Source organism: Aeromonas finlandensis (assembly GCF_000764645.1).
Taxonomy (GTDB): Bacteria; Pseudomonadota; Gammaproteobacteria; order Enterobacterales; family Aeromonadaceae; genus Aeromonas; species Aeromonas finlandensis.
In genome coordinates, this window is the sequence record NZ_JRGK01000023.1 from 1 (window position 1) to 44,810 (window position 44,810).

The 44,810-nt window shown below is 60.0% G+C and carries 42 protein-coding genes; 18 read left to right on the forward strand and 24 right to left on the reverse strand.

Features of this window, described 5'->3' with window-relative positions; all coding sequences use genetic code 11:
• Positions 1-295 precede the first annotated feature (295 nt).
• From trmB to LD28_RS0101870, 6 genes are all read left to right on the forward strand, one after another.
• The gene (trmB, locus tag LD28_RS0101845; RefSeq protein ID WP_033135329.1) at positions 296-1,009 is read left to right on the forward strand and encodes a tRNA (guanosine(46)-N7)-methyltransferase TrmB; all 714 of its coding nucleotides are present in this window, start codon (positions 296-298) and stop codon (positions 1,007-1,009) included.
• Positions 1,010-1,052: 43 nt separating this feature from the next.
• Positions 1,053-1,385, forward strand: coding sequence for a YggL family protein (locus tag LD28_RS0101850; protein ID WP_033135330.1), 333 nt, complete (start codon positions 1,053-1,055; stop codon positions 1,383-1,385).
• A 123-nt stretch (positions 1,386-1,508) separates the two neighbouring features.
• Positions 1,509-2,429 (forward strand): glutaminase B, encoded by a 921-nt coding sequence (glsB, locus tag LD28_RS0101855; protein ID WP_033135331.1) that lies wholly within the window; start codon positions 1,509-1,511, stop codon positions 2,427-2,429.
• A 29-nt stretch (positions 2,430-2,458) separates the two neighbouring features.
• On the forward strand, positions 2,459-3,754 hold the full coding sequence (locus LD28_RS0101860) for a sulfurtransferase (protein WP_033135332.1): 1,296 nt from the start codon (positions 2,459-2,461) through the stop codon (positions 3,752-3,754).
• 203 nt (positions 3,755-3,957) lie between these two features.
• A complete protein-coding gene (locus LD28_RS0101865; protein ID WP_005335219.1) occupies positions 3,958-4,167 on the forward strand; it encodes a YgdI/YgdR family lipoprotein in 210 nt (69 codons plus the stop codon).
• A 168-nt stretch (positions 4,168-4,335) separates the two neighbouring features.
• Positions 4,336-4,737 (forward strand): DUF2541 family protein, encoded by a 402-nt coding sequence (locus LD28_RS0101870; protein ID WP_033135333.1) that lies wholly within the window; start codon positions 4,336-4,338, stop codon positions 4,735-4,737.
• Between the two features lie 84 nt (positions 4,738-4,821).
• Here the strand turns inward: LD28_RS0101870 and mog are convergent, their stop codons facing one another.
• On the reverse strand, positions 4,822-5,352 hold the full coding sequence (gene mog, locus LD28_RS0101875; protein WP_005348144.1) for a molybdopterin adenylyltransferase: 531 nt from the start codon (positions 5,350-5,352) through the stop codon (positions 4,822-4,824).
• A 393-nt stretch (positions 5,353-5,745) separates the two neighbouring features.
• Here mog and LD28_RS0101880 point away from each other — a divergent pair, with 393 nt between their 5' ends.
• From LD28_RS0101880 to proX, 7 genes are all read left to right on the forward strand, one after another.
• Complete coding sequence (locus LD28_RS0101880; RefSeq protein WP_033135334.1) at positions 5,746-6,081, forward strand: DUF3135 domain-containing protein; 336 nt, start codon at positions 5,746-5,748, stop codon at positions 6,079-6,081.
• A 235-nt stretch (positions 6,082-6,316) separates the two neighbouring features.
• Positions 6,317-7,114, forward strand: coding sequence for a threonine/serine exporter family protein (locus tag LD28_RS0101885; protein WP_050514237.1), 798 nt, complete (start codon positions 6,317-6,319; stop codon positions 7,112-7,114).
• On the forward strand, positions 7,111-7,578 hold the full coding sequence (locus LD28_RS0101890) for a threonine/serine exporter family protein (RefSeq protein ID WP_033135336.1): 468 nt from the start codon (positions 7,111-7,113) through the stop codon (positions 7,576-7,578). The genes LD28_RS0101885 and LD28_RS0101890 overlap by 4 nt, the downstream gene beginning before the upstream one ends.
• A gap of 18 nt (positions 7,579-7,596) precedes the next feature.
• Positions 7,597-8,088 (forward strand): type 3 dihydrofolate reductase, encoded by a 492-nt coding sequence (gene folA / locus LD28_RS0101895; RefSeq protein WP_033135337.1) that lies wholly within the window; start codon positions 7,597-7,599, stop codon positions 8,086-8,088.
• Positions 8,089-8,643: 555 nt separating this feature from the next.
• Complete coding sequence (gene proV / locus LD28_RS0101900) at positions 8,644-9,840, forward strand: glycine betaine/L-proline ABC transporter ATP-binding protein ProV (protein WP_033135338.1); 1,197 nt, start codon at positions 8,644-8,646, stop codon at positions 9,838-9,840.
• Positions 9,837-10,985, forward strand: coding sequence for a glycine betaine/L-proline ABC transporter permease ProW (proW, locus tag LD28_RS0101905; RefSeq protein ID WP_033135339.1), 1,149 nt, complete (start codon positions 9,837-9,839; stop codon positions 10,983-10,985). Before proV ends, proW begins: the two co-directional genes overlap by 4 nt.
• Positions 10,982-11,998, forward strand: coding sequence for a glycine betaine/L-proline ABC transporter substrate-binding protein ProX (proX, locus tag LD28_RS0101910; RefSeq protein ID WP_033135340.1), 1,017 nt, complete (start codon positions 10,982-10,984; stop codon positions 11,996-11,998). The genes proW and proX overlap by 4 nt, the downstream gene beginning before the upstream one ends.
• Before the next feature lie 98 nt (positions 11,999-12,096).
• Here the strand turns inward: proX and LD28_RS0101915 are convergent, their stop codons facing one another.
• The 5 genes from LD28_RS0101915 to prfB form a co-directional block, all read right to left on the reverse strand.
• The gene (locus LD28_RS0101915; protein ID WP_033135341.1) at positions 12,097-12,903 is read right to left on the reverse strand and encodes a phosphoadenylyl-sulfate reductase; all 807 of its coding nucleotides are present in this window, start codon (positions 12,901-12,903) and stop codon (positions 12,097-12,099) included.
• Complete coding sequence (gene cysI / locus LD28_RS0101920; protein ID WP_033135342.1) at positions 12,893-14,617, reverse strand: assimilatory sulfite reductase (NADPH) hemoprotein subunit; 1,725 nt, start codon at positions 14,615-14,617, stop codon at positions 12,893-12,895. The genes LD28_RS0101915 and cysI overlap by 11 nt, the downstream gene beginning before the upstream one ends.
• Entirely contained in the window at positions 14,617-16,407 is a 1,791-nt protein-coding gene (locus LD28_RS0101925) for an assimilatory sulfite reductase (NADPH) flavoprotein subunit (RefSeq protein ID WP_033135343.1), read from the reverse strand. Before LD28_RS0101925 ends, cysI begins: the two co-directional genes overlap by 1 nt.
• A 197-nt stretch (positions 16,408-16,604) precedes the next feature.
• Positions 16,605-18,140 carry a lysine--tRNA ligase gene (gene lysS, locus LD28_RS0101930; RefSeq protein WP_033135344.1) on the reverse strand — a complete coding sequence of 512 codons (1,536 nt, stop codon included), beginning with the start codon at positions 18,138-18,140 and terminating at the stop codon, positions 16,605-16,607.
• A gap of 16 nt (positions 18,141-18,156) precedes the next feature.
• Positions 18,157-19,255, reverse strand: a protein-coding gene (gene prfB, locus LD28_RS0101935; protein ID WP_156120077.1) for a peptide chain release factor 2 whose coding sequence is annotated in 2 segments (ribosomal slippage) — positions 18,157-19,179 and positions 19,181-19,255 — 1,098 coding nt in all. Because the reading frame shifts where the segments join, the coding sequence is not laid out codon by codon here.
• Positions 19,256-19,510: 255 nt separating this feature from the next.
• On the opposite strand from prfB, the gene LD28_RS0101940 reads away from it, so the two are divergent.
• On the forward strand, positions 19,511-21,382 hold the full coding sequence (locus LD28_RS0101940; protein WP_033135345.1) for a methyl-accepting chemotaxis protein: 1,872 nt from the start codon (positions 19,511-19,513) through the stop codon (positions 21,380-21,382).
• 243 nt (positions 21,383-21,625) lie between these two features.
• Here LD28_RS0101940 and gltS read toward each other — a convergent pair whose 3' ends face one another.
• Positions 21,626-22,825: a sodium/glutamate symporter gene (gltS, locus tag LD28_RS0101945; protein ID WP_033135346.1), complete on the reverse strand. Its 1,200-nt coding sequence runs from the start codon at positions 22,823-22,825 to the stop codon at positions 21,626-21,628.
• A gap of 447 nt (positions 22,826-23,272) precedes the next feature.
• Between gltS and ansA the strand changes: the two genes are divergently transcribed.
• Positions 23,273-24,280, forward strand: coding sequence for an asparaginase (gene ansA, locus LD28_RS0101950; RefSeq protein WP_033135347.1), 1,008 nt, complete (start codon positions 23,273-23,275; stop codon positions 24,278-24,280).
• Between the two features lie 306 nt (positions 24,281-24,586).
• Here the strand turns inward: ansA and LD28_RS0101955 are convergent, their stop codons facing one another.
• Both LD28_RS0101955 and LD28_RS0101960 read right to left on the reverse strand, forming a co-directional pair.
• A complete protein-coding gene (locus LD28_RS0101955; RefSeq protein ID WP_033135348.1) occupies positions 24,587-24,895 on the reverse strand; it encodes a YeaC family protein in 309 nt (102 codons plus the stop codon).
• Positions 24,896-24,958: 63 nt separating this feature from the next.
• Complete coding sequence (locus LD28_RS0101960) at positions 24,959-26,392, reverse strand: glyceraldehyde-3-phosphate dehydrogenase (RefSeq protein WP_033135349.1); 1,434 nt, start codon at positions 26,390-26,392, stop codon at positions 24,959-24,961.
• A 211-nt stretch (positions 26,393-26,603) separates the two neighbouring features.
• Between LD28_RS0101960 and LD28_RS0101965 the strand changes: the two genes are divergently transcribed.
• Entirely contained in the window at positions 26,604-27,404 is an 801-nt protein-coding gene (locus LD28_RS0101965; protein WP_033135350.1) for a DUF2989 domain-containing protein, read from the forward strand.
• A 7-nt stretch (positions 27,405-27,411) separates the two neighbouring features.
• Positions 27,412-27,972: an NUDIX domain-containing protein gene (locus LD28_RS0101970; RefSeq protein ID WP_033135351.1), complete on the forward strand. Its 561-nt coding sequence runs from the start codon at positions 27,412-27,414 to the stop codon at positions 27,970-27,972.
• Positions 27,973-28,344: 372 nt separating this feature from the next.
• Here LD28_RS0101970 and lipA read toward each other — a convergent pair whose 3' ends face one another.
• The 14 genes from lipA to leuS all read right to left on the reverse strand — a co-directional run bounded on the left by lipA (position 28,345) and on the right by leuS (position 43,059).
• The gene (gene lipA, locus LD28_RS0101975; RefSeq protein ID WP_033135352.1) at positions 28,345-29,310 is read right to left on the reverse strand and encodes a lipoyl synthase; all 966 of its coding nucleotides are present in this window, start codon (positions 29,308-29,310) and stop codon (positions 28,345-28,347) included.
• Complete coding sequence (gene lipB / locus LD28_RS0101980) at positions 29,307-29,984, reverse strand: lipoyl(octanoyl) transferase LipB (RefSeq protein WP_033135353.1); 678 nt, start codon at positions 29,982-29,984, stop codon at positions 29,307-29,309. The genes lipA and lipB overlap by 4 nt, the downstream gene beginning before the upstream one ends.
• Positions 29,985-30,046: 62 nt before the next feature.
• The gene (gene ybeD, locus LD28_RS0101985; RefSeq protein ID WP_005335178.1) at positions 30,047-30,310 is read right to left on the reverse strand and encodes a DUF493 family protein YbeD; all 264 of its coding nucleotides are present in this window, start codon (positions 30,308-30,310) and stop codon (positions 30,047-30,049) included.
• A gap of 292 nt (positions 30,311-30,602) precedes the next feature.
• Positions 30,603-31,799 (reverse strand): D-alanyl-D-alanine carboxypeptidase family protein, encoded by a 1,197-nt coding sequence (locus LD28_RS0101990; protein ID WP_033135354.1) that lies wholly within the window; start codon positions 31,797-31,799, stop codon positions 30,603-30,605.
• Positions 31,800-31,984: 185 nt separating this feature from the next.
• Positions 31,985-32,980 (reverse strand): septal ring lytic transglycosylase RlpA family protein, encoded by a 996-nt coding sequence (locus LD28_RS0101995; RefSeq protein WP_033135355.1) that lies wholly within the window; start codon positions 32,978-32,980, stop codon positions 31,985-31,987.
• Positions 32,922-33,920, reverse strand: a complete 999-nt coding sequence (gene mltB / locus LD28_RS0102000) for a lytic murein transglycosylase B (RefSeq protein ID WP_033135356.1) — start codon at positions 33,918-33,920, stop codon at positions 32,922-32,924. The genes LD28_RS0101995 and mltB overlap by 59 nt, the downstream gene beginning before the upstream one ends.
• The gene (gene rodA, locus LD28_RS0102005; protein WP_033135357.1) at positions 33,920-35,023 is read right to left on the reverse strand and encodes a rod shape-determining protein RodA; all 1,104 of its coding nucleotides are present in this window, start codon (positions 35,021-35,023) and stop codon (positions 33,920-33,922) included. The genes mltB and rodA overlap by 1 nt, the downstream gene beginning before the upstream one ends.
• Positions 35,016-36,932: a penicillin-binding protein 2 gene (gene mrdA, locus LD28_RS0102010; RefSeq protein ID WP_033135358.1), complete on the reverse strand. Its 1,917-nt coding sequence runs from the start codon at positions 36,930-36,932 to the stop codon at positions 35,016-35,018. The genes rodA and mrdA overlap by 8 nt, the downstream gene beginning before the upstream one ends.
• Before the next feature lie 103 nt (positions 36,933-37,035).
• A complete protein-coding gene (gene rlmH / locus LD28_RS0102015; RefSeq protein WP_005335166.1) occupies positions 37,036-37,503 on the reverse strand; it encodes a 23S rRNA (pseudouridine(1915)-N(3))-methyltransferase RlmH in 468 nt (155 codons plus the stop codon).
• Between the two features lie 19 nt (positions 37,504-37,522).
• Complete coding sequence (gene rsfS, locus LD28_RS0102020) at positions 37,523-37,864, reverse strand: ribosome silencing factor (RefSeq protein WP_033135359.1); 342 nt, start codon at positions 37,862-37,864, stop codon at positions 37,523-37,525.
• Between the two features lie 103 nt (positions 37,865-37,967).
• Positions 37,968-38,615 (reverse strand): nicotinate-nucleotide adenylyltransferase, encoded by a 648-nt coding sequence (nadD, locus tag LD28_RS0102025; RefSeq protein ID WP_156120078.1) that lies wholly within the window; start codon positions 38,613-38,615, stop codon positions 37,968-37,970.
• Positions 38,616-38,653: 38 nt separating this feature from the next.
• Positions 38,654-39,691: a DNA polymerase III subunit delta gene (holA, locus tag LD28_RS0102030; protein WP_033135360.1), complete on the reverse strand. Its 1,038-nt coding sequence runs from the start codon at positions 39,689-39,691 to the stop codon at positions 38,654-38,656.
• A 100-nt stretch (positions 39,692-39,791) separates the two neighbouring features.
• Positions 39,792-40,274 carry an LPS-assembly lipoprotein LptE gene (locus LD28_RS0102035; protein ID WP_033135361.1) on the reverse strand — a complete coding sequence of 161 codons (483 nt, stop codon included), beginning with the start codon at positions 40,272-40,274 and terminating at the stop codon, positions 39,792-39,794.
• A gap of 205 nt (positions 40,275-40,479) precedes the next feature.
• Positions 40,480-43,059, reverse strand: a complete 2,580-nt coding sequence (leuS, locus tag LD28_RS0102040; RefSeq protein ID WP_033135362.1) for a leucine--tRNA ligase — start codon at positions 43,057-43,059, stop codon at positions 40,480-40,482.
• Positions 43,060-43,204: 145 nt separating this feature from the next.
• Here leuS and LD28_RS0102045 point away from each other — a divergent pair, with 145 nt between their 5' ends.
• Positions 43,205-43,699, forward strand: coding sequence for a zinc ribbon-containing protein (locus LD28_RS0102045; protein WP_033112708.1), 495 nt, complete (start codon positions 43,205-43,207; stop codon positions 43,697-43,699).
• A gap of 84 nt (positions 43,700-43,783) precedes the next feature.
• Here the strand turns inward: LD28_RS0102045 and LD28_RS0102050 are convergent.
• A partial coding sequence (locus LD28_RS0102050; protein ID WP_033135363.1) for a TldD/PmbA family protein occupies positions 43,784-44,810 on the reverse strand: 1,027 nt, incomplete at its 5' end.

A 44,810-nucleotide genomic window follows, 5' to 3' on the forward strand; every position in this document is an offset into this window, starting at 1 on the left:
TTTGTATCAGATTTCAGAAATGAGGCAATGATTGTCACAAAAATCGCCAAAAAAGGGCTGGATTGACTCTACTGCGGATTATATTGGACGGTTAGTCGGTGTGGTGATGCCAGTAAGGGGGCAGGGAAGCGGATGGCCGGAATATTTGTTGCGCGAAACACTTGCGCCTTGGGCCTATCTTGGGATAATTCGCTCCCCTGTTTTCGCGGGTCGATGAAATGACGAGCCGCGAGCGGTCCCGCTCGGGACCGGACACAAGATGTATTACCCGGATTGATGAAATAACGAGACCATTATGCCTGTGACCCAAGATGTATTTAACGAAGACGGCAAGTTCATGCGCAAGATCCGCAGCTTTGTCCGTCGCGAAGGCCGCCTGACCAAAGGGCAGGAGAAGGCTCTGGAAGATCTCTGGCCGGTCATGGGTATCGATTTTGCGCCAGCGCCGCTCGATCTGGTCGCCCTGTTTGGCCGCGAGGCCCCGGTGGTGCTGGAGATCGGTTTTGGCATGGGTGCCTCTCTGGTGGAGATGGCCAAGAATGCCCCCGAGAAGAACTTCATCGGTATTGAAGTACACTCCCCAGGTGTGGGTGCCTGTCTGGGCACCGCTCAGGAAGCGGGCGTTACCAACCTGAAGGTGATCTGCCACGATGCGGTCGAGGTGCTGGAGCACATGATCCCGAACGGTTCACTCTCCTGCCTGCAGCTCTTCTTCCCGGATCCCTGGCACAAGAGCCGTCACCACAAGCGCCGCATCGTACAGCCTGCGTTTGCCCAGGATATTCGCCAGAAGCTGGCCATCGGTGGTGTGTTCCACATGGCCACCGACTGGGAAAACTATGCCGAGCACATGCTGGAAGTAATGAGCGCCGCCGAGGGTTACGAGAACACCTCCGCTACCGGCAACTGGGTGCCCCGTCCGGACTGGCGTCCGCTGACCAAATTTGAACAACGCGGCCATCGTCTCGGCCACGGGGTGTGGGACCTGATTTTCAAGCGTGTCAGCTAAGCTGGCACGTCCACTCGCGTATCAACTAACTTGAGGAGCTATCATGGCCAATCGTAGCCGCCGTCTGCGTAAGAAACTGCGCGTCGATGAATTCCAGGAAATGGGTTTCGACATCAGTTTCAACTTCCCGGTCGGCACTGCCGAAGAGACCATCGATGCCGTAGTCGATGCGATGATCGATGAGGTTATTGAACCCCGCAAACTTGCTTTTGCCGGTTCCGGCCACCTGGCCTGGGAAGGGATGATCTGCACCCAGCAACTGGGCAAATGTACCGAAGAAGACCGCGCTGCGATCAAATCCTGGCTGGAAGGCAAGGGGATGGAAGCTGTGGTGGTTACCGAGCTGTTCGACCTCTGGTACGGTGAACCGGCCTGATACAAGGCTGCCGCGTCTGGCGCCTTGTTGTGGGTAACTGGAAAAATCCCGCCGCTGGCGGGATTTTTGTCAGTGGGGATGGGATCTCCACCGCTGTTTTAGTCATGGAATCGCTTATTGCTTATGGTGTTGTCATCCGAATTACTGGCCAGCATCCTTGAAGAGGTGCGCCCGTTGCTGGGACAAGGCAAGGTGGCCGACTACATTCCGGCACTGGCTCAGGTACCGGCCGATCGGCTCGGTATCGCGGTCTGTACCGTCGAGGGGGAGCTGTTCACCGCCGGTGACGCTTTTGAACCCTTCTCCATCCAGAGTATCTCCAAGGCCCTGAGCCTGACCCTGGCGCTCACCCTCTATCAGGAGGAGGAGATCTGGGCCCGGGTTGGCAAGGAGCCCTCCGGCCAGCCCTTCAACTCGCTGGTGCAGCTCGAGTTCGAGCAGGGCATTCCCCGCAACCCCTTTATCAATGCCGGGGCGCTGGTGGTGAGCGATCTGCTGGAGACCCGCCTCACTGCGCCGCGTCAACGCACCCTTGAGCTGGCGCGCCGACTCTCCGGCAATCTGGCCATCATGGCGGATCAGGTGGTGGCCCGCTCCGAATATCAGCACTCAGCCCGCAACGCCGCGATCGCTTACTTGATGAAGGCCTATGGCAACTTCGAAAACGAAGTGGACAAGGTGCTGCAGAGCTATTTCAATGCTTGTGCCATCCGCATGAGTTGCGTCGATCTGGCGCGGACATTTATCTATCTGGCCAACCGTGGTGTACCTCTGGGCGAGGTCACGCCGCTGCTGCCAGCCCGCACCACCAAACAGGTCAACGCCCTGCTCGCCACCTGCGGCCTCTATGATGAGGCGGGGGATTTTGCCTATCGGGTGGGGATGCCAGGAAAATCAGGGGTCGGTGGCGGTATCATCGCCATCATCCCGGGGGAATTGTCGGTCTGCGTCTGGTCGCCCGAGCTTAACAAGGCGGGCAACTCGCTGGCAGGCACGGCGGCACTGGAGCTGCTGGCCGAACGTCTGGGCCGTTCCATTTTTTAACCTTGTTCACTATGAATCGAGAAATCACCATGAAACGACATCTTCGCTTCCTGCAGGCCGCGCTGGCGACCTTACTGCTCTGGTGTACGCTGCCGGCCTTTGCGGCCGAACTGCCACCGCTCTCGCTGGCCGATGCCAAAGCCAAACAGGCGGTCATTCTGGATGCCCGCGCCAGCTTCTTCTATCAGGGGTGGCCGATGGAGGGCGAAACGCAGGGGGGCCACGTGGCTGGCGCAGAGAACCTCTCCGCCGAGTGGAAATACAGTGATGACGAATGGCCAGCGGCGCTCAAGACCAAGGGGCTGAAGGCCGATCGTCCGGTCGCCCTCTATGGTGCACCCCGTGAAGTGGCAGAAGTGGCCCGTCTGCTGCGCAAGCAGGGGATTAAGCAGCTGTTCGAGCTGCAAGGGTGGCAAGCCGCACCGCGTGAGCGTCTGGCTCGCTGGCAGCAGCTGGTCTACCCGCGCTGGTTGGCGGCTTTGCAAGAGGGCAAGCCGGTTGCCGCAGCACCCAAAGGTGACTGGAAGCTGTTTGAAGTGGATTGGGGCTCACCCAAGGCCTACCTCATCAGCCACATCCCGGGGGCCGGTTATATCGATACCAACAGCCTTGAAGAGGAGCCGCTGTGGAACAAGGTCTCTGACGAAGCGCTCAAGAAGCTGCTGCTGGAAAACGGCATCCGTCACGACACCACCGTCATCCTCTATGGTCGCAACACCATGGCGGCCGCCCGTGCCGCGCATCTGATGATGTATGCGGGGGTGGAAGATGTGCGTCTGCTGGACGGTGGTCTGGATGCCTGGTTTATCCAGCACCTGCGCACCGAAACCGGTCTGCCCAACAAATATGAGCCGGTGAAGGAGTTTGGTGTGGCCATTCCCGCTCACCCCGAGTACTACACCACCTTGGATCAGGCCAAGGCGCTGCTCAAGCAGCCCGATAGCGCACTGGTCAGCGTGCGCACCTGGGACGAGTTTGTCGGCAACACCTCCGGCTATAGCTACATCAAGCCGAAGGGCGATATCCCGGGGGCCAAGTGGGGTCATGGTGGCGTCGATGCCAACAGCATGAGCGATTTCCACAACCCGGACGGTACCATGAAGCCGGCCCGCGAGATCCTCGCCATGTGGGACCACTGGAACATCGAGCCGACCCAGCAGGCCGCGTTTTACTGCGGTACCGGCTGGCGTGCCTCCGAGGCCTTCTTCTATGCTTGGCTGATGGACTGGAAACGGATCAGCGTCTACGACGGCGGCTGGTACGAGTGGAGCATGGATCCCAAGAACCCGACTGTGACCGGTGAGCGTCAGCCCGCCAAGTCATGATTGCGCTCTTGCGCTGAAAAGAAGAGGCCGGACAGAGATGTCCGGCCTTTTTCATGGGGCTCGCCACCCGGTCAGATAGCGATGCTAAGTCGCTGATTATTGACGGCGATCTCGCTTTGCTCATCCCGCCATCCTGTGCCGTGCGCTTGAACTAGGCTTCAAGAAACATCCTCGTGGTGAGGATGAGCGCAGAAGAGGCCGCAATGAAAAAACTGATGATGATCCTGGTGTGCGCCCTGGGGCTGGTTGCATGCAGCTCCCAATACATCATGAGCACCAAGGATGGCAAGATGATCACCACCGAGAGCAAGCCCAAGCTGGATGAGAGCACCGGTATGTATCGCTATTACGACCACGAAGGGCGCGAGGTGATGATCAAGAAAGATGACGTCACCCAAATCATGGAGCGTTAAGCGCTGTCTGGCAGCAAGGGCCGCCGTGAGCGGCCTTTCTTATTTTTGCCGGAAATTCGCACTATTTTCCCTGTTAATCCCTGCACATTCGCAGCAAATTCAGCTGTGGTACAGCTTCCGTTATGGTTTGGCCCGTATCATCACACTCCGTTTTTTATTGGAGGTGTTATGTCCTTGATGTCTAGCTGGAATTCCCGTTTTTCTGCACGCAGCTTGCTGGGTGGTGTCTTGTTGGTGGTGGCGTCAGCCAGCCATGCCGGCGACGATCAGTTCACGCTGGGGCGGACTATTTTGCTGGGGGCCGGTGATCATGGTGCGACAATTCCTTTGGTGATTTGCCGTCAGACCAAATATATCAAGGTGAAGGCGGAGCGTGATTTGACCCTGGATCGGGTGGTGGTGACCTATGGCGGTGATCGTACCAAGACCATTCATTTCGATCGGGATATGAGCAGTGATAAAGAGACCGAGTGGAAATCACTGGGCTCGCGCCGTTGTGTGAAAAAAATCGAAGTTTACGGTAATTCAGAGCGCAGCAAAGCGGGTGTCAAAGTATTCGGCCGCAAATAATCGATGCAGTTTGTCTGCGCAAAAAGATGAGTTAAAAATAATGGCGAGCCGTGGCTCGCCATTATTTTTTTATGGTCGGGTCCGCTATTTTTTTGGTCGAAATGGTTTGATGACGGTTTCATCGCACTCGAGATAAGGCCCCTCCATCAAATCGATGCAGTAGGGGATGGCGGGGAAGACCGCATCCAGACATTCGCGGATCGATTTGGGTTTGCCCGGCAGGTTGACGATCAGAGTATCGTCGCGCAGTCCGGCAGTCTGGCGCGACAGAATGGCGGTCGGCACAAACTTGAGGGATTCGGCCCGCATCAGCTCGCCAAAGCCCGGCATCATGCGATCACACACCGCCTCGGTCGCTTCCGGTGTAACATCCCGCTTGGCCGGGCCGGTACCGCCAGTGGTGACGATGAGACAACACTGCTCCTCATCCGCCAGCCGGATCAGGGTCGCTTCAATCTGCTCCTGCTCATCGGGGATCACCTGATAGACGGGCTCCCACTCCGAGGTCAGATAGGCGTTCAGGGTGTCGATGATGGCCTTGCCGGAGAGGTCTTCATAGATGCCCGCGCTGGCGCGATCGCTGACGGTGACGATACCGATTTTTGCCTTGCTCATGGTCTGCTCTTGAATGTCCGATAAAAGTGGAAATTAAAATAACATAATCAGTGAGATATGTTAAAGCGTCAGGTGATGACGCGGGCCGGTGAGGGGATAAGAAAGTGTCGAATGAAGCAAAATAAGGCCATACTGACTTTTATTTGCAATAAAAAACATAAAATCACAGCCTAAAATGTATAAGTGTTTTATCTCGCCTAAATTAAAAATAATCGCTTGTTTCTAAACATAATTAAAATAGACAGACACCCTCGCTGTGACCATTGTCCGGTTCAGTCGTGAGTGGATGGATTGAACCCTTTTTAGCCGCGTCGTATATACAGGATTATATGGCTGGAGCGTGATGGTGTGGTACCGCAGTGTGTTGCCAGCAATAATCGCCGAGGAGGGCATATGGAGCTGCCTGATTTTGACACCCTGAAAGAGTTGGCTGCCAGTGAGCCTTCCCGGCTGGATGCGATCCTGGTGCAGCAGATCGACCAGTTGATGGCCCGTGCGAGCCCCGATCAGCAGCGCCGTCTGCGTGGATTGCAGTTCAAGATTGATGGCCAGCGTCGCCTGGCGAAAAACAATCTCGATAGCTGTATCCGGATTGCCAACATGATGCGGGAATCTTTTTATTTGATGCGCAGCGAAATGATCCAGTTCAGAGAAGAGGGTGACCCACCGCCTGAAAACGATGGCAGTGGTAAAATAATCCGTCTGGCAGACTATCGACGTCGTAAATAACCTGCAATAAACCTGTTGGCTGATATTTCAGCCAAATAGGGGAAGCCAAAATAAAGGGGATTTATGGCGAACTGATTGTTATGGTTTTTAATGTTAGTCGTAATGTATTTGTAATGTGACCTCTCTTTTCCTTCCTGTAATAACTCATCGCTCAGCTTGTGATAAGGATGGATGAATAGCGGCAAGAGTTAGGCTAATATGGCCGCAATATTTATTGCTACGACTCGAAGGGATTATGAGAAGTATCACACCAAGACGGGTGTTGTCGCGGGAGCAACAGACAGAGATCACCCGCATTATCGTCAAGGTGGGTCAGATGTTGGCCCAGTTCGGGGCGGAGAGCCGGATCATCGAGCAGACCACGGTGCGGCTGGGGATGGCGCTGGGGCTGGAGAGTGTCGAAATGGCCATCTCTTCGAGCGCTATCGTGCTCACCAGCCTCTATCAGGGGGGCTGTGTCACCACTACCCGGCGGGTGCGCGAACACGGCATCAACATGCAGGTCGTGTGCGAGATCCAGCGGATCTGCATCATGGCAGAGAAAGAGCTGATCGGTGCCCGTGAAGTGCGCCAGCGCCTCGAAGCCATCGTCCCCTTCCACTATCACCCCTGGCTGGTGGTGCCCATGGTGGGGCTCTCCTGTGGTGCCTTCAGCCTGCTGTTCGGCGGTGACTGGCCGATTTTTCTGGTGACCTGTTTCTCGTCCGCCGTGGCGATGCGAGTGCGTCAGTTGATTGCCCGTCATCACCACAGCCCGCTCATCAACTTTGCTGCCACCGGCTTTATCGCCACCCTGCTGGCCTCCAGCGCCACTTTCTTCAACTGGGGCGCGCAACCCTATCTCGCCATGGCGGCCAGCGTGCTGCTGCTGGTGCCGGGCTTCCCGCTGATCAATGCGGTCTCCGACATGGTGAAGGGTTACTTCAATATGGGGCTGGCCCGTTGGGGCACGGCGACCCTGCTCACCATCAGCGCAGCGATCGGCATTATTCTCGCCATGTCGCTGACCGGGATCTGGGGGTGGAAAGTATGATGGAACTGCTCTGGCTACTGGCCAAAGATGCCTTCTGGTCTTCCATCCCGGCGGTGGGATTTGCCATGTTGTTCAACGTGCCGCCACGGATGCTGAAGTATTGCGCCATGGGCGGGGCGCTGGCCCACAGCTTGCGAACCCTGCAGATCCATTACGGTATGCCCATCGAGTGGGCGACGCTGGCGGCAGCGACCACAGTCGGCTTTGTCTGCGTCTATTGGTCGCGCCGTCTGCTGGCGCCGCGTCCGGTGTTCAGCGTCGCCTCCATCATTCCGATGATCCCGGGTAGCTACGCGTTCAAGACCATGATTGCGGTGGTGGAGCTCAACATCAACGGCGTGACCATGGAGTTGATCCAGAGTGCGGTGGAGAACGGCCTCAAGGCGCTCTTTATCGTCGGCGCCCTCAGTTTCGGTTTGGCGATCCCCTCTCTGGTCGTGTACCGTAACCGCCCCATAATCTGACAGACGGTGAGAGGCCCCATGAAGATTTCCATGATTGCCGCGATGGCCCACGACAGGGTGATCGGCAAGGATAACCAGATGCCCTGGCATCTGCCTGCTGACCTGGCCCACTTCAAACGGGTGACCCTCGGCAAACCGGTATTGATGGGGCGCAAGACCTTCGAATCCATCGGTCGACCGCTGCCCGGACGGCGCAATCTGGTGATCAGTCGCAATCCTGACTATCAGGCCGAGGGCATCGAGGTGGTGGGCTCTGTCGAGGCTGCGCTGGCCCTGCTGGCGAGCAGCTCGGTGGAGGAGTTGATGGTGATCGGCGGAGGCCATCTCTATGCCGAGATGTTGCCGAGCGCAGATTGCCTCTACCTGACGCAAATCGATCTGGCGGTTGAAGGGGATACCCGCTTCCCCGCTTTTGATGATGGCCAGTGGCAACGCATCGACTGCGAGAGTCACCCTGCCGATGAGAAGAACCCGCACCCCTACCGCTTCGAGACCTGGCAGCGCCGCTGATTCATGGCGATGTGCTAACCGATAGCCACTAGAAAGCCCCTTGTGTTGCACAAGGGGCTTTTTTCGCACTGGCGGTTTGCCAGAAGCAAGGTGTTCAGCAGGCCGATTATTCAGAGGTGGCCGCTGGGATCTCACCGCGGCGTTTGAACGCTTCCTCAGACCCTCCTCAGCCCCTTGTCATGTCCCCCAATCTATTCCCATTTCGATCACAAAATAATTAGATGTGTAATCATTTTGTCTGCCGTGACGATCTGGATGGCGTGTCACTCTCCCATCGCCATTGAGCTGCCTTGACTTGCCACTGTTTTGATTGTTTTTAAATGGCTTTTTCCAGTGGGAGCTTGTTGGTTATGGCGGTCGTCATGGATAAAACCCGACCCTATCCGGTTTTTATTGATAAAAATAGTCACATAAAATCAATGGTTTATTGAGGTGTTTGTTTTGCGGGACTCTCGTGGTTCTTTTGTTTTGGTTGTTTATTGCTTAGTGTATAAAGTAATTGGTTCGCGTTCGGCAGGTTAATCACCAAGATGTCGACCATGAAAAAAGGGCAGTATGACAGTCAAACTCGAAGTCAAAGCACTCTATAAAATCTTCGGCGATCAGCCGGAAAAAGCATTCAAATTGCTGGCGAAAGGGCATGACCGTGCCAGCATCCTGCAAAAGAGCGGACAGACCCTGGGTGTGCAGGGGGTCGATCTGGCCATCCACGAAGGGGAGATCTTCGTGGTGATGGGCTTGTCCGGCTCAGGCAAATCGACGCTGGTGCGGCTCTTCAACCGCCTTATCGAACCGACCCGTGGTCAGGTGTTGATCGACGGTGAAGATATTGCCGCCATGTCAGATGGCGAACTGCGTCAGGTGCGGCGCAAGAAGATCAGCATGGTGTTTCAATCCTTTGCCCTGATGCCGCACCTGAGCGTGCTGGAAAACACCGCCTTCGGGTTGGCGCTGGCCGGTGTGCCACTGGCGGAGCGCCAGCAGAGTGCCCGTCAGGCGCTCCATCAGGTGGGATTGGGTCAGTGGATTGACGCCTTCCCCGATGCCCTCTCCGGTGGCATGAAACAGCGGGTCGGTCTGGCCCGGGCGCTTGCCAACGACCCGGACATCCTGCTGATGGATGAGGCCTTCTCCGCGCTGGACCCGCTGATCCGCACCGAGATGCAGGACGAGTTGCTCAAGCTGCAGGCGAGCCAGCAGCGCACCATCGTGTTTATCTCCCACGATCTGGACGAGGCGATGCGCATCGGCGATCGCATCGCCATCATGCAGGATGGTCAGGTGGTACAGGTCGGCACCCCGGACGAGATCCTGAGTCAGCCCGCCAACGACTATGTGCGCGCCTTCTTTCGCGGGGTGGATTTGGCCAACGTCTTCAGCGCCCGCGATATCGTCAGTCGCAAGCAGATGCCGCTTATCAAGAAACACACCACCGACGGGCCGGGCAACGCCCTGCGTCAGCTCAAGGAGCTGGAGCGGGAGTTTGGCTATGTGGTGGATCGCAGCCGCCGCTTCATCGGCGTCGTCTCGGTCGAGTCGCTCAGTGAGGCCGTGCGTGGCAAGGGGAATCTGGAACAGGCGTTGCTGGCGGATATCCAGCCGATCTTGGCCGACACCTCCCTCAATGAACTGATCAGCCAGGTGGCTGCCGCACCCTGTCAGGTGCCCGTGGTCGAGGAGGATGGCACCTATCTGGGGCTCATCTCCAAGGCCAATCTGCTCAACACCCTGGACAGGAGTACCCCGGTATGAAGCTGAACAATCCCCACGCGTTGCTGATCGGCCTGCTGGCATGTTTGCTGCTGGCGAGCCCCTCCCTGCGGGCTGACGATGTTGATGCTGACCCTTGGGGCGCCGCGGCCACCACCACTGCCGCCGATCCCTGGGGCAGTACCGCCACCGAGGGGGCCGACTGGCAAAACCAGATTGCTGTCGTGGATACCGAGGCTGCCGTCGACTGGCTGGATCCTTTCCAGCAGGCGCTGGTGCCGCTGGACCGCTGGGTTGAAGGGGGTATCGGCTGGCTGGTGGAGAACCTGCGCCCGCTGTTCCAGCTGATCCGCGCGCCGGTGGAGGTGACCCTCAATGCCATGACCCATCTGCTGCAGACGGTGCCGTCCATCCTGATGATCGGGCTATTGACCCTGATCGCCTGGCAACTGGTCAACGGCCGGATGGCGCTTGGTACCCTCGCCGCGCTGGTCGGGATCGGGCTGATCGGCGCCTGGTCCGATGCCATGGTGACCCTGTCGCTGGTGCTGACCTCACTCTTCTTCTGCATCCTGATTGGTTTGCCGGTGGGCATTTTGCTGGCCCGCTGTGAACGGATCTCTCGCTGGACCCGGCCGCTGCTGGATGCGATGCAGACCACTCCGGCTTTCGTCTATCTCATCCCCATCGTCATGCTGTTTGGCATCGGCAACGTGCCCGGCGTCGTGGTGACCGTGATCTTTGCCCTGCCGCCGATGATCCGTCTCACCATGCTGGGGATAAGACAGGTGCCTGCGGATCTGGTGGAGGCGGCCCACTCCTTTGGCGCCAGCCCCTCCCAGCTGCTGTTCAAGGTGCAGTTGCCGCTCGCTATGCCCACCATCATGGCGGGGGTCAACCAGACCCTGATGCTGTCGCTCTCCATGGTGGTGATCGCCTCGATGATCGCGGTCGGCGGGTTGGGTCAGATGGTGCTGCGCGGCATCGGGCGCCTCGATATGGGGCTCGCCTCCATTGGCGGCCTCGGCATCGTGCTGCTGGCCATCGTGCTCGACCGTCTGACCCAGGCGATGGGTCAACCGGATCGCAACCGGGTTGGCCGCTGGTATCAGCGTGGCCCCGTTGCCTTGCTGCTGCGCCTCACTGGCCGCAGCAAATCCATTGATTACAAAGGAGTAAAGGCATGAGCCTCATCACCACAACACGCCCCCGTCACTCCTTACTGCTGAACACCCTGTTCTTGAGCTCCTCCCTGCTGAGCCCGCTGGCCATGGCCAGCACCGAGCTGCCAGGGGAGGGGATCCGCGTTCAACCCTTGCAGAGCTCATTGCCGGAGGAGACCTTTCAGACCCTGTTGGTCAGCAAGCTGATGGGGCGCCTCGGCTACGACGTCCAGCCGGTGCAGGAGGTGGATTACAACGTGGCTTATGCCTCTGTGGCGCAGGGGGATGGTACCTTCCTTGCCTTTAACTGGATCCCGCTGCAGGACAACAAGTACCAACAGGCGGGGGGAGACAAGGTGTTCTTCCGTCAGGGCACCTATGTGGCCGGTGCAGCGCAGGGATATCTCATCGACAAGCAGACTGCGACCCGATATGGCATCACCAATCTGGGGCAGCTCAAGGATCCCAAGCTGGCGGCGCTGTTTGACGGCGATGGGGATGGCAAGGCCGATCTGGTGGGCTGCAACCCGGGCTGGGGCTGCGAAGAGTCCATCAATCATCATCTGGATGAGTTCGGCCTGACCCCCACCATTACTCACAAGCAGGGTAACTATGCGGCGCTGATCGCCGATACCCGTGCCCGCTTCCAGAGCGGCAAGCCGGTGCTCTACTACACCTGGACCCCCTACTGGCTCAGCAGCGAGCTGGTACCGGGGCGGGACGTGGTGTGGCTGGAGGTGTCTGCTGGCACCAAGGATGCCGACAACACCCGCCTGCCCAACGGCAAGAACTACGGTTTTGCCGTCAACACCATGCATATTGTGGCCAACAAAGACTTCACCAATGCCAACCCGGCGGCCGCCAAGCTGTTTTCCATCGTCAAGCTGCCGCTGAACGACATCAACATCCAGAACGGGCTGATGAACAAGGGGCAGAACACCCAGGCGGATATCGAGCGCCATGTGATGGCCTGGCTCAAGGGGCACGAAGCCCAGGTCAACGACTGGTTGACTCAGGCGCGGGCGGCTGCACAGTAAGTCTTGCCAGCGGGGAACACGCTCCGCTCTCAGCAATAAAAAACGCCCGGCATTTGTCGGGCGCTTTTTATGGTCAGGATCCGGCCTTATCTGCGGGCTCAGATGCCGGAGCCGCTCTGCTCACCACTTTCCTCGACACTCTCCTCGTGCAGGCCGCACTCGCGCTTGAGGCCGAAGAAGCGGGTCTGCTCCTCGCTCATGCCGGGCTCCCACTTGGTGGTGGTGTGGACATCGCCCACCGAGAGGTAACCCTGCTCCCACAGTGGGTGGTAGGGGAGGTCGAACTCCTTGAAGTAGTAGAAGATGTCTTTGTTGCTCCAGTCGATCACCGGCAGGAACTTGAAGCGGCCGCGCTGGATGCCCAGCACCGGCAACTTGCCACGGCTGCCGGACTGCTCCCGGCGCAGGCCGGAGAACCAGGTCTTGGCCCCCAGCTCATGCAGGGCTCTGTCCATCGGCTCCACCTTGTTGAGCTGGTTGTAGCGGGTGATCCCCTCCACTCCCTGCTCCCACAGCTTGCCATAACGCGCCTCCTGCCAGGCCGGTGACAACTCGGCCCGGTAGATCTTCAGGTTGAGCGCGAGGCGCTCGGTCAGCTCATCGATAAAGCGGTAGGTCTCCGGGAAGAGATAACCGGTATCGGTTAGCACCACCGGCACGTCAGCTCGCTCGCGGCTCACTAGATGGAGCATCAGCGCCGCCTGAATGCCGAAGCTCGATGACAGCAGATGCTCCCCCGGCAGATTGGCCAGGGCCCAGCGCACCCGCTCGGGGGCGCTCATGGTATCCAGCTCCCGGTTGAGGGGCGCCAGCGCCTCGCTCTGCTCTTCACGGCCGAGGGCCAGCAGTGCCTGCAGGTCAAGGCGGCCATCTTCGGTGACATCAAGCGGCAGATTAAGCAGCATAGAAGTCCCTCGCGGAATCGATAACGGGAGCAATCACCCCAACCCGGATCACGAAGTCGCCAAAGCACTCGCCCTGATTGCGCTCTTTTGCCCAGCGGCCGATCAGCGCGTCCAGTTCGGCCAGGATCTGCGGTTCGGTGATGTTCTCCTGATAGAGGCGCGGAATGCGGGTGCCCTCCAGGTTGCCCCCCAGATGGAGGTTATAGCGGCCGGGCGCCTTGCCCACCAGACCTACTTCCGCCAGCATGGCGCGGCCGCAGCCGTTGGGGCAGCCGGTGACCCGGAAGATGATGGCGTCATCCGCCAGTTCGTGCTTGGCCAGCAGCCCTTCAAGGTCGGTGACAAAGGCTGGCAGCATGCGCTCGGCCTCGGCCATCGCCAGCGGGCAGGTGGGCAGGGCCACGCAGGCCATCGACTGCTTGCGCTGCTCGCTGACACCGTCGTCCAGCAGGCCGTATTGGCGCGCCAGCCCTTCGATGCGGGCTTTCTCGCTGGCAGGCACCCCGGCGATGATCAGGTTCTGGTTGGCGGTCAGGCGAAAATCCCCCTGATGCACCTTGGCGATCTCCAGCATGCCGGTTTTGAGCGGCTTGCCCGGGAAGTCCAGCAGGCGTCCATTCTCGATAAACAGGGTGAGGTGATGCTTGCCGTCGATCCCCTCGACCCAACCGAAGCGATCGCCACGGCTGGTAAATTCGTAGGGACGCACCTCGCCAAACTGGATGCCGGCGCGGCTCTCCACCTCGGCCTTGAACGCCTCGACGCCCACTCGCTCGAGGGTGTACTTGGTCTTGGCGTTCTTGCGGTTGACCCGGTTGCCCCAGTCGCGCTGGGTGCTGACCACGGCGGCCGCCACCTCCAGCACGTGGGAGAGGGGAATAAAGCCAAAGTCGCTCGCCTTGCGCGGATAGGTACTGGTGTCGCCGTGGGTCATGGCGAGGCCACCTCCCACCAGCACGTTGAAGCCCACCAGCTTGCCGTGATCGCTAATCGCCACGAAGTTGAGATCATTGGCGTGGATATCCACGTCGTTGTGGGGCGGGATCACCACTGTGGTCTTGAATTTGCGCGGCAGGTAGTTGGAACCCAGGATTGGCTCTTCGTCATCCCCCAGTTTCTCGCCGTCCAGCCAGATCTCCACGTAGGCGCGGGTTTTGGGCAGCAGGTGCTCGGAGATCTTCTTGGCCCACTCGTAGGCCTCCTGATGCAGCTCTGACTCCACCGGGTTGCTGGTGCAGAGCACGTTGCGGTTCACGTCGCCAGCGGTGGCGATGGAATCGATGCCGGTGCTGTTGAGGGTTTGGTGCATCAGCTTGATGTCGCGCTTCAATACCCCGTGAAACTGGAAGGTTTGCCGGGTGGTCAGGCGGATGCTGCCATACAGACTGTGCTCCTCGGCGAACTTGTCGATGATCTGCCACTGGGCAGGGGTGATGATCCCGCCGGGCAGGCGGGCACGCAGCATGACGTTGTGCAGGGGCTCCAGCTTCTGGGCGGCGCGCTCGGGGCGGATGTCGCGGTCATCTTGCTGGTACATGCCGTGAAAGCGGATCAGCTGGAAGTTGTCGCCGTTGAAGCCGCCGGTGAGCGGGTCCTGCAGATCCTGCTCTATGGTGCCGCGCAGAAAGTTGCTTTCGCGTTTCAGACGTTCGTTGTCGGCCAGCGGTCCTTCGACCGGTCCCGCTTTTGGGTGAGAAAGAGGTTGTTTGCTCATCAATAGACATCCCTTTGATAACGTTTGGCACGACGCAATTCGCTCAAATACTCTTCTGCTTCCTCACGGCTCTTGTGGCCGTGTTCGGCAATCAGATCCAGCAGGGCTTCCTGCACATCCTTGGCCATCTTGTTGGCGTCACCACACACATAGAAGTGAGCGCCTGCTTCCAGCCACTGATAGAGTTCCTGGCCCGCTTCACGCAGGCGGTCCTGCACATAAATTTTGTTGGCCTGATCCCGGCTGAAGGCCAGGGAGATCTTCGACAGCAGCCCCGATTTCACATAACGCTGCCACTCCACCTGATAGAGGAAATCCTGGGTAAAGTGGGGGTTGCCGAAGAAGAGCCAGTTTTTGCCTTCCGCACCCTGAGCTTCCCGTTCCTGCATAAAGGCGCGGAACGGGGCGATGCCGGTGCCGGGGCCCACCATGATGACGGGGGTGTCGGGATTGGTGGGCAGGCGGAAGTTGTCGTTGTGCTCGACAAACACCCGTACCTCGGTTCCCTCTTCAAGGCGATCAGCGAGGAACGAAGAGGCACCGCCACTGCGCACCGTGCCGTCCTCTTGCGGATAGCGAACCACCCCGACGGTCAGGTGCACCTCCTCTTCCACCTCGCTTTGGCTGGAAGCGATGGAGTAGAGGCGCGGGGTGAGGGGGCGCAGCAGCTCGATCAGCTGCTCGGCCGTGAGGGCGGTCGGGAAGCGTTTCAGTACATTCACAATCTGGGCAGAGGCTACCAGTGCATTGACCTGGGCTTTATCGCCCGCCAGATCTTTCAGCGCCGCGTTGCCCGCGATCTCGGCAAGCCCTGTGATAAAGCCACCGTGCAGCCGGGTCAGCTCGAAGTGACCGGTCAGTGCGGCGCGCAAGCTGCCGTGGGCAGTGGCTTCATCGCCAGAGAGGGCAGTCAGGGCCAGCACTTCGCCCACCAGTTCGGCATCGTTGTCGAACCAGACGCCGAGGGCATCACCCGGTTGATAGGTGAGGCCGGAGTCGGCCAGATTGATCTCGATATGGCGGATATCCTTGGTGGAGTCACGGCCGGTGATCTGCTGATTGACCGACAGACGGGCAGGGAAGGGGTTCTCCTTGCTGTATTGGCTATGACCAACCGCCTGCTGCACCGCGCTTGCCACATTGTTGCTGGCCGCACCGGTAGAGAGGGTCGCGGTGATGGCGTTGAGCGCCTGCTCGCCCCAGCTCTTGGCGGCATCCTGATAATCCACATCGAGGCTCGCGAGCTCATAAATCCGCTCGGCCCCGGCGGTGGCGAGGAAGTTGTCAAAATCTTTGCCGGTCTGGCAGAAAAATTCGTAGGAGCTGTCACCCAGCCCCAGCACCGCGAACTTGAGACCGTCCAGCTTGCCAAGCTTGCCTTTTTTAAGCTGCTCGAACAGATCGACGGCGCTCTCCGGCGGTTCCCCCTCCCCGTAAGTGCTCACTACCACCAGCAGGTGGCTCTCTTTCTTGAGCTGCTTGGGTTTGTAGTCGGCCATCGACGCGAGGGTGACAGGTAGGCCGCGGGCCTCGGCCTGTGCCTTGATGGCAGTGGCGACACCTTTGGCGTTGCCGGTCTGGGAGCCGTAGAGAATGGTCAGGCTGCCACTGGGCGCAGCCAAGGCGGCGCTGGCAGCGACGCTCTGGTGACCGGTTTGGGAGAGGCCGTAGAGATATCCGCTCACCCAGGCCAGTTGCTGGGTATTGAGGGTCGAGAGTACCTGACCCAGCTGACGTTGCTGCTCGTCAGAGAGGGGGGATAGGTTGAATGGGGAATCCTTCAATTGCATCACACGCGTCTTCCATGGTCTGATTTTTGGCCAGATTAAAGGGCGTGTTGGCTAACAACAAAGAATAAAAATATCTTCTTTATTCCATTATTGAATTTTGAAAGTGATTTTGCGGTAAAGGAGATAGAAAAACGCCCCGCAGTTGCGGGGCGTTTTCAAGCTATCGCGCTCGGGATGGATCCCGGCGGGCATGAACCTTACTTCTGCGGACGCAGGGCCGGGAACAGAATGACGTCGCGGATGGTGTGGCTGTTGGTGAACAGCATTACCAGACGGTCGATACCGATACCCTGACCGGCAGTCGGCGGCAGGCCGTGTTCCAGCGCGGTAACGAAGTCGGCGTCGTAGAACATGGCTTCGTCGTCGCCCGCTTCTTTCTGATCAACCTGATCCTGGAAGCGTTTGGCCTGGTCTTCTGCATCGTTCAGCTCGGAGAAGCCGTTGGCCAGCTCGCGGCCACCGATGAAGAATTCGAAGCGGTCGGTCACGTCCGGGTTCACGTCGTTGCGGCGAGCCAGCGGAGAGACGGCTGCCGGGTACTCGGTGATGAAGGTCGGTTGCAGCAGCATGTGCTCCACGGTCTCTTCGAAGATCGCAGTGATCACGTGGCCCAGTTCCCAACCTTTCATCAGCTCGATGTGCAGACGCTTGGCAACGGCCTTGGCGCTCTCGAGGGTAGCCAGATCGTCCAGAGTTACATCCGCGTTGAACTTCAGGATGGACTCAACCATGGTGAGGCGCTGGAACGGTTGACCGAAATCGATGGTCAGACCCTCTTCACCCTCTTTGGCGTAACGGATCTTGGTGTCGCCCAGAATGTCCTGCGCCAGGGTGCGCAGCAGCTCTTCGGTCAGGTCCATCAGATCGATGTAGTCGGCATAGGCCATGTAGAACTCGATCATGGTGAACTCGGGGTTGTGACGCACCGAGATACCTTCGTTACGGAAGTTGCGGTTGATCTCGTAGACACGCTCGAAGCCACCGACCACCAGACGCTTCAGGTAGAGCTCCGGTGCGATACGCAGGTACATGTCGATGTCCAGCGCATTGTGGTGAGTCACGAACGGACGCGCGGAGGCGCCACCCGGGATGACTTGCATCATCGGGGTTTCCACTTCCATGAAGCGCTTGTCGTTGAAGAACTTGCGGATACCGGCAACCACTTTGGTGCGGATCATGAAGGTCTTGCGGGACTCTTCGTTGGCGATCAGATCCAGGTAACGCTGGCGGCAGCGAGCTTCCTGGTCGGTCAGGCCTTTGTGCTTCTCAGGCAGCGGACGCAGTGCCTTGGTCAGCAGGCGGATATCGGAAACGTGAACGGAGAGCTCACCGGTCTGGGTCTTGAACAGGGTACCTTCGACACCGACGATGTCACCCAGATCCCACTTCTTGAACTGCTCGTTGTAGAAACCTTCCGGCAGGTCGTCACGGGTGACGTAGACCTGGATCTTGCCGGCCATGTCCTGCAGGGTGGCGAAAGAAGCCTTGCCCATGATCCGGCGGGTCATGATGCGACCGGCAATCTTCACCCGTTTACCCAGGCTCGTCAGCTCCTCGGCGCTCTTGTCGTCAAACTCTGCGTGCAGATCGCCGGAGAGGCTGTCGCGACGGAAGTCGTTGGGGAAAGGATTACCCTGAGCGCGCAGGGCGGCCAGCTTGGAACGACGCTCAGTCATCTCGTTGTTGAGTTCGAGTGAATGATCGACTTCCGGAGTGGTGGTTTGTTCAGACATGGTGATTCCTGCTTGTTTACAGACCTGATTTCAGGCTGGCTTCGATAAACTTGTCCAAGTCACCGTCGAGCACCGATTGGGTATTACGGGTTTCGACGCCGGTACGCAGATCCTTGATACGGGAGTCATCCAGCACATAGGAACGGATCTGGCTGCCCCAACCGATATCAGACTTGGTCTCTTCCAGGGCTTGTTTCTCAGCGTTCTGCTTCTGAATCTCCAGCTCGTAGAGCTTGGCTTTCAGCTGCTTCATACACTGGTCTTTGTTTTTGTGCTGGGAACGGTCGTTCTGGCACTGTACCACGACACCGGTCGGAACGTGGGTAATACGCACCGCGGATTCGGTTCGGTTAACGTGCTGACCACCGGCACCGGAGGCGCGATAGACGTCGATCCGCAGATCTGCCGGGTTGATCTCGATGTCGATATCATCGTCGATCTCGGGGTAGACGAACACAGAACAGAAAGAGGTGTGACGGCGGCCACCGGAATCGAACGGGGACTTGCGAACCAGACGGTGTACGCCGGTTTCGGTACGCAGCCAGCCGAACGCATATTCGCCGGTGAACTTGATGGTGGCGGACTTGATGCCAGCCACGTCGCCGTCAGAGAGCTCGATCAGCTCCGGCTTGTAGCCGTGGGCATCGCCCCAGCGCAGGTACATGCGCAGCACCATGTTGGCCCAATCCTGTGCTTCGGTACCACCGGAGCCGGACTGGATATCGATATAGCAGTCTGAGCCGTCGTGCTGACCGGAGAACATGCGGCGGAACTCTAGATCCACCAGCTTGGTTTCCAGCTGTTCGGATTCGACGATGGCTTCGTTGAAGGTCTCTTCGTCTTCCCCTTCCACGGCCAGGCTCACCAGCATCTCGACGTCATCCACGCCCTGGGTCAGGGTGTCGATGGTGCTGACGACGTTTTCCAGCGCCACGCGCTCTTTGCCCAGCGCCTGTGCGCGGTCGGGTTCATTCCAGACGTCCGGCTGTTCCAGCTCGGCGTTGACCTCTTCTAGACGCTCTTTCTTGGCGTCATAGTCAAAGGTACCCCCTAAGAAGCTCGGTCCGCTCAGACAGCTCCTTAAGTTTATTTAATACGGGATTAACTTCGAACATCGTGAAAACTCTCAGGGTCGATGTGACTTAAAAACGGGATATTCTAGCCAATTGTGGAAGGAATAAACAGGGTTGCCTTGGCTTGTGCGGCTCATGCAGTCAATTTCTGGGGCAGTTTTCCCCACCTCGGTAGAAAATATCGCCCGCAGACTCATTTTTAGGTTCAGTTTCGGCCGCTCGGGTCGTTAAAGAGTTTGTAGTGTTGTGCTCTTTTAGGGAAAAACCCGCTCCTCACCTCAATAAGAAGAACCTATGATGAAAAACCTATCACTCAAGCAGAAGATACTGTTGTCAGTAGTGATCGCCCTTTCGCTGGTGATTTCGCTGCTCTCCTGGCAGAGCTATAGCAGCCAGAAGAATCTGTTGTTGCAAGGCAGCCAAGAGCAGCTGCAGCGGCTGGGTACCCAGCAGGCTGCCAGCGTCAGTGACTGGCTCTCGGCCCGTCGCGACGTCATCCAGGCGCTCGGCAACAAGGCCAGCTCCGAACCCCTCCATGCCTTGCAACAGGCACAAGTCTCCGGCCGTTTCCAGCTCACCTATTTCGGTGAGAGCAGCGGCAAGATGCACGACTCCGATCCCTCCATCAACCGTGATGGCTACAACCCGCGCTCTCGCGGCTGGTATCAGGAGGCGATGGGCAAAGGTGGCATGATTGTCACCAAGCCCTATCTCGACGTGGCCTACAACATCATGGTGGTGACCCTGGCCCAGCCGGTTTCTGGTGGGGTGATCGGTGGTGACCTCTCCATCGCTTCTCTGGTGGAAGACGTGACCAAGATGCAACTGCCTGCCGACGGTTTCGCCATCATGATGCACAAGGATGGCACCATCATCGCCTACAAGGATGCCGCCAAGGCGATGAAACCGGCCAGCGAGATCGACAATGATCTGACCAATGCGCTGATTGAGCAGAGCAAGTCGAGCAAGGAACTGGTGCCGGCCTACTTCGACAGCGAAGGGCGCGACAAGCTGCTGTGGTCGGTCGATATCCCCGATACCGACTGGGAACTGGTCATGGTGCTGGACAAGGCCGCGCTGGAAGCGCCGCTCTCCTCCCTGCTGATGACCCAGCTCGGGATGGCGTTGCTGGTGCTGGTGGGCAGTATCCTCACCATCTCCTGGCTGGTCAGCATGCTGCTTGGCCCGCTCACCAAGGTCTCCCAGGCACTGGCCCGGATTGCCGACGGTAACGGCGATCTGACCCAGCGCATCAAGATCGACGCCAACGACGAAGTGGGCCAGCTGGCCAACAGCTTCAACCGTTTCGTCGGCAGCCAGCATCAGCTGATCGGCAATATCCGCAAGCTGGCCAACGAGTTGAACGCTGATGCCGAGCGCAGTCTGGTGACCAACCAGGCCGCGGTGGACGAGCTGCAGCGTCAGCAGCAGGAGGTGACCATGGTCGCCACGGCGGTGACCGAGATGGCGAGCGCCACCATGGAGATCGCCGGCAACGCCGAGAACACCGCTGCCGCTGCCCAGCAATCTGCCCAGAGCAGTGAACAGGGCAAGATGCTGGTCAACAAGACCCGTCAGTCCATCAATGGTCTGGCCGACGAGGTGGGGCAGGCGACCGAGGTGATCGGCGAGCTGAGCCGCCACGCGCAGGCCATCACCAGCATCCTCTCCACCATTCAGGGGATTGCCGAGCAGACTAACCTGCTGGCGCTGAACGCGGCCATCGAAGCGGCCCGCGCCGGTGAGCAGGGCCGTGGTTTTGCGGTGGTCGCTGACGAGGTGCGGGTGCTGTCACGCCGTACCCAGGACTCCACCCAGCAGATCCAGTCCACCATCGAGACCCTGCAGCAGACCACCGCCCGTGCGGTGAGCCTGATGCAGACCAGTCAGGGGCTGGCGGACAACAGTGTGCAGGATGCCGATCAGGCCGTGCGCGCGCTGGAAGAGATCACCAGCGCCATCTCCCTCATCTCCGACATGGCGGGTCAGATCGCCACCGCCGCCGAGGAGCAGACCCAGGTGACCGGCGAGATCACCCAGAACACCACCGCCATCAAGGATGTGAGTGACGAGATCACCGCCGCCGCCATGCGCGATCTGGATCAGGCCCATAGCCTCAAAGGGCGTGCCACTGACCTGAACAAGCAGGTGTCGACCTTTATCCTGTAAGGTGCACGTTTCGGCCTGTTTCGGCTGACATAAACAAGCCCCGCCCTCTGTCGAGTGCGGGGCTTTTTGTTGTTCGGAGGAGTGCGGGGCATGGGGGGGTGAGCTCCGTCTGGTTTGCACGCCGGTCAACTTGGTACCGGATAAGTGATGCCGCCTTGCCAACCTCGGCTGGCGGGAAGAGCGCACAAGCAAAGAGCCCACCGAAAGGTGGGCTCTGATCATATACGTCTGACGGAAAGGGAATTACAGGAACGGCATCGCCATAAACAGCTTGATCACCATGGCGTTGATGATGTCGATAAAGAAGGCGCCCACCATGGGCACCACCAGAAACGCCAGGTGGGAAGGACCGAAGCGCTGGGTGATGGCCTGCATGTTGGCGATGGCGGTGGGGGTGGCCCCGAGGCCAAAGCCGCAGTGGCCCGCCGCCAGCACGGCCGCATCGTAGTTGCTGCCCATGACCCGGAAGGTGACGAAGATGGCGTAGAGCGCCATCGCCACGGTCTGGGCGGCCAGCAGGATGAAGATGGGCAGGGCCAGACTGGCCAGATCCCACAATTTCAGGCTCATCAGCGCCATGGCGAGGAACAGCGACAGGCTGACGTTGCCCAGCAGCGATACTTCGCGATCGCTTACCTCATGCCAGTTGAAGAGGGTGAGCAGGTTGCGCAGCAGCACGCCGACAAACAGCACGCAGACGAAGATGGGTAGCTCGAAGGCGCCCCCTTTGAGAGAGGCCGAGAGCAGCTCGCCACCCTTGAGGCTGATGGCGATCAGTGCCAGCGTCTCAATCAGGCTGAAGGTGGTGAGGGGGCGTTCCATATCGGGCATTTCGAAGCCCTTGGGGGCCTCATCCTGGTTGTGCTCCTCACCGGGCACCTGCACTTTCTTCACCAGATAGCGAGCCACCGGGCCGCCGATCAGGCCGCCCAGCACCAGACCGAAGGTGGCACAGGCGATGGCCAGCTCCGCCGCGGATTGCACCCCGTACTTCTCGGAGAAGGTGGCACTCCAGGCCGCACCGGTGCCGTGGCCGCCGGAGAGGGTGATGGAACCAGCCAGCAGCCCCATGTGGGGATCCAGACCGAGCAGGGTCGCCAGACCGACGCCCAGACTGTTCTGCACCAGCAGCAGACCGGTGACCACCATCAGGAAGGTAACCACCGCCTTGCCGCCGCGTTTCAGGCTGGCGAGATCGGCAGAGAGGCCGATGGAGGCGAAGAAGGCCAGCATCAGCGGGGTTTGCAGGCTGGTATCAAATTGCAGCTCCATCTGCAGGGTGGAGCGCAGCAGCAGCAGTACCAGCGCGACCACCAGACCACCGGCAACCGGTTTGGGGATGTTGAAGGTGCGCAGTAACCCGACGCGGGTGACCAGCAGACGACCAAGCAGCAGCACCAGGGTGGCTGCGACAAGAGTGGCGTAGGAATCAAGTTGTAACATTCAGTACTCCCATGTTGATTGGCTGTGCCTTCGTTGTGAAGGCTCACAGATTCAGCCGGGATGAAAATCAAGTGTGGCTCATGTGCCAACAAAGAAGGGGAGTGCGCTCCCCGCCCCATGAAAATAGGGCCTAAGCGGGCCTGAAATATTCAGGCATCCAGATGAGATTTAAGTAAAATCCGGCGGATTGTAGCAAAAAGCATCGTTTAATTCCATCTTTGTCGTATTAATGCTCGTTTTAGTGGTTTATTGTGAAATTTAACACCATTGAGGTATAGGGTAGAAAAGCGCGAAGAAGGGTGCATGGAACGGCTGTCATTTGGGGCGTCAGTCTCTATAATTCGCCGGTTTCCGCTGTACACAGAGGAGATGGCGGGAGCTGACCGTGTGGTTCACCCCGGCATCGCCCATGACCCCGCGGTTTTCACTTCATCAAGAGGAGAGGGTGTGAAGAAGTCTATCTACATCGCCTACACAGGCGGCACCATTGGGATGCAGCGTTCCGACCACGGTTATGTGCCGATGGCGGGCTTTATGGAAGACTGTCTGGCGCGGATGCCCGAGTTCCACCGCCCCGAGATGCCGGATTACCATATCCACGAATATGCCCCCCTCATCGACTCCTCCGACATGACCCCGGCGGACTGGCAGCGCATCGCCGAGGACATTCGCGACAACTACGACAAGTACGACGGCTTTGTGATCCTGCACGGCACCGACACCATGTCGTTCACCGCCTCGGCGCTCTCCTTCATGCTGGAAGATCTGCACAAGCCGGTCATCATCACCGGTTCCCAGATCCCGCTCGCCGAGCTGCGCTCCGACGGTCAGCAGAACCTGCTCAACGCCCTCTATATTGCGGCCAACTACCCGATCCACGAGGTGACGCTGTTCTTCAACAACCAGCTCTATCGCGGCAACCGTAGCAAGAAGGTGCACGCCGATGGCTTCCACGCCTTCGATTCCCCCAACTATCCGCCGCTGCTTAATGCCGGGATCGCCATCTCGCTGGAAGCGGGTGAGCTGGGCGTGCCGTCCGAGCGGCCGCTGGTGTTGCATGACATCACCCCCCAGCCGATCGGCGTGGTGACCCTCTATCCGGGCATCTCCAGCGAGGTGATCGCCAACATCCTGCAACAGCCGGTGAAGGCGCTGATCCTGCTGTCGTTCGGGGTGGGCAATGCGCCGCAGAACCCCGCCATGCTGGCGCTGCTCTCCGAGGCCTCGGCCCGTGGCGTCATCATCGTCAACCTGAGCCAGTGTCTGCACGGCAAGGTCAATATGGGGGGCTACGCCACCGGCAACGCCCTGTCGCGGGCCGGGGTGATCTCGGGCTTTGACATGACCGCCGAAGCGGCGCTCACCAAGCTGCACTTCCTGCTGAGTCAGGAGTTGCCTTCCCACCGCATTCGCGAGTTGATGCAGCAGTCCCTGCGCGGGGAGCTGACGCCCTGAGCGTTGCGGCCCTCACCCTAACCCTCTCCCAGCGGGAGAGGGGATAGATCGAGGTGCTGTTGGCAGCGCGAGGCTTGCCATGAAGATCGCCAGCAGGTGGCACGCTTACTGTCCGCAGGGTGAGAGCCTGCTCCCTTCTCCCCTGGCGGGAGAAGGGCTGGGGATGAGGGGGATGAGTCACCCTGCATAGATAGGAAAAAAGAGGGGAGCCATCATGGCTCCCCTCTTTGCTATTTATCGCACTATGTATCAGTATCGCACAATAGCTGTTCGATTGGCCGCCGCGAGACGGGATGGTGAGTGGTCTCAGTGGTTGAGATTGACCCGCACTATCTCCTCTTCAACCGGCTGAGGTTCATCACGAAACAGCCGCTTGAGCTCGCTCTTGCTCTTCATCACGATCTCGCCGTCGCGACCGATGTTCATATGCTCGGGATTGTCGAGGTGCATCGCCTGCCAGGCCATCACAGCCTGCAGTGAAGTGGCCTTCTGCTCGTCGGTGAGGGGCTTGCCATCGGGCCACTTGCCCAGCTCGACGGCGGTCTTGAGCCGCTCGTACACCTCTTGTGGCATCTGCCTGATTGCTTGCAAAAACTCACCCTGTTGAAACGACATCCGGCCTTCTCCTTGAACTATTGAGCCATAAACTTCGGGGTCAGCCCGGCAGATCCTGGCGGGCTATGCAGGCAGATCCTGGCGGACTACGCCAGCCATCTGCTCCATCACCCGCACTACCTGACAACTGTACCCGAACTCGTTGTCATACCATACGTAGAGCACGCAGTGATCCCCCTCGGCGATGGTTGCCTGGGAGTCGACGATGCCCGCATAACGGGAACCCACCATGTCGGAGGAGACCAGTTCGGTGCTGGCGCTGAAGTCGATCTGGCGATGGAGGGCCGAGCTTAACGCCATCTGTTGCAGATAGGCGTTGAGGCTCTCCCGATCGGTGGCCTGCTCCAGCGACAGGTTGATGATGGCGAGCGACACGTTGGGGGTCGGCACCCGGATGGCGTTGCCGGTCAGCTTGCCCTTGAGCTCTGGCAGCGCCTTGGCCACCGCCTTGGCGGCGCCGGTGCTGGTCATCACCATGTTGAGGGCGGCGCTGCGGCCGCGCCGCTCGCCCTTGTGATAGTTGTCGATCAGGTTCTGATCGTTGGTGTAGGAGTGAACCGTCTCCACGTGGCCGTGGCGGATGCCGTACCGCTCCTGCATCACCTTGAGCACCGGGGTGATGGCGTTGGTGGTGCAGGAGGCGGCGGAGATGATCTTGTCATCCGGCCCGATGACCTCGTGGTTGACCCCGAACACCACGTTCTTCATCTCCCCCTTGCCGGGGGCGGTCAGCAGCACCTTGCCGGCACCACGCGCTTTCAGGTGCTCGGAGAGGCCAGCTTCATCGCGCCAGACCCCGGTGTTGTCGACGATCAGCGCATCGTGAATGCCGTAGGCGGTGTAGTCGATGTCGGCCGGGCTATTGGCGTAGATCACCTGAATAAAGGTGCCGTTGGCGATGATGGCGCTGCGCTCCACATCCACTTCGATGGAGCCGTTGAAGGGGCCGTGCACCGAGTCGCGGCGCAGCAGGCTGGCGCGTTTTTCCAGATCCCCGTCGCGACCGCCACGGACCACGATGGCGCGCAGGCGCAGCGGGTTGGCTGCGCCGGTGCGCTCGATCAGCAGCCGGGCCAGCAGGCGGCCGATACGGCCAAAACCGTAGAGCACCACGTCGGTGGCTTGTGGCATCTGGCTGCGGCCAAGAGCTGGTGCCAGTCTCGCTTGCAGGTAATCCTCGATCCCCGCCTCATCCTGATGATCCTGCCAGTAGCCGACCGCCAGCTTGCCAAGGTCTACCTCGGCGGCAGTGGGTTTGAGGGCCACGATGGCCTGGAGCAGGGGGAAGCTTTGCTGGATGGGGAGGGGAGCGCCCTGGTGGCGGCGGACGACCCGGTGGGCCTTGAGGATATCGATGGTGGAGGCGTTTTGCAGCGGGCGGCCGTAGAGGGTGATCTCGACCCCTTGTTGTCGGTAGAGGCGACCAATCAAGGGCTGCATGGCTTCGGCGAGCTCCTGGCTCTCCTGCCACGCTTGCAAGTAGTGCTCGTGGGTCATTGACCAGATCCTTTATTTCACGTTGTTGGTGTAAATAGAAAATTCGTCGAATGCAGATCAGTGTAGGGGTGTATATTTCGTTATATTATTCTGCAATCGCGGCCTTATATGGCGCGCGCATTGTAATGGATATGTAACCGGTTTGCTAGCCGGAGGTGGCCGTCAGAAGCGCCAATTGTTACCAGTCCGCGTTACCAACAAGATGTGAACCATGGCCAATTTCCCCCTGCGACAGACCCTCATCATGCTTTCAGTCGGCCTTGCCGTGGCTGGTTGCAATGACGATCGGATCCACAATATCTGCAGCAACCATGCCGAGCTCTGTCAGGATCTGGTGGACGATGGCTGGTGTCGCTATGAGCGTACCGATGTGATCCGCAGCCGCTTCTATCTCAAGGAGGAGGGGACGGATCGGCGCAAGTACGAGCTGATGCGCAACCTTGAGCGCTATCTCAAGTGTGCCGAGCACTCCACCAACATCGAGTACAAGCGGGCTCGTGAGCAGAAGAGCCCGCGGGTTGAAGGGATGCTGGCGGCAGGGGATCAGCTGCTCCAGCTCGATGCCGCGACCCGCAATTCGCAAGATCCCTATCTGCTACTGTGGCACTGGACCAACAACACTAACGAGCTGGCCCGCCAGCAATTCTTGGCGCTGGAAGGCACCAGGGCGATGGATGAACCTGAGCTGCAGCTGGCGCTTGGTGGTATCTACGCCAACAGTGACCCCGAAAAGGCTATTGCCACCCTGCAGCGTGGTCTCTCCCTCTATCAGGAGGGGGACACGGTCAACAGCCGCATGCTCACCTCCCTCAGCACCCTCTATATGGGCCAGAAGCAGTATGGGCTGGCCTATCTGTGGGGCAAAGTAAGCGAGTCGTTTCAGGATGCGCCAGGGGTCTCTGCCAAGCGTTTTGGCATTTACCACACCCTGAGCAAGCCCGAGCAGGATGGCTACGATGTGCGGGCTGCCGAGATCGTCGAGCAGCTCAAACATGGCAACTACCGGCCCTGAGGCAGTGATGACGACACTCTCCCCGGCCAGCTGCTGGCCCAATCTTTTCGATCTCTCTTTCGTTCATGGTGACGTGATCACCGATGGCCGTACCCTGGAGCGGCTCACGGTGCGCGCTGTGGTGCTGCGGGGCGACGAGCTGCTGCTGGTCCACTCCCGGGTCAACGGCGATCTGATGTTCCCCGGCGGCGGCATTGAAGCGGGGGAGAGCCACCATGTGGCGCTGGCCCGCGAGCTGCTGGAGGAGTGCGGCGCCGAGCTGCGGGAAGTGGGGGCCCTGCTTGGCGAGACCCGCGAATATCGCGCCGCCCGCGAGCCGGGGTTCGATGCCTACTGCATCCGATCGCTCTACTACTTGTGCCGGATTGGTGAGCAGCTGGTGGCACCGCAGCCGCAGCCTTACGAGATCCGCCTTGGCTTCGTGCCCGGCTGGTTTGCGCTCGATGAGGCGTTGCAGACCAACAAGACCCAGCTGGCGGGGCCCTGCCCCCAGTGGACGGCGCGGGAGACCCGGGTGCTGGCCCAGTTGCAGCGCTGGCATCAGCAGGGGTGCTTCGAGGAGGCGTGACAAGGAGGTGCGACAAGGGGGGCTATGTCCCCCTTGTCGATCATGGCGGGGATTGTCCCCTGTCTCACTCCGCGTGTAGCGGGCAGGCTCATGGCTCAAATTGTTGCAAATAAATCGGTTGGTTTTTTTTAACTGTTGCGCTGATGAGACAATTTGCTCTGTCAGAGCGTTCGGCTTGCTGGCCATGATAGCCAGCAGGCCGCGCCCGATCTGTGGCCGTGTCGGCTCATATCGATGCATGAGGTGCGGACGTTAGCGGCCCTGATATCGCAGCATCAGCCATCAAACATGAGCCATAAAAAAGAGCGCCAAAAGGCGCTCTTTTTTTTACTGCGATGGGAGAAGGTTACTTGACCTCTCTCTCGTGCGAGGTTATTTGACCTCTTCGCCCTTGGCTTGCAGATCCGCATGGTAGGAGGATCGCACGAAGGGGCCGCAGGCGGCGTGGGTAAAGCCCAGCTCCATGGCGACCTCTTTCAGCTCGTCGAACTCTGCAGGCGGCACGTAGCGCTTCACCGGCAGGTGGTGGCGGCTCGGCTGCAGATACTGGCCCAGGGTCAGCATGTTGACGCCGTGGGCGCGCAGATCCTTGAGCACCTCGACGATCTCTTCGTTGGTCTCGCCAAGGCCCATCATGACACCGGATTTGGTCGGCACGTGGGGGTGCATTTCCTTGATGCGGCGCAGCAGCTCCAGCGACCACTTGTAGTCGGCACCCGGGCGGGCGACGCGATACATGCGCGGGGCGGTTTCCAGGTTGTGGTTGAAGACGTCCGGCGGGGTCTCGCGGAACACCTCCAGCGCTTGCTCCATCCGGCCACGGAAGTCCGGGGTCAGGATCTCGATGCGGGTCTGCGGGCTGTGCTCGCGGATCTCGCGGATGCAGTCGGCGAAGTGCTGGGCACCGCCGTCGCGCAGATCGTCGCGGTCCACCGAGGTGATCACCACATACTTGAGGTTCATCTCCTTGATGGTCAGCGCCAGCTTCTTCGGCTCTTCCGGATCGAGTGCCAGCGGGCGGCCGTGGGCCACGTCGCAGAAGGGGCAGCGACGGGTGCAGATGGCGCCCATGATCATGAAGGTGGCGGTGCCGTGGTTGAAGCACTCCGCCAGGTTGGGGCAGGAGGCCTCTTCACAGACCGAGTGCAGCTTGTTTTTGCGCAAGGTGCTCTTGATGTGTTCGATCTTCTGGCTGGAGGGGGGCAGCTTGATCCGCATCCAGTCCGGCTTGCGAAGGAGTTCTTCGTTGGGATCCGGCATGAATTTCACCGGGATCAGGGCCATCTTGTCGCCATCGCGCAGCTTGACGCCCGGCTCCATACGAACGGGTTTGCTCATGATTCACTCTCGGTGTTTGTTATTGTTTGGTAGCCAATCAGGCGGGCCAGTTCGGCCACCAGAATGGATTGCGCCTCGGCCACGCTCTGCGGGCCGCCCAGGGCGCTGGTCTGGGTCATGGCCATGCCCGCATAGCCGCACGGATTAATGTGCAGGAAGGGGGTCATGTCCATGTTGATGTTGAGGGCCAGCCCGTGGAACGAGCACCCCTTGCGGATGCGCAGACCCAGCGAGGCCAGTTTTGCCTCCATGCCAAGGTCATTTTTCACATAGACCCCGGGGGCATCGGCCTTGGCATAGGCCTGGATATCGCTTTTGGCGAGGGTGTTGATGATGGCTGTCTCCAGCGCGGTCACCAGCTCGCGAACCGAGAATTTGCAGCGGCGGACATCCACCAGGACGTAGAGCACCAGCTGGCCCGGGCCGTGATAGGTCACCTGACCACCGCGATCGCTCTGCACCACCGGGATATTGCCCGGATTGAGCAGGTGTTCGGCCTTGCCGGCCTGACCCTGGGTGTAGACGGGGTCGTGTTCGACCACCCAGAACTCGTCCGGGGTGTCGCCGGTGCGGTTGTCGGTGAAGGCTTTCATGGCGTCCCATACCGGCTGGTAGGGGCGGCGACCCAGCTGCCTGACGATCAGGCTGGACTGGGCGGGGATCTGGGATGACATGGTGTCCTCGCGGCGTGCTGCGGCCAAAAACAGTCGCCCCGCAGAACGGGGCGAGAGAGAAATTACAGTACGTATTTCACCAGCTCGATCTTGCCAAGGGCGTGGTACATCGCTTCGATGTGCTCCTTGCTCTGGGCCGTCACGGTCACGCGGACCGAGTGGTAGTTGCCCTTGGAGCTGGGCTGGACAGTCGGGCTGTAGGTGCCGGGGGCGTGCTGCTGCAGCACTTCAACCACCATTTCCGGCAGGGCCGGGTCGGCAACGCCGAGCACCTTGAACGGGAATTTGCAGGGAAACTCCAGCAGTTCATCAAACTTGGTATTCATTTACTCACCTTTTGCGTCATCAACGGGATGACTTCATCTTGGATGGCTAGTGGCCGATGGCCCGTGGAGGCCGCCATTTCAAGTCTATATGGGCACGGCTCATAGCTATATGGGCGCTGCCCGGACCGGGATCAAGGCCAGGATCGGTCAGACAAGGATGGAAGTGCTGCTTTTTACCACAAATCAGGGTAAGGCGGAACCTGCAGTTTACAGGGTTATTCACTACCTTTGCCCGTCACAGACAGCAGCGGCGCCTGTTGGCGCCGCTGTTTGGTGAGGATTGTGCGTTGGATTACTTGAACCAGCTGGTGACCAGCAGTACCAGGTAGTCCCACAGACGGCTCATCAAGCCACCTTCCTGCACCTCTTCCAGGGCGACCAGCGGCACCTGTTTGATCTCTTTGTCGCCCTGCTTCAGGAACACGGTACCGACCCGTTGACCCTTGGCCAGCGGCGCCTTCAGCTCGCTGTCGAGCTGGAAGTCCGCTTTCAGGTTGTTGCCCTGACCACGGGTGACCAGCACGGAGACATCTTTGTCGACGCCCAGTTTCACTTCAGACTTGTCGCCCATCCAGATCTTCTGGGTGACCAGTACGGTGCCCGCCTTGTAGGGGGTCAGGCTCTGGAAGAAGCGGAAGCCGTAGGTGAGCAGCTTTTTGCTCTCGGCGGCACGGGAACCCTCGCTGCTGGCACCCAGTACCACGGCGATCAGGCGCATGCCTTCGTTATTGGTCGCTGAGGAGACCAGGTTATAGCCGACCTGGCTGACGTGACCGGTCTTGATGCCATCCACTTGCAGGGATTGATCCCACAGCAGACGGTTACGGTTGTGCTGGGTGATGCCGTTGAACACGAAGGATTTCTGGGAGTAGATCTTGTACTCCTCCGGCAGGTCGCGGATCAGCGCCTGACCCAGACGGGCCATATCGTGAGCGGTACTGTAGTGACCTTCCGCATCCAGACCGTGCGGGTTCATGAAGTGGCTGTCGTTCATGCCGAGCTTGGCGGCCCAGCTGTTCATCAGACCGGCGAAGGAGTCGGTGCTGCCCGCCAGGAATTCGGCCATAGCGACGCAGGCGTCGTTGCCGGACTGGATGATGATGCCCTTGTTCAGGTCATCGACGGAGACCTGCTTGCCCACCTCGATAAACATCTTGGAGGAGTCGGAGTAGTTCTTGGACCAGGCGTTCTGGCTGATGGTCACCATGTCGGTGCGCTTGATGTTCCCCTTCAGCAGCTCCTGGCCGATGATGTAGGAGGTCATCATCTTGGTCAGACTGGCGGGCGGCAGGCGCTCTTCGGCGTTCTGCTCGGCCAGCACCTGACCGGAGTAGTAGTCGATCAGAATATGGGCCTTGGCGGAGATCTCCGGCGCGGCGGGTACCACCACGGGCATGGCGTTCGGGGTCGGTGTCGGGACCGGCGTATTGGCCTGGGCGGTAACGCTGACCAGCGAGGCCAGAAGAACTGAACGGGCAAATTTGGACATCTTGAAATTCCTGCGAGCCAGATGGGGATAAAATGCGGGCCTAACTATACCAGATGCGTCCGCAGGTCATAGCCTGACGTGGCGATCATGACTGGATTTTTATCCATCAGCCCCTGCCTACACGCCACAAAACGACGTGATGGCAGGGGCTGAACAGTTGGTCACGCCCGTGTGCGAAGCGGGGATCAGGGGACGATAAAGGCCTGTTCCAGCCCGCCCTGACGTACTTTTTCCAGCACACTAGCCTGCTGGTCGGCGGCCACCGGGCCAATCAGCACCCGGAAAATGGCGCCATGGGCATCGACACGGTAGGGCACGCCGTAGCGCTGGGTCATCACCTTGCCCATCGCCTCGGCCCGCTCACGGGAGCCGCTGGCCAGCACCTGGATCATCTTGCCATCGCCACTGCTGGCTGGTGCCGCTGCTTGGGCAGGGGCCGGTTTTGCAACCGTGGCGGCAGCTGCCTTGGCCGGTGCCGGTTTGGCAGCGGGCGCCTTGACGGGGGCGGGCTCGGCGGCGGGGGTAGCCATCGCCAGTGCGGTCGGTTCACCCAAGAAGCCATCTGGTGACAGGGTGTTGGGCGCAGCAGCAGCCGGGGTGGTCGGGGTCATCTCGATGGGCTTCATCGGCTCCATGATCACCATCTGATCCGGGGTGTCGTTGATCAGCTCCAGCCGTACCCGCGCTTCACCGCTATCGACCATCTCCAGCTGTTTGGCGGCGGCGTAGGAGAGATCGATGAGGTGGGGGCTGTTGAACGGACCGCGATCGTTCACCCGCACTATGGTCTCCAGCCCGTTGTCCAGATTGGTGACCCGCACATAGCTCGGGATGGGCAGGTTACGGTGGGCGGCGCTGAACAGCTTGCTGTCCAGCACATCGCCGTTGGCGGTCTTCTGGCCGTCCAGATCCTGCGACAGCCAGCTGGCGGTGCCCTCTTCGCTGTAGTGTTTGATGTCACGCCACACTTCGTTCTTCTGCTTGCCGATCCAGTAGTCCCGGTTGCCGCTGGCACTCAGGGGCTCGGGGCGCGGAATGGCGCCGGTGGCTTGCGGGATCTCGATAACGGGCGGTTTGCTGGCGGGTGGCAGCTCGACGGGGGCGGTCTGTTCCGGCTGACTGCTACAGGCGGCCAGCAACAAGCTCAGGCTGAGCGGGAGGAGTTTGTGACGAAGATGCATACGCTTCCTGAATGGCTTGGCTAAGTTGATACACCGCCATCGCATAGAGTGGGCTGCGATTGTAACGGGTGATCACGTAAAAGTTATGCCGTGCGACCCAGTATTCCGGTCCATCGGCTTGGGCAAACGCCAGTAACTTGACCGGCGTCTGTGGGGCCAGCGGCGTGGCGAGCTCAATCCCTGCCGCCGCCAGTTCTGACCACTGTTGTGTGAGCTCGGGCTCAGCCCTGAGCAAGGGTTCGACTGCCATCAGCCCGATCTGGGCCGGTTCCACCACGGATTCGCCCCAGTGCCACTGGTGGCTGGCAAAATAGTTGGCCACGCTGCCGATGGCATCGACCGGGTTGGCAAACAGATCCCGCTTGCCATCCCCGTCAAAATCGACGGCGTAGTGGCGATAGCTGGAGGGCATGAACTGCCCCATCCCCATGGCACCGGCATAGGAGCCCTTGAGGCGATCCAGCGACCACCCCTCTTCCCTCGCCAGCAACACCAGCTGGGCAAACTCCTTGGCAAAGAAGTCGCTGCGCTCGGGGTAGTGAAACCCCAGGGTGTAGAGGCTATCGAGCACCGGATGGCGGCCCATCTGGCGGCCATAGAAGGTCTCGACCCCGATGATGGCCACGATGAGCGAGGCGGGCACCCGATAGGTTTGCTCCGCGCGGGCCAGCGTCGCCGCATGTTGCTGCCAGAACTGCTGCCCGTCACGGATGCGATCCGGGGTAACAAACAGTGGCCGGTAGCGATGCCAGGGTTTGGCTTCCCACGGCTTGCTGATGGTGTCGAGCACCTCCTGCCGTAGCTGGGCGCGGGCGACGGCCGCCTGCAACTCAGCCAGCGGCACCTGCTGCTGTTCGGCGAGCAGGGCCAGCCTCTCCGGCGCCACGGCGGCGGTGGCCACCGTTGTGGCGAGAGAGAGCAGCAATCCAACCCGTCTCATCAGGCGAGTAGTCTTCTATGAGTCTGGATGGACATCAGGATACCGAATCCGGCCATCAGGGTCACCATGGAGGTGCCGCCATAACTCACCAGCGGCAGGGGCACCCCTACCACAGGCAGAATGCCGCTCACCATGCCCATGTTGACGAACACATAGACGAAGAAGGTGAGGGTGATGGCGCCCCCCAGCAGTCGTTCGAAGCTGCTCTGGGCCTGCATCGAGATAAACAGGCAGCGGCTGATGACGTAGAGGTAGAGCACCAGCAACAGGGCAACCCCCACCAGACCGAACTCCTCGCTGAATACCGCGAAGATGAAGTCGGTGTGGCGCTCGGGCAGAAACTCCAGCTGGGACTGGGTCCCTTGCAGCCACCCCTTGCCAAAGACGCCGCCGGAGCCGATAGCAATCTTGGACTGGATGATGTGATAGCCGCGGCCGAGCGGGTCTTTTTCCGGGTCAATCAGCATCATGACCCGCTGGCGCTGGTAGTCGTGCATCAGGAAGAACCAGAGCACCGGCATAAAGGCCGCGAGCAGCAGTACTGCCAGTCCGATCAGCCACCAGCTGAGCCCCGCCAGGAAGATGACGAAGAAGCCTGAGGCCGCCACAAGAATGGAGGTGCCAAGGTCGGGCTGGGCGGCGATCAGCAGGGTGGGCAACAGCACCATCACCAGCGCGATCACCACGTGGCTGAGTTTGGGGGGTAGCGAGTGACGGCTGAGCCAGGCGGCCACCATGATGGGCATGGAGAGCTTCATCACTTCGGAGGGCTGGAACTTCATAAAGCCGAGATCGAGCCAGCGCTGGGCCCCCTTGCCGATATGGCCGAACACGTCCACCGCGATGAGCAGCAGTACCACCCCGACAAACAGCGGCACCGACCAGCGGGCGTAGAGGGAGGGGGGGAGCTGGGCCATGCCGATCATCAGGGCAAAGGCGAGACCGCCGCGCACCAGCTGGCGCACGATGGAGTCGATATCCTGACCCGAGGCGGAGTAGAGCACCACCATGGAGAGGGCAACGACGGCCAGCAGCCCCAGCAGCAGGGGCAAGTCGATATGCAGCTTGTACCAGATGCTCTGCTGGCGGGCTGAATTACTCATGGGGGGCGACCTCACTCGGTAGAGACGGCTTTTCCGGTGCCGGTGGCAGTTGCGGATCGGGTGGCAGCAGATAGGCATCCATCATGGCGCGGGCCACCGGGGCGGCATTTTTACTGCCGCCGCCAGCGTTCTCCAGCACCAGAGCCACCACTGCCTTGGGGGCGTCAAAGGGCGCAAAGGCGACGAACAGCGCGTTGTCGCGGTGCTCCACCTTCATGGTCTTGGCGTTGTAGACCTGGTTCTCCTTCATGCCCACGACCTGCGCCGTCCCTGATTTGCCGCCGGAGGCATAGGGGGTATTGGCAAAGGCGTGGCGACCGCTCCCTTCCTTGCCCTGGTTTACCCGCCACATCCCCTCTTTGGCCACTTGCCAATAGCTGTCACTCTTGGTCTTGAGGGCGATATTGGGGTTGATGGGGGCGTTGATCACACCATCCAGCGAGGCGGTGCTCTTGAGCAGGTGCGGCGTCACATCATGGCCGTTCTGGGTCAGGATGCTGATCGCCTTGGCCAGCTGGATCGGGGTGACACTCCAGTAGCCCTGACCGATACCGATGGAGATGGTGTCCCCCTGATACCAGGGCTGACGCCAGCGGGCCATCTTCCAGTCGCGGGATGGCATGACCCCTTTGGTCTCTTCGTAGAGGTCGACGCCACTGTACTGACCGAAGCCGAACTTGGTCATGTAGCTGTGGATCTTGTCGATGCCGACCCGATAGGCGAGATCGTAGAAGTAGGTATCTGCCGACACCTCGATGGCGCGGTAGACGTCGAGCCAGCCATGACCCCACTTGCGCCAGTCGCGGAACTTCTTGGTGGTGCCGGGAATGGAGAAGCTCGGGCCGCCGAAGTAGCGATAGCTGGGGGTGATGGCCCCCTCGTTGAGCCCCATCACCGACATCATGGGTTTGACGGTGGAGGCGGGGGCATAGATCCCCTGAGTGGTACGGTTCACCAGCGGCCGCGCCGGATCGTTGAGCAGCGCCGAGTAGTTGGCGCCGGAAATACCGGTCACGAACAGGTTGGGGTCGTAGCTCGGGCTCGACTCCATGGCGATGATGGCGCCGGTTTTCGGGTTCATCATCACGATGGCGCCCCGCTGTCCTGCCAGCAGTTGCTGGGCTTTGAGCTGCATCCGGATGTCGATATTGAGGTAGATATCCTTGCCCGGTATGGGGGGCTGGAATTTCAGGGTACGCACCACGCGGCCGCGGTTGTTCACCTCGACCTCCTGATAACCGGCGACCCCGTGCAGCTGATCCTCGTAATACTTCTCCACCCCCTGCTTGCCGATATCCTTGGTGGCGGCGTAGTTGGCGAGCTTCTCCTCTTTATCGAGGCGCTCCACGTCACGGGTGTTGATCTTGGCCACATAGCCCAGCGCATGGGTGAGGGTGTCACCAAACGGGTAGTAGCGCTTGAGGTAGGCCTCGATGCTGGCCCCCGGGTAGTTGTGCTGGTTGACCGAGAAGAGGGCCACTTGATATTCGGTCAGCTTCTCGTAGAGGGCGACCGGCTTGAAGCGACGCTGGCGCTTCACTTCGGCCAGAAACTTCTCCTTGGTGCCTTCCGGCAGACCCAGCAGGGTGATCAGCTGGTCGGCGGTTTTTTCGAGATCTTTGGTCTCTTCCGGCACGATTTCCAGACTGTAGACCGGGCGGTTTTCCGCCAGCAGCACGCCGTTGGCGTCATAGATGAGACCCCGTGGCGGCGCCACCGGTACCACGCGGATGCGGTTGGAGTTGGAGCGAGTCTGGTAGGTGTCGTAGGACTCGACCTGCAGATAGTAGAGATTGCCCAGCAGCACCAGCATCAGCACGACGATGCCGATGTAGGCTACCAGGGTGCGCCGGAAGAACAGATTGCCCTCGGCACTGTGATCGCGCATTTCGATGCGTTGTTTCAGCATGCCTTTACCTCAAGACCCTTGGGGGCAATAACAGCAGGAACTGCATTGTTCACTCTCTGTGATACGGGTGAAGATGAGAGGTGAGACTCCAGAGACGCATGGCTCACTCTCTATGATACGGATGATTGGTGGTGATGCTCCAGGCCCGATAGAGGCTCTCGGCCACCAGTACCCGCACCAGCGGGTGGGGCAGGGTGAGCGGTGACAGTGACCAGCTCTGCTCGGCGGCGGCCTTGCACTCGGGGGACAAGCCTTCCGGCCCGCCCACCAGCAGGGCAACGTCGCGGCCATCGAGTTTCCACGCTTCCAGCTGGGTCGCCAGCTGCTCCGTGGTCCAGGGCTTGCCCGGAATATCGAGGGTGACGATGCGCGATCGCCCCGCGGCTGCCAGCATGGCTTCCCCTTCCTTCTGCAGGATGCGGGGAATGTCGGCATTTTTGCCCCGTTTGCCAGCGCCGATCTCGACGAGTTCAAACGGCATGTCTTTGGGGAAGCGGCGACGATACTCTTCGAAGCCATGCTCTACCCAGGCGGGCATCTTGGTGCCCACCGCAATCAACTGGATCTTCATGGTCGTTACACTTGTGCTCTTATTGCGTATTCACTTGAGCGGCACCGCTCCACAGCTTTTCCAGTTGGTAGAAGTCACGATGTTCATCCTGCATCACATGCACGATCACCGAGCCCATATCTACCAGCACCCATTCACCGCTCAGTTGCCCTTCCACGCTCAGCAGATCCAGACCCGCGTGGCGGGCCTCGCTGGCCAGATGGTGGGCAATGGCGCTGACGTGACGACTGGAGTTGCCGGAACAGACGATCATGGTGTCAGTAATGCTGGATTTGCCGCGTACATCGAGGGTGATGATGTCGCGACCTTTCATGTCATCGATCTTGTCGATGATAAAGGCATGCAGTTCTTGGCCTTGCAATGAGTCTCTCCTCTGTTCCGGCGCGCAGCGTTTGCGTCAGGGCGGCGGATTATATCATGGTCACTCCCGTTTCCCATCGGGCGGGGCGGGATTACGACAGGGGCTAGCGGCGGTTGGCGCGGTAGAGCCTCTGTTGATCAATATAGTGCGCCACCGACTCGGGCAAGAGGTAGCGGGTATCTTGCCCCGCATCCAGCAGGGCCCGCAGCCGGGTGGCAGACAGTTCGATGGGCTGGTTGTCCGCCAGCCAGATATGACCGGCCAGACGCTGGTGCAGCGAGCTGGCATCGCGGGTGTGATGGCGCGCCAGCAGTTGCGCTACTTCGGCCGGATAATCCGGTTGCCAGCCCGGCCGCACGCTCACCACCAGATGGGCATAGTCGAGTAGCTCCTGCCAGCGGTGCCAGCTTGGCAGGCTCAGCAGGGAATCCATCCCCATCAGAAAACAGAGCGGCGTATCGGGCAGTTCATGACGCAGCTCGATAAGGGTATCGATGGTGTAAGAGGGTTTGTCCCGTCGCAGCTCCCGCTCATCCACCACAAAGTTCCGGTTCTCCGCCGCCGCCAGTTTGACCATGGCGAGGCGCTGTTCGCTCGAGCAGAACGGATTGGCGCGGTGGGGCGGGATATGGTTCGGGATCAGCCGCATCTCGGCCAGCCCGAGGGCATCGCGTGCCTCGATGGCCGGGCGCAGATGGCCGATATGGATGGGATCGAAGGTGCCGCCAAGCAAACCGACAGGTGCCTTCAGCTGGTTGGCAGGAGCCTTCAGCAGACTGATTGCAGCCTTCAGCACGGGCTGCTCTCCATCACCAGCGGCAGCGGGGTGCCATCACGAAAGCCGAGGGCAATGGTCTGCAACATCAGCCAGGCCTGTTCGGTATCGAAGCGGCGCTGGGCGTCGTCCAGCTGTGCCATCAGCTGCCACAGTTGCTGCAACTTGGCAAACGGCAGTCGGGTCAGCGCCTGCTGAATGAGCTGCTGGCGGCTCTGCCAGATGCGCAGGCGGCTGAAGTGCTCTCCCAGCGGCTGGCCGTTGCGCATGGCCAGCGACAGCTCGGTCAGCTGCTCCAGCTCGCGGCAAAGGGTCCAGGCCAGCATCCCCGGCTCGGTGCCTTCGGCCCGCAGGGCGGCCAGAATGCGCTGGGCCCGGTTCACCTTGCCCTCCAGCAGGGTATCGACCAGCTGGAACGGGGTGAAGTGGGCGTGGCGGATAATGGTCTCTTGCAGATAGGTGACGCTGATGGGCTGGGGCGGCGAGAGCAGGGTCAGCTTCTCGATCTCCTGACTGGCGGCCAGCAGGTTGCCCTCATAGGAGTGGCACATGAAGTTGATGGCATCCGGCAGCGCCTTGAGGCCGAAGCGCTGAAAACGGGCACTCATCCAGCGCGGGAAGAACTTGGGCTCCGGATGGTTGACCGGCACATAGGTGCCGATCTGGTAGAGCTTGTCGAACCAGGCTGCCTTCATCTGGGTCTGGTTGAGGCGACCGCCACTCAGCACCAGCAGCAGGTCGGGATGGAGCTGTTTGCCAATTTCGCTGATGCGGGCGGCCAGATCCTTGTCCACTTTGGCGGGCAGCTCCAGCTCGATGATCTGGCGGGCGGAGAAGAGGCTCATCGCCTGACAGGCATCGTAGACCTGATTCCAGTCCAGACCCTGTTCCACCACGAAGGTGTGGCGCTCATCGAAACCCTGCTTGCGGGCGACCTGGCGGATGGCATCGATGGCCTCCAGTCGCAACAGGGGCTCGTCGCCAAAAACGAGATAGCAGGGCCGAAGCCCTGCTTTGAGGTGGTCACCAAATTGCTCAGGGTAAATCCGCATCAGAAGCTTGCCTGACTGAAATGAAGGCGCACAAGCGTAGCTGCATGCTTTGGCTGCTTGAACTGCGATTTGTCACTAAATAGCTCAGGGTAAATCCGCATCAGAAGCTGACCTGACTCAACTGCCGGATCACCTGATTGGCCGCCTGCTCCTGCATTTCGCGGTTGAGCTGCTCCTGCTCACGGGAGGAGGCGAGCGCTGCATCCGGCTTGTTGAGGAAGCTGCGGTTGAAGTTGATGGGGAAGACCTGAGTCGGCTTGCCCGGCACCGAGATGGTGAACTGGGTACCAAAGCCCAGCACATACTCGGTATCGACCCCTTGGGCGTTGACCGAGGCGACCTGACTGGTGCTGCCTATGCCACCCAGAGTGAGCACCGGAATGCCCTCCTTGTCGGCCAGGGTCACGCCAGAGGCCTTCAGGCGGGTGGTAACCATCCGGTAGAAGTCGCTCTTGTTGTCGCCCACGACCTTCATGGTCATCAGCTCGCTCGGAATGCCGTTGCCGCGCATGTGAAAGCCGCAGCCTTGCAGCAGCAGACCAGCCAGCACGATGGCCATCCAGCGGGTGAAGATGGTGCCCATAGAAAATCCTCTTTGCATTAAGGGAAAGCGGCGGGCGCAGGGCCCGCCGTTATCATCCGTTTGCTGTCACAGATTGGCAATGATCAGTTGGCAACCGATCAGTTAGCGACAATGTTGAGCTGTCATGGGCCGGTACGTCGTTACCCATGAGTGGCCACACAGTCAGCCAAGGTCGCCAAATGATATGACATCAGTTGGCAGCCAATCAGTTAGCGACAATATTGAGCAGCTTGCCCGGTACATAGATCACCTTGCGCACGGTCAGACCGTCGGTGAACTTCTGGACGGAGGCATCGGCCATCGCCAGCTTCTCGACATCAGCCTGGCTGATCTCGGCCGGTACGGTCAGTTTGCCGCGCATCTTGCCGTTGATCTGCACCACCACCAGCTTCTCGGTCTCGACCATGGCCGCTTCGTCGGCCACCGGCCATGCAGCGTGATCCACGTCGTCGCCCTTGCCCAGCATCTTCCACAGCTCGAAGCCGATGTGCGGGGTGATGGGGTAGAGCATGACCACTACCGCTTCCAGCGCTTCCTGCATCAGGGCGCGGTCCTGCTCGTCGCTGCCCAGCTTGGCCAGATTGTTCATCAGCTCCATGATGGCGGCGATAGCAGTGTTGAAGGTTTGACGGCGACCCACGTCATCGCTCACCTTGGCGATGGTTTTGTGCAGTTCACGGCGGACCGCTTTCTGCTCGTTGGAGAGGGCAGCCAGATCCAGCGCGGCAACGGTGCCACCGGAGACGTGCTCGAAGGTGGTGCGCCACAGGCGACGCAGGAAGCGCTGGGCGCCCTCTACGCCGGAGTCGGACCACTCCAGGGTCATCTCGGCCGGAGAGGCGAACATCATGAACAGACGGACGGTATCGGCGCCGTAACGCTCGACCATCAGCTGCGGATCGATGCCGTTGTTCTTGGACTTGGACATCTTGGTCATGCCGGAGTGGAGCACTTCACGGCCTTCGTTGTCGATGGCCTTGGTGATACGACCCTTCTCGTCACGCTCAACCTTGACGTCGGTCGGGCTGACCCAGACGTTGCCGCCCTTCTCGTCTTTGTAGTAGAAGGCGTCGGCCAGCACCATGCCCTGGCAGAGCAGGCGCTTGAACGGCTCGTCGCTGTTGACCAGACCGGCATCACGCAGCAGCTTGTGGAAGAAGCGGGCGTAGAGCAGGTGCATACAGGCGTGTTCGATACCGCCGATGTACTGATCCACCGGCAGCCAGTGGTTGGCTGCAGCCGGGTCCAGCATGCCCTTGTCGTAGTCCGGTGAGCAGTAGCGCGCGTAGTACCAGGAGGACTCCATGAAGGTGTCGAAGGTATCGGTCTCGCGGAACGCTTCCTGACCGTTGTAAGTGGTCTTGGCCCACTCGGCGTCAGCCTTGATCGGGCTCTGGATGCCGTCCATCACCACATCTTCCGGCAGCAGTACCGGCAGTTGATCTTCCGGAGTCGGGACTACGGTGCCGTCAGCCAGCGTCAGCATCGGGATGGGGGCACCCCAGTAACGCTGACGGGAGACGCCCCAGTCACGCAGACGGAAGTTGACGGTACGCTTGCCGTGGCCGAGGGCTTCCAGCTTGTTGGCGATGGCGTCAAAAGCGCCCTGGAAGTCGAGACCGTCGAACTCGCCGGAGTTGAACAGCACGCCCTTCTCGGTGTAAGCGGCTTCGCTCACGTCAGGGGCTTCGCCATCGGCCTGCTTGATGACAGCCTTGATCTCGAGGCCATATTTGGTGGCGAATTCGAAGTCACGCTGGTCGTGGCCCGGAACCGCCATCACGGCGCCGGTACCGTAGTTCATCAGCACGAAGTTGGCGACCCAGACCGGTACCTTGCGGCCATCCAGCGGGTGAATGGCATAGAGGCCGGTGGCCATGCCCTTCTTCTCCATGGTGGCCAGTTCCGCTTCGGCTACTTTGGTGTTCTTGCACTCTTCGATAAAGGCGGCCAGTTCCGGATTGCTGGCAGCTGCCTGCAGCGCCAGCGGGTGACCGGCGGCGATACCGACATAGGTCACGCCCATGAAGGTGTCCGGACGGGTGGTGTAGACCTCCAGTTGCTCAGCCTGACCCTCGATGGCGAAGCTGATGTTGACCCCTTCGGAGCGGCCAATCCAGTTGCGCTGCATGGTCTTGACCATCTCTGGCCAGCCTTCCAGATTGTCGATGTCGTTCAGCAGCTCTTCGGCGTAGTCGGTGATCTTGATGAACCACTGGGGGATCTCTTTCTGCTCCACCGGGGTGTCACAGCGCCAGCAGCAGTTGTCGACAACCTGCTCGTTGGCCAGTACGGTCATGTCGTTCGGGCACCAGTTGACGGAGGAGGTCTTTTTGTAGACCAGACCCTTCTCGTAGAGCTTGGTGAAGAACCACTGTTCCCAGCGGTAGTAATCCGGTTTGCAGGTGGCCAGCTCGCGATCCCAGTCATAACCCAGACCCAGCATCTTCAGCTGGTTCTTCATGTATTCGATGTTTTCGTAGGTCCAGGGCGCGGGCGCGGTATTGTTTTTGATCGCGGCGTTCTCGGCTGGCAGACCGAAGGCATCCCAACCTATGGGTTGCAGCACGTTCTTGCCATTGAGGCGTTGATAACGGGAGATCACATCACCTATGGTGTAGTTACGAACGTGCCCCATGTGTAGTCGACCAGACGGATAGGGGAACATGGACAGGCAGTAGAACTTCTCCTTGTCTACTTTCTCCACGGCCTTGAAGGTTTTCTTGGCATCCCAGTGCTTCTGCACTGCTGGTTCGATTGATTGGGGAACGTATTGCTCTTGCATTGGTGACATCCGGATCTGTGAAATGAATAGATAAATCAGCTGGGAAATCGCAATAGAATACCCATATCCTGCGGCGGCAACAACCGCCAGCGTCCCTTGGGCCTTAAGCCGGGCCAGATCAGGGTTTAGTAGAGGAGTAACAGCCATGGACAAACGTCAAAAAGGGTACGAAGCCTTCATTGCCGAGCTGCAAAAACAGTGGCAAGAGACTGAAGAGTTCCAGGGGGAGCGCCTCAACCGGATGATCGCCAAGGTGCAGGCCTATCTGGAGGCCGCCAGCGACCTCACTCAGGACGAGCTGGCCCTGATCGCCGAATATGTGAAGCGGGATTTGGGCAACTATGACGAGGGGCGCCATGACGATAGCGAGCAGATTGAAGAGTCTGCTTTCATGCTGGCCCTCAAAGACACCGCCTGGTCCTGGCTGGCGGATGTGACCGACCGCGCCCAGGTGGAGTGGCGGGAGCTGGCCGACGAGCTCGAGCACAAGGGCGTCTATGAGGCGGGCGACTGGGTGGGGCTCGGGGTCATGGTGTGTGACCAGTGTGGCTGGCGCCATACCGTGCTGCATCCCCAACAGCTCGATACCTGCCCCGAATGCGGCTGCGCCGAGTATCACCGCGAGCCGCTCTCGCCTTGAGTCATGCCATCAATGCGGACGAGATAACGAGCAAAAAGGCGCCATCAGGCGCCTTTTTCTTACTTGCCGGTCTCACCGGGGCGTTTACTTGCCCGCGACGGAGAGACCGCCAAAACGGATAAGCGGGGCGTAGAAGCCCTTGCCGTCGTTGTGGTGCAAGGTGTCACCGACCGCTTCCAGCTCGCCCAGCAGGCGGTAGAAGTTGCCCGCCACCGTGATGCCGCGTACCGGCTGGAGCCGCACGCCATCGCGACAGAGGAATCCTGACGCGCCAAAGGAGAAGTCGCCGCTTACCGCATCGGCACCTGAGTGCAGACCGTCCAGCTTGACCAGCTCCAGATAATCGCCGCTCTGCACTTCTGCTTCGCAGTGCGGGCCCGCGCCAAACACCAGATGGCGAGCGGTCACATCGAGAGCGCTGCGAGCACCGCGGGCGGCCGAGCCGTTGCTGGCGACGCCAAAGTGGCGGGCGGTGGCGCTGTTGTGGAGCAGGGTTTTCAGCTCGCCGTCGCCAATCAGCAGCAGATCCGAGGTAGCAGCCCCCTCGCCATCAAATGCCTTGATGTTCATGCCGCCCGGCATATAGACCCGGCTCTCCAGAGTGAGCCAGCGGGAGGCGACGCTCTGCCCCACCTTCTCCCGCCAGGGGTTGATCCCCTGCTGGGCCCACTTGCCCGACAGTACCCCCTGAAAGCAGCCAAACAGGCTGGCGAAGCAGTTGGTGCTGAAGATGACGCTGTAGCGACCGCTTGATACCGCCTCGCCCGGCAGCAGGTCGCTGGCGACGGCATAGATTTGTGCGATGAGTCTCTGGCTATCCAGTTCGTCGAAGCGACGGCCATACTGCCCCTGCGAGTGCATCGACTGGCGGCCATCCCGCTCCACCAGCGCCGAGGTGTAGCAGCCGACGCTGAACTCGCCGTGCTGGCAGAGGGTACCCTGACTGTTGGCGAGCCAGAGCTGGCTCTCCCCTTCGAAGAAGCTGTTGTAGGGGGCGCCGCTCACATCGGGCATCGCCAGCATGTCAGACTCCAGGCGCAGGGCCAGGGCGATCTTCTCCTCTACCGGTGTGGTATCGGGCTGGTTGATCTCGGCGCAATCTGTGGTGAGC

What these genes read in the sequence shown, in the direction of transcription:
- LD28_RS0101970 (WP_033135351.1), top strand. Translation starts at nt 27,412, where the DNA reads ATGACGACACTCTCCCCGGCCAGCTGCTGGCCCAATCTTTTCGATCTC.
- LD28_RS0101990 (WP_033135354.1), bottom strand. Translation starts at nt 31,799, where the DNA reads ATGTCCAAATTTGCCCGTTCAGTTCTTCTGGCCTCGCTGGTCAGCGTT.
- LD28_RS0101915 (WP_033135341.1), bottom strand. Translation starts at nt 12,903, where the DNA reads ATGCTGCTTAATCTGCCGCTTGATGTCACCGAAGATGGCCGCCTTGAC.
- proX (WP_033135340.1), top strand. Translation starts at nt 10,982, where the DNA reads ATGAGCCTCATCACCACAACACGCCCCCGTCACTCCTTACTGCTGAAC.
- ybeD (WP_005335178.1), bottom strand. Translation starts at nt 30,310, where the DNA reads ATGAATACCAAGTTTGATGAACTGCTGGAGTTTCCCTGCAAATTCCCG.
- rlmH (WP_005335166.1), bottom strand. Translation starts at nt 37,503, where the DNA reads ATGAAGATCCAGTTGATTGCGGTGGGCACCAAGATGCCCGCCTGGGTA.
- proV (WP_033135338.1), top strand. Translation starts at nt 8,644, where the DNA reads ATGACAGTCAAACTCGAAGTCAAAGCACTCTATAAAATCTTCGGCGAT.
- glsB (WP_033135331.1), top strand. Translation starts at nt 1,509, where the DNA reads ATGGTGTTGTCATCCGAATTACTGGCCAGCATCCTTGAAGAGGTGCGC.
- LD28_RS0101995 (WP_033135355.1), bottom strand. Translation starts at nt 32,980, where the DNA reads ATGCATCTTCGTCACAAACTCCTCCCGCTCAGCCTGAGCTTGTTGCTG.
- gltS (WP_033135346.1), bottom strand. Translation starts at nt 22,825, where the DNA reads ATGTTACAACTTGATTCCTACGCCACTCTTGTCGCAGCCACCCTGGTG.
- LD28_RS0101955 (WP_033135348.1), bottom strand. Translation starts at nt 24,895, where the DNA reads ATGTCGTTTCAACAGGGTGAGTTTTTGCAAGCAATCAGGCAGATGCCA.
- LD28_RS0101925 (WP_033135343.1), bottom strand. Translation starts at nt 16,407, where the DNA reads ATGCAATTGAAGGATTCCCCATTCAACCTATCCCCCCTCTCTGACGAG.
- LD28_RS0101850 (WP_033135330.1), top strand. Translation starts at nt 1,053, where the DNA reads ATGGCCAATCGTAGCCGCCGTCTGCGTAAGAAACTGCGCGTCGATGAA.
- LD28_RS0101960 (WP_033135349.1), bottom strand. Translation starts at nt 26,392, where the DNA reads ATGACCCACGAGCACTACTTGCAAGCGTGGCAGGAGAGCCAGGAGCTC.
- LD28_RS0101885 (WP_050514237.1), top strand. Translation starts at nt 6,317, where the DNA reads ATGAGAAGTATCACACCAAGACGGGTGTTGTCGCGGGAGCAACAGACA.
- mrdA (WP_033135358.1), bottom strand. Translation starts at nt 36,932, where the DNA reads ATGCTGAAACAACGCATCGAAATGCGCGATCACAGTGCCGAGGGCAAT.
- LD28_RS0101880 (WP_033135334.1), top strand. Translation starts at nt 5,746, where the DNA reads ATGGAGCTGCCTGATTTTGACACCCTGAAAGAGTTGGCTGCCAGTGAG.
- lipB (WP_033135353.1), bottom strand. Translation starts at nt 29,984, where the DNA reads ATGTCATCCCAGATCCCCGCCCAGTCCAGCCTGATCGTCAGGCAGCTG.
- LD28_RS0102035 (WP_033135361.1), bottom strand. Translation starts at nt 40,274, where the DNA reads ATGGGCACCATCTTCACCCGCTGGATGGCCATCGTGCTGGCTGGTCTG.
- trmB (WP_033135329.1), top strand. Translation starts at nt 296, where the DNA reads ATGCCTGTGACCCAAGATGTATTTAACGAAGACGGCAAGTTCATGCGC.
- cysI (WP_033135342.1), bottom strand. Translation starts at nt 14,617, where the DNA reads ATGAGCAAACAACCTCTTTCTCACCCAAAAGCGGGACCGGTCGAAGGA.
- LD28_RS0101940 (WP_033135345.1), top strand. Translation starts at nt 19,511, where the DNA reads ATGAAAAACCTATCACTCAAGCAGAAGATACTGTTGTCAGTAGTGATC.
- leuS (WP_033135362.1), bottom strand. Translation starts at nt 43,059, where the DNA reads ATGCAAGAGCAATACGTTCCCCAATCAATCGAACCAGCAGTGCAGAAG.
- proW (WP_033135339.1), top strand. Translation starts at nt 9,837, where the DNA reads ATGAAGCTGAACAATCCCCACGCGTTGCTGATCGGCCTGCTGGCATGT.
- LD28_RS0101890 (WP_033135336.1), top strand. Translation starts at nt 7,111, where the DNA reads ATGATGGAACTGCTCTGGCTACTGGCCAAAGATGCCTTCTGGTCTTCC.
- mog (WP_005348144.1), bottom strand. Translation starts at nt 5,352, where the DNA reads ATGAGCAAGGCAAAAATCGGTATCGTCACCGTCAGCGATCGCGCCAGC.
- holA (WP_033135360.1), bottom strand. Translation starts at nt 39,691, where the DNA reads ATGCGGATTTACCCTGAGCAATTTGGTGACCACCTCAAAGCAGGGCTT.
- LD28_RS0101870 (WP_033135333.1), top strand. Translation starts at nt 4,336, where the DNA reads ATGTCCTTGATGTCTAGCTGGAATTCCCGTTTTTCTGCACGCAGCTTG.
- rodA (WP_033135357.1), bottom strand. Translation starts at nt 35,023, where the DNA reads ATGAGTAATTCAGCCCGCCAGCAGAGCATCTGGTACAAGCTGCATATC.
- LD28_RS0101965 (WP_033135350.1), top strand. Translation starts at nt 26,604, where the DNA reads ATGGCCAATTTCCCCCTGCGACAGACCCTCATCATGCTTTCAGTCGGC.
- lysS (WP_033135344.1), bottom strand. Translation starts at nt 18,140, where the DNA reads ATGTCTGAACAAACCACCACTCCGGAAGTCGATCATTCACTCGAACTC.
- LD28_RS0101860 (WP_033135332.1), top strand. Translation starts at nt 2,459, where the DNA reads ATGAAACGACATCTTCGCTTCCTGCAGGCCGCGCTGGCGACCTTACTG.
- folA (WP_033135337.1), top strand. Translation starts at nt 7,597, where the DNA reads ATGAAGATTTCCATGATTGCCGCGATGGCCCACGACAGGGTGATCGGC.
- LD28_RS0102045 (WP_033112708.1), top strand. Translation starts at nt 43,205, where the DNA reads ATGGACAAACGTCAAAAAGGGTACGAAGCCTTCATTGCCGAGCTGCAA.
- lipA (WP_033135352.1), bottom strand. Translation starts at nt 29,310, where the DNA reads ATGAGCAAACCCGTTCGTATGGAGCCGGGCGTCAAGCTGCGCGATGGC.
- mltB (WP_033135356.1), bottom strand. Translation starts at nt 33,920, where the DNA reads ATGAGACGGGTTGGATTGCTGCTCTCTCTCGCCACAACGGTGGCCACC.
- LD28_RS0101865 (WP_005335219.1), top strand. Translation starts at nt 3,958, where the DNA reads ATGAAAAAACTGATGATGATCCTGGTGTGCGCCCTGGGGCTGGTTGCA.